51 protein-coding genes, 1 tRNA gene and 2 pseudogenes (2 of these 54 only partly in view) are annotated in these 56,493 nt (G+C 71.1%); 36 read left to right on the forward strand and 18 right to left on the reverse strand.

Translation table 11 applies throughout. From position 1 onward, the window contains the following. A protein-coding gene (locus tag QA634_RS32120) for an alpha/beta hydrolase (protein ID WP_012336000.1) crosses the window boundary here: on the forward strand, positions 1-730 show its 3' portion. The gene continues 536 nt to the left of window position 1, outside the view; only the last 730 of its 1,266 coding nucleotides appear in the window; the start codon falls outside the window, past its left edge; the stop codon is at positions 728-730. Between the two features lies 1 nt (position 731). Continuing rightward, on the forward strand, positions 732-1,547 hold the full coding sequence (locus QA634_RS32125; RefSeq protein ID WP_012336001.1) for a Cof-type HAD-IIB family hydrolase: 816 nt from the start codon (positions 732-734) through the stop codon (positions 1,545-1,547). Between the two features lie 41 nt (positions 1,548-1,588). Here QA634_RS32125 and QA634_RS32130 read toward each other — a convergent pair whose 3' ends face one another. Further along, the gene (locus QA634_RS32130) at positions 1,589-2,167 is read right to left on the reverse strand and encodes a tyrosine phosphatase family protein (protein ID WP_012336002.1); all 579 of its coding nucleotides are present in this window, start codon (positions 2,165-2,167) and stop codon (positions 1,589-1,591) included. Positions 2,168-2,380: 213 nt separating this feature from the next. Here QA634_RS32130 and QA634_RS32135 point away from each other — a divergent pair, with 213 nt between their 5' ends. Continuing rightward, positions 2,381-3,460, forward strand: a complete 1,080-nt coding sequence (locus QA634_RS32135; RefSeq protein WP_012336003.1) for a TRAP transporter substrate-binding protein — start codon at positions 2,381-2,383, stop codon at positions 3,458-3,460. 3 nt (positions 3,461-3,463) lie between these two features. Here QA634_RS32135 and QA634_RS32140 read toward each other — a convergent pair whose 3' ends face one another. Further along, on the reverse strand, positions 3,464-3,652 hold the full coding sequence (locus QA634_RS32140) for a hypothetical protein (RefSeq protein WP_012336004.1): 189 nt from the start codon (positions 3,650-3,652) through the stop codon (positions 3,464-3,466). Positions 3,653-3,973: 321 nt separating this feature from the next. On the opposite strand from QA634_RS32140, the gene QA634_RS32145 reads away from it, so the two are divergent. Then, on the forward strand, positions 3,974-5,371 hold the full coding sequence (locus QA634_RS32145; protein WP_012336005.1) for a deoxyribodipyrimidine photo-lyase: 1,398 nt from the start codon (positions 3,974-3,976) through the stop codon (positions 5,369-5,371). A 217-nt stretch (positions 5,372-5,588) separates the two neighbouring features. On the opposite strand, the gene QA634_RS32150 is transcribed toward QA634_RS32145, so the two are convergent. Further along, positions 5,589-5,849, reverse strand: a complete 261-nt coding sequence (locus QA634_RS32150) for a DUF2934 domain-containing protein (RefSeq protein WP_012336006.1) — start codon at positions 5,847-5,849, stop codon at positions 5,589-5,591. Between the two features lie 282 nt (positions 5,850-6,131). Between QA634_RS32150 and QA634_RS32155 the strand changes: the two genes are divergently transcribed. The 5 genes from QA634_RS32155 (at position 6,132) to QA634_RS32175 (ending at position 12,188) form a co-directional block, all read left to right on the forward strand. Next, positions 6,132-7,445 (forward strand): replication-associated recombination protein A, encoded by a 1,314-nt coding sequence (locus QA634_RS32155; RefSeq protein ID WP_012336007.1) that lies wholly within the window; start codon positions 6,132-6,134, stop codon positions 7,443-7,445. 138 nt (positions 7,446-7,583) lie between these two features. Further along, the gene (locus QA634_RS32160; protein ID WP_012336008.1) at positions 7,584-8,408 is read left to right on the forward strand and encodes a ParA family protein; all 825 of its coding nucleotides are present in this window, start codon (positions 7,584-7,586) and stop codon (positions 8,406-8,408) included. A 178-nt stretch (positions 8,409-8,586) separates the two neighbouring features. Continuing rightward, positions 8,587-9,996 carry an RluA family pseudouridine synthase gene (locus tag QA634_RS32165; protein ID WP_012336009.1) on the forward strand — a complete coding sequence of 470 codons (1,410 nt, stop codon included), beginning with the start codon at positions 8,587-8,589 and terminating at the stop codon, positions 9,994-9,996. Between the two features lie 694 nt (positions 9,997-10,690). Beyond that, entirely contained in the window at positions 10,691-11,350 is a 660-nt protein-coding gene (locus QA634_RS32170) for an HAD-IA family hydrolase (protein WP_012336011.1), read from the forward strand. 49 nt (positions 11,351-11,399) lie between these two features. After that, positions 11,400-12,188 (forward strand): ATP12 family chaperone protein, encoded by a 789-nt coding sequence (locus QA634_RS32175; RefSeq protein WP_012336012.1) that lies wholly within the window; start codon positions 11,400-11,402, stop codon positions 12,186-12,188. A gap of 30 nt (positions 12,189-12,218) precedes the next feature. On the opposite strand, the gene QA634_RS32180 is transcribed toward QA634_RS32175, so the two are convergent. Further along, on the reverse strand, positions 12,219-12,488 hold the full coding sequence (locus QA634_RS32180) for a DUF6894 family protein (RefSeq protein ID WP_012336013.1): 270 nt from the start codon (positions 12,486-12,488) through the stop codon (positions 12,219-12,221). 322 nt (positions 12,489-12,810) lie between these two features. On the opposite strand from QA634_RS32180, the gene QA634_RS32185 reads away from it, so the two are divergent. From QA634_RS32185 to QA634_RS32230, 10 genes are all read left to right on the forward strand, one after another. Further along, positions 12,811-13,407 (forward strand): LemA family protein, encoded by a 597-nt coding sequence (locus QA634_RS32185; protein WP_051086613.1) that lies wholly within the window; start codon positions 12,811-12,813, stop codon positions 13,405-13,407. 345 nt (positions 13,408-13,752) lie between these two features. Then, positions 13,753-14,550 carry a TPM domain-containing protein gene (locus tag QA634_RS32190; RefSeq protein WP_012336015.1) on the forward strand — a complete coding sequence of 266 codons (798 nt, stop codon included), beginning with the start codon at positions 13,753-13,755 and terminating at the stop codon, positions 14,548-14,550. Beyond that, positions 14,540-15,172, forward strand: a complete 633-nt coding sequence (locus QA634_RS32195) for a TPM domain-containing protein (protein WP_012336016.1) — start codon at positions 14,540-14,542, stop codon at positions 15,170-15,172. Before QA634_RS32190 ends, QA634_RS32195 begins: the two co-directional genes overlap by 11 nt. Before the next feature lie 270 nt (positions 15,173-15,442). Next, the gene (locus QA634_RS32200) at positions 15,443-15,817 is read left to right on the forward strand and encodes a hypothetical protein (RefSeq protein WP_012336017.1); all 375 of its coding nucleotides are present in this window, start codon (positions 15,443-15,445) and stop codon (positions 15,815-15,817) included. 482 nt (positions 15,818-16,299) lie between these two features. Beyond that, on the forward strand, positions 16,300-17,619 hold the full coding sequence (locus QA634_RS32205; RefSeq protein WP_168169180.1) for a patatin-like phospholipase family protein: 1,320 nt from the start codon (positions 16,300-16,302) through the stop codon (positions 17,617-17,619). Positions 17,620-17,718: 99 nt separating this feature from the next. After that, positions 17,719-17,919: a hypothetical protein gene (locus QA634_RS32210; protein ID WP_043701808.1), complete on the forward strand. Its 201-nt coding sequence runs from the start codon at positions 17,719-17,721 to the stop codon at positions 17,917-17,919. Then, a complete protein-coding gene (locus tag QA634_RS32215) occupies positions 17,916-18,122 on the forward strand; it encodes a hypothetical protein (RefSeq protein ID WP_012336020.1) in 207 nt (68 codons plus the stop codon). The genes QA634_RS32210 and QA634_RS32215 overlap by 4 nt, the downstream gene beginning before the upstream one ends. A gap of 99 nt (positions 18,123-18,221) precedes the next feature. Beyond that, on the forward strand, positions 18,222-19,304 hold the full coding sequence (locus QA634_RS32220; protein WP_012336021.1) for an ABC transporter ATP-binding protein: 1,083 nt from the start codon (positions 18,222-18,224) through the stop codon (positions 19,302-19,304). After that, entirely contained in the window at positions 19,301-20,257 is a 957-nt protein-coding gene (locus QA634_RS32225; protein WP_012336022.1) for an ABC transporter permease subunit, read from the forward strand. The genes QA634_RS32220 and QA634_RS32225 overlap by 4 nt, the downstream gene beginning before the upstream one ends. Then, a complete protein-coding gene (locus QA634_RS32230) occupies positions 20,254-21,030 on the forward strand; it encodes an ABC transporter permease (RefSeq protein ID WP_012336023.1) in 777 nt (258 codons plus the stop codon). Before QA634_RS32225 ends, QA634_RS32230 begins: the two co-directional genes overlap by 4 nt. Positions 21,031-21,167: 137 nt before the next feature. Here QA634_RS32230 and QA634_RS32235 read toward each other — a convergent pair whose 3' ends face one another. The 5 genes and pseudogenes from QA634_RS32235 to QA634_RS32255 all read right to left on the reverse strand — a co-directional run bounded on the left by QA634_RS32235 (position 21,168) and on the right by QA634_RS32255 (position 30,206). Then, entirely contained in the window at positions 21,168-22,616 is a 1,449-nt protein-coding gene (locus tag QA634_RS32235) for a pilus assembly protein TadG-related protein (protein ID WP_012336024.1), read from the reverse strand. After that, on the reverse strand, positions 22,601-23,308 hold the full coding sequence (locus QA634_RS32240) for a TadE/TadG family type IV pilus assembly protein (protein WP_012336025.1): 708 nt from the start codon (positions 23,306-23,308) through the stop codon (positions 22,601-22,603). The genes QA634_RS32235 and QA634_RS32240 overlap by 16 nt, the downstream gene beginning before the upstream one ends. Next, positions 23,308-23,865, reverse strand: coding sequence for a TadE/TadG family type IV pilus assembly protein (locus QA634_RS32245; RefSeq protein ID WP_012336026.1), 558 nt, complete (start codon positions 23,863-23,865; stop codon positions 23,308-23,310). Before QA634_RS32245 ends, QA634_RS32240 begins: the two co-directional genes overlap by 1 nt. 98 nt (positions 23,866-23,963) lie before the next feature. After that, positions 23,964-28,308: pseudogene (locus QA634_RS32250) on the reverse strand (translocation/assembly module TamB domain-containing protein). Next, positions 28,308-30,206: an autotransporter assembly complex protein TamA gene (locus tag QA634_RS32255; RefSeq protein ID WP_085984505.1), complete on the reverse strand. Its 1,899-nt coding sequence runs from the start codon at positions 30,204-30,206 to the stop codon at positions 28,308-28,310. The pseudogene QA634_RS32250 and the gene QA634_RS32255 overlap by 1 nt, the downstream one beginning before the upstream one ends. Before the next feature lie 391 nt (positions 30,207-30,597). Between QA634_RS32255 and QA634_RS32260 the strand changes: the two genes are divergently transcribed. Together QA634_RS32260 and QA634_RS32265 are read left to right on the forward strand one after the other, a co-directional pair. Beyond that, on the forward strand, positions 30,598-31,494 hold the full coding sequence (locus tag QA634_RS32260; RefSeq protein WP_012336029.1) for a histone deacetylase family protein: 897 nt from the start codon (positions 30,598-30,600) through the stop codon (positions 31,492-31,494). Positions 31,495-31,569: 75 nt separating this feature from the next. Next, complete coding sequence (locus QA634_RS32265) at positions 31,570-31,710, forward strand: hypothetical protein (protein WP_012336030.1); 141 nt, start codon at positions 31,570-31,572, stop codon at positions 31,708-31,710. A gap of 172 nt (positions 31,711-31,882) precedes the next feature. Here QA634_RS32265 and QA634_RS32270 read toward each other — a convergent pair whose 3' ends face one another. Beyond that, on the reverse strand, positions 31,883-33,241 hold the full coding sequence (locus QA634_RS32270; protein ID WP_012336031.1) for a leucyl aminopeptidase family protein: 1,359 nt from the start codon (positions 33,239-33,241) through the stop codon (positions 31,883-31,885). Positions 33,242-33,708: 467 nt separating this feature from the next. Between QA634_RS32270 and QA634_RS32275 the strand changes: the two genes are divergently transcribed. Further along, positions 33,709-34,509 (forward strand): tetratricopeptide repeat protein, encoded by an 801-nt coding sequence (locus QA634_RS32275; protein WP_012336032.1) that lies wholly within the window; start codon positions 33,709-33,711, stop codon positions 34,507-34,509. A gap of 24 nt (positions 34,510-34,533) precedes the next feature. Here the strand turns inward: QA634_RS32275 and dxs are convergent, their stop codons facing one another. Both dxs and QA634_RS32285 read right to left on the reverse strand, forming a co-directional pair. Next, the gene (dxs, locus tag QA634_RS32280; protein ID WP_283027068.1) at positions 34,534-36,531 is read right to left on the reverse strand and encodes a 1-deoxy-D-xylulose-5-phosphate synthase; all 1,998 of its coding nucleotides are present in this window, start codon (positions 36,529-36,531) and stop codon (positions 34,534-34,536) included. A gap of 93 nt (positions 36,532-36,624) precedes the next feature. Further along, a complete protein-coding gene (locus QA634_RS32285; RefSeq protein ID WP_012336034.1) occupies positions 36,625-36,909 on the reverse strand; it encodes an exodeoxyribonuclease VII small subunit in 285 nt (94 codons plus the stop codon). A gap of 287 nt (positions 36,910-37,196) precedes the next feature. Here QA634_RS32285 and QA634_RS32290 point away from each other — a divergent pair, with 287 nt between their 5' ends. Then, positions 37,197-37,481, forward strand: coding sequence for a hypothetical protein (locus tag QA634_RS32290; protein ID WP_012336035.1), 285 nt, complete (start codon positions 37,197-37,199; stop codon positions 37,479-37,481). Between the two features lie 10 nt (positions 37,482-37,491). On the opposite strand, the gene serA is transcribed toward QA634_RS32290, so the two are convergent. The 3 genes from serA to QA634_RS32305 all read right to left on the reverse strand — a co-directional run bounded on the left by serA (position 37,492) and on the right by QA634_RS32305 (position 42,069). Beyond that, positions 37,492-39,087, reverse strand: a complete 1,596-nt coding sequence (gene serA / locus QA634_RS32295; RefSeq protein WP_012336036.1) for a phosphoglycerate dehydrogenase — start codon at positions 39,085-39,087, stop codon at positions 37,492-37,494. A gap of 191 nt (positions 39,088-39,278) precedes the next feature. Then, positions 39,279-40,451, reverse strand: a complete 1,173-nt coding sequence (locus tag QA634_RS32300) for a phosphoserine transaminase (protein ID WP_012336037.1) — start codon at positions 40,449-40,451, stop codon at positions 39,279-39,281. Positions 40,452-40,533: 82 nt separating this feature from the next. After that, positions 40,534-42,069, reverse strand: a complete 1,536-nt coding sequence (locus QA634_RS32305) for an FAD-dependent monooxygenase (RefSeq protein WP_012336038.1) — start codon at positions 42,067-42,069, stop codon at positions 40,534-40,536. A 73-nt stretch (positions 42,070-42,142) separates the two neighbouring features. Here QA634_RS32305 and QA634_RS32310 point away from each other — a divergent pair, with 73 nt between their 5' ends. Then, positions 42,143-42,799: a TetR/AcrR family transcriptional regulator gene (locus tag QA634_RS32310; RefSeq protein ID WP_012336039.1), complete on the forward strand. Its 657-nt coding sequence runs from the start codon at positions 42,143-42,145 to the stop codon at positions 42,797-42,799. Positions 42,800-42,812: 13 nt separating this feature from the next. Here the strand turns inward: QA634_RS32310 and QA634_RS32315 are convergent, their stop codons facing one another. Then, positions 42,813-43,226, reverse strand: a complete 414-nt coding sequence (locus tag QA634_RS32315) for a hypothetical protein (protein ID WP_012336040.1) — start codon at positions 43,224-43,226, stop codon at positions 42,813-42,815. Positions 43,227-43,590: 364 nt separating this feature from the next. Between QA634_RS32315 and QA634_RS32320 the strand changes: the two genes are divergently transcribed. The 5 genes and pseudogenes from QA634_RS32320 to QA634_RS32340 form a co-directional block, all read left to right on the forward strand. Then, positions 43,591-43,677, forward strand: a tRNA-Ser gene (locus tag QA634_RS32320). Between the two features lie 100 nt (positions 43,678-43,777). Beyond that, on the forward strand, positions 43,778-45,478 hold the full coding sequence (locus tag QA634_RS32325; protein WP_083784765.1) for a site-specific integrase: 1,701 nt from the start codon (positions 43,778-43,780) through the stop codon (positions 45,476-45,478). Positions 45,479-46,278: 800 nt separating this feature from the next. After that, a complete protein-coding gene (locus tag QA634_RS32330) occupies positions 46,279-46,596 on the forward strand; it encodes a septal ring lytic transglycosylase RlpA family protein (RefSeq protein WP_415926924.1) in 318 nt (105 codons plus the stop codon). Between the two features lie 893 nt (positions 46,597-47,489). Next, positions 47,490-47,870, forward strand: coding sequence for a response regulator (locus QA634_RS32335; protein ID WP_012336043.1), 381 nt, complete (start codon positions 47,490-47,492; stop codon positions 47,868-47,870). Between the two features lie 86 nt (positions 47,871-47,956). Continuing rightward, a pseudogene (locus QA634_RS32340) lies at positions 47,957-48,202 on the forward strand (Rha family transcriptional regulator); the annotation flags it as partial. 222 nt (positions 48,203-48,424) lie between these two features. Here the strand turns inward: QA634_RS32340 and QA634_RS32345 are convergent. Then, complete coding sequence (locus tag QA634_RS32345; RefSeq protein WP_012336045.1) at positions 48,425-49,165, reverse strand: Crp/Fnr family transcriptional regulator; 741 nt, start codon at positions 49,163-49,165, stop codon at positions 48,425-48,427. A gap of 919 nt (positions 49,166-50,084) precedes the next feature. Here QA634_RS32345 and QA634_RS32350 point away from each other — a divergent pair. The 7 genes from QA634_RS32350 (at position 50,085) to QA634_RS32375 (ending at position 55,868) form a co-directional block, all read left to right on the forward strand. Then, positions 50,085-50,438, forward strand: coding sequence for a BRO-N domain-containing protein (locus tag QA634_RS32350; protein WP_043701813.1), 354 nt, complete (start codon positions 50,085-50,087; stop codon positions 50,436-50,438). 2 nt (positions 50,439-50,440) lie between these two features. Continuing rightward, the gene (locus QA634_RS36015) at positions 50,441-50,782 is read left to right on the forward strand and encodes a BRO-N domain-containing protein (RefSeq protein WP_168169181.1); all 342 of its coding nucleotides are present in this window, start codon (positions 50,441-50,443) and stop codon (positions 50,780-50,782) included. 106 nt (positions 50,783-50,888) lie between these two features. After that, the gene (locus QA634_RS32355; RefSeq protein ID WP_150108765.1) at positions 50,889-51,116 is read left to right on the forward strand and encodes a hypothetical protein; all 228 of its coding nucleotides are present in this window, start codon (positions 50,889-50,891) and stop codon (positions 51,114-51,116) included. Between the two features lie 800 nt (positions 51,117-51,916). Further along, positions 51,917-52,474 carry a recombinase family protein gene (locus QA634_RS32360; protein WP_012336046.1) on the forward strand — a complete coding sequence of 186 codons (558 nt, stop codon included), beginning with the start codon at positions 51,917-51,919 and terminating at the stop codon, positions 52,472-52,474. Between the two features lie 438 nt (positions 52,475-52,912). After that, positions 52,913-53,359 (forward strand): hypothetical protein, encoded by a 447-nt coding sequence (locus QA634_RS32365; protein WP_150108766.1) that lies wholly within the window; start codon positions 52,913-52,915, stop codon positions 53,357-53,359. Positions 53,360-53,443: 84 nt separating this feature from the next. Next, positions 53,444-54,112: a hypothetical protein gene (locus tag QA634_RS32370; RefSeq protein WP_012336047.1), complete on the forward strand. Its 669-nt coding sequence runs from the start codon at positions 53,444-53,446 to the stop codon at positions 54,110-54,112. A 115-nt stretch (positions 54,113-54,227) separates the two neighbouring features. After that, entirely contained in the window at positions 54,228-55,868 is a 1,641-nt protein-coding gene (locus QA634_RS32375; protein WP_043701816.1) for a DEAD/DEAH box helicase family protein, read from the forward strand. A 16-nt stretch (positions 55,869-55,884) separates the two neighbouring features. Here QA634_RS32375 and QA634_RS32380 read toward each other — a convergent pair. Beyond that, positions 55,885-56,493, reverse strand: a protein-coding gene (locus QA634_RS32380) for an IS3-like element ISMtsp5 family transposase (RefSeq protein ID WP_076612169.1); it runs 635 nt beyond the window's last position. Within the gene, positions 55,885-56,493 belong to an annotated coding region that runs on past the window's edge; the region does not span the whole gene.

Below are 56,493 nucleotides of genomic sequence, written 5' to 3' on the forward strand. Positions count from 1 at the left end.
CGGGTTCGGGCTCCTCGGCGGAGTGGGGGCGGTGATCCTGGCGACGCCTCTCCTCGACCGGATCTTCCTGCGCCAGCTCATCAACGACTGGGTCTTCAACTGGCAGCACAGCAACGGCTGGCGGCCCGACTACGAGGCGCGGCTGTCCGCCCTCGCCGACCACGTGGCGGCGCGGATCGCCGAGACGCCGGCCGACGAGGTGATGCTGGTCGGGCATTCCTCGGGCGCGCTGACCGCGGTCGAACTCGCCGCGCGGCTGCTGGCGCGGACGGGCCGGCGGGACCTCTCCCTCGTCACCCTGGGGGCGGGGCTGCCGCTGGTGGCGGTCAACCCGCGGGCGCGCCGGGTGCGGGCCGAGATCGCCGCGCTCGTCGAGAGCGAGCGGGTGGTCTGGGCGGATTTCCAGGCGCCGCAGGACTGGATGAACTTTCCGGGCTTCAATCCCGGCCGCGACCTCGCCCTGCCGCCGCGGCGGCGCACCGCGAACCCGGCGATCCGCTCGGCGCGGTTCAAGGACATCCTCAGCCCCGAGGTCTACGCCAAGATCAGCGCGCGGCCGTTCCGGATGCACTTCCAGTACCTGATGTCGAACGACCTGCCGGGGGAGTACGACTTCTTCGCCCTCGTGCTCGGGCCGCAGCGCCTGCGCGAGCGGGTGCTGGCGCCCGAGATCGTGCCGGCCCGCGCCGAGATCCCCGCCGAGCCGGATTCGGCCCATCGGGAGATCTGAGATGACGATCCGCCTCGTGGTGTCGGACGTGGACGGCACGCTGGTCGCCCCCGACAAGCGCCTGACGCCGGCCGCGGTGGCGGCGGTGGCGGCGCTGCGGGAACGGGGCATCGCCTTCACGGTGGCGTCGAGCCGCCCGCCGGTGGGGCTGCGGCCGCTCGCGGCGGCCCTCGGCCTCACCCTGCCGATGGGCGCCTTCAACGGCGCGACCGTGCTGGCGCCGGATTTCTCGGTCCTGTCGGAGGCGTTCGTGCCGGAGGCGGCGGCGCGGGCGGCCGCCTCCCGCTTCGCGGCCGCCCGCATCGACCTCTGGGTGTTCGCGGAGGGCGCGTGGCTGCTGCGCGACCCGCGCGCGCCCTACACGGACCTGGAGCGGCGCACCCTCGCGGCGCAGCCGCGGGTGGTGCCGGACCTCGCGCCCTTCCTGGCGCGGGCCGCCAAGCTCGTCGGGGTGAGCCGGGACGCGGCGGCGCTCGCCTCCTGCGAGGCGGCGCTCGCGGCGGAACTCGGCGGGTCGGCCTCGGTGCACCGCTCGCAGGCCTACTACCTCGACGTGACGCCCCCCGGCGCCGACAAGGGCCGCTTCGTGGCGCGGATCCGGGAGGAGCTGGGGCTCGCGCGCGAGGAGGTGGCGACCCTCGGCGACATGGCGAACGACGTGGCGATGTTCGCGCAGAGCGGCCTGCCGATCGCCATGGGGAACGCCGCCGAGGCCGTGAAGCGGGCGGCGCGGGAGGTCACGGCGGGCAACGACGCGGACGGGTTCGCGCGGGCGATCGCGCGGTTCGTGCTGCGTTCCCCCGCCTCGGGGGCGTGACGCCGGGGCCGGCGGCCGGTCCCCGCCGGCCGCGATCGCGGCTACCCCCTCAGCGCCGCGTCGACCTCCTGCCCGCGCCCCAATTCCCGCATCAGCCCGTCGAGATGCGGACGCACCTTGAGCTGCAGGGCGTGGAGCCGGCGCACCGCCTCCGAGAGCCGGCCGCGGCGGCCGAGGGCCTCGTCCGCGAAGGCGATCATGCGGGCGTTGGGCCACGCCTTCTCGCGCAACTCGTGCACGCGGGCCACCACCGCCGCCTCGTCGAGGTCCGGATGGGCCTGGGCCAGCAGCATCGTCATCGCGGCGGTCGAGCGCGAGATGCCGGCGTGGCAGTGGATCAGCAGGTGCCGGTCGCGCGGGCGCTCCCCGGCGAGGTCCTGCCCGAAGGCCAGGATCGCCGCCACGTGGTCGGGCTCCGGCAGCACCTGCCCTCGCGTCGGCGCGATGATGTCGTGGAAGCGCAGGGTGGTGCGGTGATGCGCGTCGTAGGTCCCGAACGCGTCCGGCTCCGGCCAGCCCGGATCCAGGATCGAGAGCACGTGCGTCACGCCCCGGGTCGCGTGGTGCCCCAGCTCTTCCAGGCCGCAGACGGTGTGGAGGGAGATCGGTTCGGGTGTCACGCCATCCCGCTAGCACAGGCGCGGGCCCGGTTCGAGCGCGTTCTTCCGCGTCCCCGGTGCGCCAGGCGGGGAACCGGGCTAAGCATCGGGCGCGCGAACGGCCGCCGCGACCGCGGCGACGCCGGCGCGGCGCGGACGATGCGCCCCGCGCCTCGGGACCGCAGCGGCGCTGGGGCGTTAGGGAGGCGGTGTGACACGGGCCGGGGAGTGGGCATGAAGCGTCGCGATCTGCTGACGGGGGGAGTCGGGCTCGCGGGGGCCGGATTCGCGGCGCCGGCCCTGGCGCAGGGGGCGCCCGACCTGCGCTGGCGCCTGCACTCGGCCTTCCCGCGCAGCCTCGATGCGCTCTACGGCGCCGCCGAACTCTTCGCCCGCGTCGTCGGCGAGGCCACGGACGGGCGCTTCCAGATCGAGGTCGCCCCCGCCCCCGGCGGCGAGGCCGGGCTCCTCGACGCGGTGGGGGCCGGCACGGTCGAGATGGGCTACGCGGCGGCCTCGTCCGATCCGGGCCGCGACCCCGTCTTCGCCCTCGCCACCGCGATGCCCTTCGGGCTCAACGCCCGCCAGCAGAGCGCCTGGATGCTCCAGGGCGGCGCCCTCGACCTGTTCAACGAGATCTTCGCCCGCCACAAGCTCTACGCCCTGCCGGGCGGCAATACCGGCGCCCAGATGGGCGGCTGGTTCCGCAAGGAGATCAAGAGCACCGCCGACCTGCAGGGGCTGCGCTTGCGCATCGGCGGGCTCGGCGCCCAGGTGCTGGCCAAGCTCGGCGTCGTGCCCCAGAGCCTGCCCGGTCCGGAGATCCTCGGCGCCCTCGAATCCAAGGCGATCGACGCCGCCGAGTGGATCGGCCCCTACGACGACGAGAAGCTCGGCCTCAACAAGGTGGCGCCCTTCTACTACTACCCGGGCTTCTGGGAGGGCGGGGCGATGCTGCACTTCTGGTTCGGTGCCCAGAAATGGAGCGAACTGCCCAAATCCTACAAGGCCATTGCCCAGATGGCGGCCGCCCAGGCCCATGCCGACCTGCAGGCGAAGTACGATGCCCGCAACATGGCGTCCCTGCGCCAGCTCCTGCGCGCCGGCACCCAGGTCAAGCCCTTCCCGCAGGACCTGATGGAGGCCGCGTTCAAGGCCGCCAACGAGATCTACGCCGACCTGTCGGCCAAGAACCCCGACTTCAAGCGGCTCTACGACTCGCTCAGGAGCTTCCGCAACGACGCCTATCTGTGGTTCCAGGTGGCCGAGTACACCTACGACAACTTCATGATCCGGGCGCGGGTGCGGGGCTGAGGGCTACTCGGCCGGCTCCTCGACCGGGCGCCCCGCCTTCTCGTCGCGGGTGAGGGCCTTCACCAGGCTCGGCACCGCCTGGAGGGCGCCGTCGAGGGTCTCGTCGGCGACGAACAGGCTCTTGATCTCCGGGCTGGTGATGCAGACGAGCCCGCTGCCGCTCTGCTCGATCCGAAGGGTGAAGTGCTGCATCTCGCCTCCGTCCGTGTCCGGCGCCGGCGATGCATGCGGCGGGCCAGGGCAGGGCGGCAACGCGGCCGCGCCCCGGCGGGTCGCACGGCGCAGAAAAAAGGCCGCACACGAGGTGCGGCCCAAGTCTAGGGAGGAAACGCCCAAGGAGGGCAGCGGGACCGCGACGCCATCGCGATCCCGCACTGCAACAAGATAGGATGCGCCGCCGCGAAGGCAAGCCGGCATTATTGGCAACGTTGCCGATTTTTGTCGCAGGGGCGGGCACTGGCCCGAACGGGCCGGCCGCTCCAGGTTGGCGCCGGGAATCGGGGAGGGGACGACATGGCGGGCGAGGGGCCGATCGAGGCGGCGCGGATCCGCGCGCTCAACCAGGCGCCGCCGCGGCAGGGGCGCTACGTGCTCTACCTGATGCAGCAGGCGATGCGCAGCCGCGACAACCCGGCCCTCGAACACGCGATCGACGAGGCGAACCGCCTCGGCCTGCCCGTGGTGGTGGGGTTCGGCCTCCTCGACGGCGGCCGGACCTTCCCGGAGGCGAATGCCCGCCACTACGCCTTCCTGCTGCAGGGGCTCGCCGCCGCCAGGGCCGGGGTGGAGCGGCGCGGCATCGCCTTCGTGCTGCGCCGCTCCACCCCGGCGGCGGCGGCCCTGGCGCTGGGCGCCGAGGCGGCCCTGGCGGTGCTCGACCGCGGCTACCTCACGGTGCAGAGGGCGTGGAGCGCCGAGATCGCCCGGGGCCTCGCCTGCCCGGTGGTGCAGGTCGAGGGCGACGTGGTGGTCCCGGTCGAGACCGCCTCGGACAAGCACGAATTCGCCGCCCGCACCCTGCGCCCGAAGCTGCAGCGGCTCTGGGACTCCTACCTCGCGCCCCTGCGCGCCCGCAGGGTGGCGCACGCGGCGGACGGGCTCGCCCTGGCGAGCGACCTCGACGTCTCGGACCCGGAGGCGGCGCTCGCCGCCCTGACCCTCGACCGCGCCGTGCGCCCGGTGCGGCGCTTCCGCGGCGGGGAGGACGAGGCGATGGCCCGGCTCGACGCCTACCTCGCCGGGCCCTTCGCGCAGTACGGCACGGTCCGCAACCGGCCCGAGGCGGGGGCGGCCTCGCACATGAGCCCCTACCTGCATTTCGGCCAGATCTCGCCGGTGGCGATCGCCCTGAAGGTGCGGGCGGCCGCGGCCGGCGGCCCGGAGGACAAGGCCTCCTACCTGGAGGAACTGATCGTCCGGCGCGAACTGGCGATGAACCACGTCCACTACCAGCCGGGCTACGACCGCTACGAGTCGGCCGTGCCGGACTGGGCGCGCAGGGCCCTGGCCGAGCACGCGGGCGACCGCCGCGACCCGCTCTACGACGAGGCCGCGCTGGAGGAGGGCCGCACCCACGACCGCCACTGGAACGCGGCGATGCGGGAGATGCGCGAGACCGGCTACATGCACAACCACCTGCGCATGTACTGGGGCAAGAAGATCCTCGAATGGTCCCCCTCGCCCGAGGAGGGGTTCCGGCGCACCCTGCGGCTCAACAACCGCTACTTCCTGGACGGGCGCGACCCGAATTCCTTCACCAACGTGGCCTGGATCTACGGCCTGCACGACCGGCCCTGGGGCCGGCGCCCGATCTTCGGCACCGTGCGCTATCTCGGCCCCAACACGCTGAGGAAGTTCGACGCCGCGGGCTACCTTCGCAGCGTCGAGGCGCTCTGCGCCGCGGAGGCGTGATCCGACATCCGGTTGATGGCTTCGCCATCTCCGATGTCGGCCATGCGGATGTCGGCGTCGCTCAGGCGCCGCGCGGGCTTTTGGCATACGCCATCCGGTTGATGGCTTCGCCATCTCCGATTTCGGCCATGCGGATGGCGGCTTCGCTCAAGCGCCGCGCGGGCTCGTCAGACGCTGTCCGGAATTGATCGTCCGGACAGCGGATGACCGGTCCGCCTCAGGGCGCGACGGTGCTCTCCCCGGCGGCGCGGCGGCGGCGCGGGGCGGCCTTCACGGCGGACGCGGCCTTGCTCGGCGCCTTGCCGGGCACCTTGGGGGCCGCCTTGGCCCGCGGCGTGCGGGCCGGCGCCGCCGGGGCCGCCTCGCGCAGCTCCCGCTCGGCGAGGTCCCAGTAATACGCGTCGCGGCCCATCGCGCGGCCGTCGCGCTCCCACAGCGCGTAGGCCCGCTCGCGGATCCTGTTTTCGACGTGATCCATGCTCAACTCCAGGATTGATCTGGTTCGACGATGGGTGGGGGTGGTTAACAAAAGCTTAAGCGGGTCGTCGCGACCGAAAACCGGGGGTCTTGCCGAGGAGACATGGCTGCCGAGGGCTCCAGGCGGGCGGAGATGCTTCGAGTCCGCGGTTCCGGCCGCTGCCGTCCCGGGATCGGCGGACCGGGAGCCGCGCCGTGCCGCCGGATCGCCTGGCGCCGCCCGTCAACCGCTTCGCGGCGCCCGGCCCTTGCGGCGGCGGGTCCGGCCGGTCTTGATGCGGGCATGTCCGACCTCTTCGCCGCCGCCGGGCTCGCCGCCGGCGCCCCCCGGCCGCTCGCCGACCGCCTGCGCCCCACCAGCCTCGCCGAGGTGGTGGGCCAGGAGCACCTGACCGGGGAGGGCGGCGCGCTCACCCGCCTCCTGCGCGGCGGGAGCCTCGGCTCGCTGATCCTGTGGGGACCGCCCGGCACCGGCAAGACCACGGTGGCGCGGCTCCTCGCCCGCGAGACGGCGCTGCATTTCGAGCAGATCTCGGCGATCTTCTCGGGCGTCGCCGAGCTGCGCAAGGTGTTCGAGGCGGCGCGCGCCCGGCGGGCGGCCGGGCAGGGCACGCTGCTCTTCGTCGACGAGATCCACCGCTTCAACCGCGCCCAGCTCGACGCCTTCCTGCCGGTGACCGAGGACGGGACCGTGACGCTCGTCGGCGCCACGACGGAGAACCCCTCCTTCGAACTCAACGCCGCGCTCCTGTCGCGGGCCCGGGTTCTGGTCTTCCGCGCCCTCGACGAGGCGGCGATCGGCAAGCTGCTCGACCGGGCCGAGGCGGCGGAGGGCCGGCCGCTGCCCCTCGATCCCGAGGCCCGCGCGGTGCTGCTGCGGATGGCGGACGGCGACGGGCGCGCGGCGCTGACCCTCGCCGAGGAGATCTGGCGTTCGACGGCCGGCGACGAGGTGCTCACCCCCGAGGCGCTGCAGGCGCTGATCCAGCGCCGTGCCCCCGTCTACGACAAGGCCCAGGAGGGGCACTACAACCTGATCAGCGCCCTGCACAAGACGATCCGCGGCTCGGACCCGGACGCGGCGCTCTACTATCTCTGCCGGATGCTCGACGCGGGCGAGGACCGCCTGTTCATCGCCCGCCGCCTGGTGCGCGCGGCGGTGGAGGATGTGGGCCTCGCCGACCCGCAGGCGCTCGCGGTGGCGAACGCCGCCAAGGAGGCCTTCGATTTCCTGGGCTCGCCCGAGGGGGAACTGGCCCTCGCCCAGGCGACCGTCTACCTCGCCACCGCGCCGAAATCGAACGCGGTCTACACCGCCTACAAGGCCGCCACGCGGGTGGCCAAGGAGCACGGCTCCCTGCCGCCGCCGCGCACCATCCTCAACGCCCCCACCAAGCTGATGCGCCGGCTCGGCTACGGCGAGGGCTACCGCTACGACCACGACGAGCCCGACGCCTTCTCGGGGCAGGATTACTGGCCCGAGCGCCTCGGCCGCCAGCACTTCTACGCCCCGACCGAGCGCGGCTTCGAGCGGCGCATCGCCGAGCGGCTGCAATGGTGGGAGGCGGAGCGCGGTCGGCGGAAACAGGGCGAATAGCGCCGCTCTGTGAAGGTTTCGTGAACCATCCTCGCTTACCAAGTTGACGGGCACCCTCCCTAACGTCAGATTGGGGCGGACGATGATCAGAACCAGACAACAGACGGCCGGCGGCGCCGTTCGGGAGACCGCCCCCACATGAGCGCTCGCGTTCTCTCGAGCGCCAATTGCAAGGGCGGGACCGGGAAGTCGACCGTGGCGGTGAACCTCGCGGCGGATCTCGCGGCCGAGGGGTTCCGCGTGCTGGTGATCGACCTCGATCCTCAGGGACATGCCGGGTTCGGCTTCGGGCTCGCGGCCCGGCTCGGCCGCGGGAACAGCCACGCGCCGCTCCTCGGCCGGCGGGTGGACCTCCGGGAGGCGGTCCTGCGCAGCGAGGAGGACGAGGTCGACCTCCTGCCGGCCGACCGCGGCTTCGACGGGCAGATCACCGCCCAGGGCATCCGCTGCCTGGACGACGCCCTGTGGCCGCTGCGGGCCGATTACGACCTCATGCTGATCGACGTGCCGCCCGCCGCCGCGGCGCTCACCGTCTGCGCCCTGATGGCGAGCGACGGCGTCGTCATCCCCACCACCCTCGATCCCCTCGGCCTGGAGGGCGTCCGGCAATTCGCCCGCTCCTATCACCGGATGATGCTGCAATTCGGCGCCGCGGAACTCGGCTTCGCCATCGCGCCGATGCGCATCGACCTGCGCTCCAACGTCGAGAAGGAGGTGCTGGGCCGGCTGCGCACGGATTTCGGCCCCGGCCAGATGATCCGCGGGGTGCGGGTGGACGTGGCGGTGAGCGAGGCCTTCGCCCGCCGCCGGCCCCTGCGGCGCCACCGCGACCGCGCCCGGGCGGTGGACGATTTCCGCGGCCTCGCCGCCGACGTGGTGCGCCGCTTCGGGGTCGAGGCGCGGCCGCCGATGCCCGTCTATCCGCCCCGGCTCGAAGGGTTTGTGCGCACGCCCTGCGCCTGATCCGGGATCGGCTTGATCGAAGCGGGTCCCGGATCACCAGCCTGCGCGGCGCCTGTGCGCGGCGCCTGAGCGAAGCCGCCATCCGCATGGCCGAAATCGGAGATGGCGAAGCCATCAACCGGATGGCGGATGAGAGGCCGGGTTTGCCGGGGCCCGGACCGGGTGCTAGGAGCCCCGCATGACCGGAAAACCCCCTTCCCGCGGCGGACGCGCGCGCGCCGATGCCGGGCGCCCGAAGCCCGGGCGCCCGCCCGCGCGGGCGCGCACCGGGCCGCGCAACACCGCCCGCGACGCCGCCGAACGCGCCGCCGGCGGCCGAGACCTCGGCGATGCCGCCCCCTGGGACCAGGGCGAGGCGATCCCGGCGGCCAAGTCTCCGGCGGCCAAGTCTCCGGCGGCCAAGTCTTCGGCGGCCAAGTCTCCGGCGGCCAAGACTTCGGCGGCCAGGTCTTCGGCGGCCAAGACTTCGGCGACCAAGCCCCCGCGCCCGCCCCGGGCTCCCCGCGCGGCCGCGCCGCCGGCCCGGCCGCCGCGGCCCGCCGCCCCCGCCCCGACCCGCCGGGAGACCCGCGAGGCGACCGCCGCCGCCCTCGCCACCGGCGTGCAGACCCTGGAGGTGACGCCCGACGAGGCCGGGATGCGCATCGACCGCTTCCTGTCGGCGCGCTTCCCGCAGCTGCCCTTCACCCGCATCCAGAGCCTCGTGCGCAAGGGCGAATTGCGGGTCAACGGCAAGCGCGCGAAGGCCGCCGACCGGGTCGAGCCGGGGGCGAGCGTGCGGGTGCCGCCGCTCAAGCTCGACGCGGCCAAGCCCGGCCCGAGCCCGGCCCGGGCCGAGAGCGACCTCGCCTATCTGCGCTCCCTGGTGCTCTACGAGGACCAGGACATGATGGTGCTCAACAAGCCCTACGGCCTCGCGGTGCAGGGCGGCTCGGGCACCAAGCGCCACGTGGACGGCCTGCTGGAGGCCCTGCGCGCGCCGGACGGGCAGAAGCCGCGCCTCGTCCACCGCCTCGACAAGGACACGGCCGGCTGCCTCGTCATCGCCAAGACCCGGCTCGCCGCCGCGACGCTCGCCAAAACCTTCCGGTCGCGTGCGGCGCGCAAGATCTACTGGGCGCTCGCCGCGGGCGTGCCGAAGGTCCGCCAGGGCCGCGTCTCGACCTACCTCGCCAAGGAGGAGGTCGGCGAGGCCGATGCGCGCATGCGCGTCGCCCAGCACGGGGACGAGGGGGCGAGCCACGCGCTGACCTATTACGCGGTGGTCGACCAGGCCGGGCAGAAGCTCTCCTGGCTGTCGCTGAAGCCGGTGACCGGGCGCACCCACCAGCTGCGGGCCCACGCCGCCCATATCGGCCACCCGCTGGTCGGCGACCCGAAATACTTCGACATCGAGAATTGGGAATTGCCCGGGGGCCTGCAGAACCGCCTGCACCTGCTGGCGCGCCGCATCGTCATCCCGCATCCCCGCACCAACAAGCCGGTCGACGTCACCGCGCCGCTGCCGCCGCACATGGCCCAGAGCTGGAACCTGCTCGGCTTCGACGCGGGCCGCTACGACCCGATCGTGGAGGCGCCCGAGGGCTGATCGGCCCCGGGCGCGGCCCGGCTGCCGCCCGATCGGACGGGTCGTCGGACGGGTGGTCGGACGGGTCTTGGCAGGACCGCCCGGCGCCTTATTCTTGCCGCTGGCGCCGTCGGGCGGCCAGATCTTCCCCCCTCGCGAGAGAGCCCGACGCCCATGCGACCTCGCCCGATGAGACCTGCCCCGATGAGACCTGCCGCGCTCGGCCTTCTCGGCCTCCTCGCCGCAGCCGCGCTGGCACCGGCTGTCTCCCGGGCACAGCAGCCGCCGGCCCCGGCGGCCCGGCCCGAGACCACGCAGGCGACCAGCCCGCAGACGGCCCCGCCGCAGCCCGGGCCGCCGCAGGCGGCCCCACCCCATCCCCTGCCGCCGCAGGCGGCCCCACCCCAGTCCCCGCCGCCGCAGGCGCAGGCCCCACCCCATCCCCTGCCGCCGCAGGCGGCCCCGGGCGCCCCGGCGCAGGCGGGCGCGCGGGCGGAGGGGGCGGCCCGCCGCGGGCCAGCGCCTCAAGCGGCGGATCTCCTACGCGGCCTGCAATCGGGCCGCCCTGCGGCGCAACCTGCGGGGTGGGGCACGCCGCCGCTTCCTGATCCGCTGCCGCCTGGGTTATGAGCGGATCCAGCCGGGCACGCCGCCCCGCGGCGCGGAGGGGCGCCCGCGGTCCTGACGGCGGCGGCGGAACGGACGGCGGCTGCGCGTGATCCTCATCGTCTTCGACGTCGACGGCACCCTCGTCGACAGCCAGCACCTGATCGTGGCGGCGCAGGAGGCGGCCTTCGCGGCGGTCGGGCTGCCGGCGCCGAGCCGCGCGCGGGCGCTCTCGGTGGTCGGGCTCTCGCTGCCCCAGGCCTTCACGGCCCTGGTCGGGGCGGACGGGCCCGTGACGGCGCTCGCCGCCCATTACAAGGAGGCCTTCCACCGGCTTCGCGCCGAGGCCGCCCTGCGCGAGCCGCTCTTCCCGGGGGCGGCGGAGCTGCTGGCCCGGCTCCACCGGCAGCCCGAGGTGCAGCTCGGCATCGCCACCGGCAAGTCCCGCCGCGGCGTCGACCACCTGATCCGGGCCTATGGCTGGGAGGGCTGGTTCGCGACCGTGCAGACCGCCGACGACGCGCCCTCAAAGCCCCACCCGGCGATGCTGGAACAGGCGATGGGCGAGGTGGGCCTCTCCGCCGCCGACACGCTGATGATCGGCGACACGACCTACGACATGCTGATGGCCCGCGGCGCCAAGGTGGTCCCGATCGGCGTCGCCTGGGGCTACCACACCCCGGAGGCCCTCACCGCCGCCGGCGCCCAGGAGGTGGTGACCTCCTACGCGGAGCTCGGCACGGTGCTGGAGGGGCGAGCGGGGGTGTAGCGGAACCCGGAGCCTCGCATTCCGGCCCGCTCCCGCCTATCTCGATCCGATGAGCGACGACACCCTCCGCGACTGGCTGGGCCAGCCCGAGCCGAATCCCGATCCCCTCCGCGCCGCCCGGACGGCGAGCAGGCCCGCCCTGCCCAAGCGCTTCTACGCCGAGGCCGGGACCGCCGAGGCCGAGGACGGGCACCGGCTCGTCCTCGACGGGCGCCCGGCCCGCACCCCCGGCCGGCGCGTCGTCGCGGTGCCGCAGCCGGCCGTGGCCCGGGCGCTGGCCGAGGAATGGGGGGCGCAGGCGGAGGTGATCGACCCGGCCCGCATGCCGCTCACCCGCCTCGTCAACACGGCCCTCGACGGCGTCGCCGAGCGGCGCGAGGCGGTGGTGCAGGACATCGCGGCCTATGCGGGCTCCGACCTCCTCGCCTATCGGGCGGGCGACCCGGCGCGGCTGGTGGCGAGCCAGGCGGCGGCCTGGGATCCGGTGCTCGACTGGGCGCGCGACGAACTCGGCGCGCTCATCGTGCTGAGCGAGGGCGTGATGCACGTGGCCCAGCCGGCCGGCTCGCTAGAGGCGGTGCGCCGGGCGGTCGAGGCGGTCGAGAGCCCGCTCGCGCTCACCGGGCTGCACGTCATGACGACGCTCACCGGCTCGGTCCTGCTCGCCCTCGCGGTGCTGCGCGGACGCCTGACGGCCGAGGAGGCCTGGGAGGCGGCGCATGTCGACGAGACCTTCCAGGCGAGCGTCTGGGGACGCGACGAGGAGGCCGAGGCGCGCCGGGCGCTGCGCAAGCAGGATTTCCTGACCGCCGCGCGGCTCGTCGCCCTGACGGCGTGAGGGCGCCGCCCGGGGCGCCCCCGTCCCGTCTCAGGCCAGGTTCACGCGGCTGCGCCGGGGCCGGGGATCGGGCTCCAGCTCGGTGAAGGGCACCGTGAAGAGCGGGCGGTGCGCCTCGTCCGTCACCGCGAAGCGGTAGCGGGCGAGCTGGGGGTTGCGGGCGCATTCGTCGTGCGAGGTGAAGCCGGCCCCGTGGCGCGCGAGCGCCAGGGCCGCCGCGTCGTCGGGGCAGTCGATCCCGAAAAAGTCCTGACAGACGACGCCCGATCCGGATTGCACGTCGAAATGGTAGCGTGGCATCCCGCCCTCCGTTCGCCCCCCCGGCGGGGCCGTTCGCCGCCCCTGACCGGACGCCAGACTGCGCCTTCCCGGGCGGTCTGTCACCCGGGCTCGGCGCCTTGACGCTGCGCGCGGGCGCGGGCAAGCGGGAGGCGGCGGCTCCGGGTGGGGCCGGGCGCATCCGGCAGGAGGGCAGGGCATGAGCGCGAAGCGGAACGGGGGCGTCCGGGACGCCCGCTCCTTGCCGTCTCAATCCCGGCCGTCTCAATCCCGGCCATCTCAATCCCGGCCATCTCAATCTCGGCCGTCCCGGACTTCGCCGTCCAGGACTTCGCCGTCCAGGATCTGGCCGTCCCGGGTCGTCGGCGCCCTCGCCCTCGTCGCGGTGGCGGGCGGCCTCTCGGGCTGCGGTGCCGTCAACCGGGTGCCGGTCCTGGAGGAGCAGGCGAAATCCGCCTGGAGCGAGGTCCAGAACCAGTATCAGCGCCGCACCGACCTGATCCCGAACCTCGTCGAGACCGTGAAGGGCTACGCGCAGCAGGAGAAGGACGTCCTGATCGGCGTCACCGAGGCCCGCGCCAAGGCCACGAGCGTCAAGGTCGATGCCGGCACGGTCAGCGACCCGCAGAAGTTCAAGGAGTTCCAGGACGCGCAGAACCAGCTCTCGGGGGCGCTGGGGCGGCTCCTGGTCACGGTCGAGCGCTACCCCGACCTCAAGTCGAACCAGAACTTCCTCGCCCTGCAATCGCAGCTCGAAGGCACCGAGAACCGGATCGCGGTGGCGCGGCGCGACTACATCGCGGCGGTGCGGGCCTACAACACCGAGGTGCGCACGATCCCGGGGCGCTGGATCGCCGGGATCCTCTATCCCGATGCGAAGCCGATGGAGACCTTCACGGCGACGCCCGACGCCGCGCGCCCGCCGAACGTAAAGTTCTAGAGGCTGCCATGGCCCGCAGACCGGTGTTGTGCTGGCCAGGGTCGGGCGCCGGGCAGGAGCCGCGTGCAGCCGGGAGCGGGGCTCCCGGCCAGGCGCGGCGACGCACCCGGCGCCCGACCCCGGCCAGCCCGAAGGGTCGCGTCAGCGACGCCATCCGCGGCGTCCGGCCTCCTGGTGGGCCGGACGTCGCTGACGCGACACAACACCGGTCTGCGGGCCATGGCAGCCTCTAGAGCATTTTCCGACGAAGTGGATGCCGGTTCGTCGCAGAAAACGCGGCAAGATCAAAGACCTAGAGCAGCACCCGATTGCAACGTGATCGGGTGCTGCTCTAGGCACCGGGCCGTGCCCGCTGCCCTGCCGATCCGGCCCGATCCCCGCGGGCGGCTCCTCCGCGGGCTCGTCCTGTGCATCCTGCTCCTCGCCGCGCTGCGTCCGGCGGCCACCCGCGCGGCCGAGCTGTCCTTCCCGGCGCTCACCGGCCGGGTGGTCGATGCGGCCGGGCTGCTCGGCCCCGCGCGGCGCGACGCCCTCGATGCCAAGCTCAAGGCCCACGAGGACAAGACCTCCGACCAGGTCGTGGTGGCGACGGTGCCGAGCCTGCAGGGCACCAGCGTCGAGGATTACGCCAACCAGCTCTTCCGCAGCTGGAAGCTCGGTCAGGCCAAGACCAACAACGGCGTCCTCCTGCTGGTGGCCCCGCGGGAGCGCAAGGTGCGCATCGAGGTCGGCTACGGGCTCGAAGGCGCGCTCACCGACGCCCTCACCAAGGTGCTGATCGCGAGCGCGGTCACGCCGCGCTTCAAGAGCGGCGACTTCGCGGGCGGGATCGAGGCCGGCGTGGATGGCATCCTGTCGATCCTGGCGGGCGACGCGCAGGACTGGCAGCGCAGGCCGCAGGTGCGCTCCGACGAGGTCGACCCCGCCCAGGTCCTGCTCTTCCTCCTGCTGATCCTCGTGGTGATCGTCGTGCTGTGGCGGATGAACCGGGCCGGGCGCGGCGGACTCGTCGTCCTGCCCGGCCCCGGCTCCGGCGGCTGGAGCGGCGGCTGGAGCGGGGGCGGCTCGTCTGGGGGCTTCTCGGGCGGGTTCTCGGGCGGGGGCGGCTCCTCGGGCGGCGGGGGAGCGTCCGGTGACTGGTAGGCCCGCCGACCTCCTCGGCCCGGAGGCCTGCGCGCGGATCGCCGCGGCCGTGGCGCGGGCGGAGGCCGGCACCTCGGCCGAGATCGTCGTGATGGTGAGCGCGCGCGCCGGGCGCTACCGCTCCCTCGTGCTCACCGCGGCCCTCCTCGCCGGGCTCCTCCTGCCCTGGGCGCTCCTGCTGCTCACGCCCTGGAGCGCGGGCCGGATCCTCCTGACCCAGGCCGGCGCCGTGGCGCTGATCCTGGCGCTCAGCCTGTCGGAGCGGCTGCACCTCGCCCTGGTGCCCCGGTCGCTGCGGCGGGCGCGGGTGCGCGAGGCGGCGCTCTTCGCCTTCCGGTCGCGGGGCCTCACCCGCACGCGCGGCCGCACCGGCCTGCTCCTCTTCCTGTCGCTGGCCGAGCGGCACGCCGAGATCGTGGCGGATGAGGGCCTGCTGGCGCGGATCGGGCCGCAGGCCTGGACCGATCTCCTCGCCGACCTCGCCGCCTCCCTGCGCCGCGGCGAGGCGGAGGCCGGCCTCGTCGCGATTCTGGCGCGCCTCGGCGAGCGCCTCGCCGCCGCGGCGCCGGCCGGGCCGGGCGATCCGGACGAGTTGCCGAACCGGGTCATCCTCGACGGGTGAGGGGCCGAGAGGGCGTCCCCCTCCCGCCCGGGAGAGAGACGCCAAGTCGCGACACGTCTCGGGAGGAGAGTGCGGATCCCACCGTGATCGAGGACAGCGGCGCGGGATCGACGCGTGTCAACTCTCGAATACGCGCCCGATCGCGTCAGCGGCAAGATATCGCCGCCCCCCACCTTGGTCCGAGGCGCGGGCGCGGGAAGGCTTCCCTCCGCGCGGCGCGGGAGCGAGAATGGGACGAACGGCGCTTCGGGGCCGGCTCGGAGGCCCGCCATGGCATTGCGCACGCTCCGCCTCCTCTGGGCGGCGACGCTGCTCCTTTGCGCGGGGGCGGGATCGGCCCAGACCGTGGTCGACGGGAGCGGCGAGGCGCTCCCGCCCGCCGAACTCGCCATGGTCCTGCGCAACCTCAACGGCGAATCGCACGACCCCGCCGCGGTGCAGCTGCGCCGCCTGCGGCGGCGTGAGGGACCGCCCGTGATCCTGTGCGGCGAGATCCGCACCCGCGACGGCCTCGGCCTGCCGACGGAATTCCGGACCTTCGCGGCCGTGCCCGAGCAGGACATGGTCTTCTCGCCCTTCGGCGCCTCCGGACAGCCGTTCCCCGCCTTCGACGGGATCATCCGGGCCCATTGCGGCGGGTCCTGACGCTCCCGCGGCGGGTCCTGAGGATCCCGCAAAAGGGTCCCGACGGGCGGGGTCCGGAGGCTGAATCCGTGCGGTCTCGCGATCCGCACGTCGCGACAGCGCCGGATCGGACCGGCACCCCGGACACCGACGGAGCGTCGATGTGCCGGGCGAAGGGGAGCCCGCCCTGGCCGGGGCCGGGGCGGGCTCAAGTCGCGTGTCGGATGAAGACGTCCCGGCATAGCGGGCGGGCGCGGCGCCGTCGTCCCCCGAACGGGGGAGAGCGACCGCGAAAGCGGCCCGGCGGCCGGGCCCGCGCCACGGGCGGCGGCGTCCGCCCGGCCGTCGATGCCTCGCTCCCGGAGATCGGCTCCGGACGAGCGGTTGTCCGTCCGGCCACGCTGGCGCACGATCGTGCGGTGTCGAATCGCGTCCCGAAAGATCCGGCGCTTCCTCTGGGGAAGACGGCTGCCGAGGCAGGCGCGCCGATGGCGGATCGGCCCGTGCCCGAGATTCCGGCCTTCGTCGCGTTCGCCGGGGGCGGCGCGAAGGGATTGGTCCACGTAGGGGCCCTGAAGGCCCTCGAAACCAGGGCCGTGGACATCCGCGGAGTCGCCGGGACCTCCGCCGGCGCCATCGTGGCGGCGCTGAAGGCCAGCGGCTTCTCGGCCGACGACATGGCCGACCCGATCACCGGACGCACCATCCTCGACGAACTGGCCCGCATCGATGCGGCCCTGTCCACGGCGCCGGCGCTGTTCGGGGAAGGCGGATGGGCGCGCGTGGCGCGCCTGCGCGCGTTGCTCCGCTGCGGCCTCGCGCGGGTCGCGGTCGCGGCGGCCCTCTCGGTCACCCTCCTCCTCCTCGGCTCGTTCCTGTGCGCCGCGATGGCGAACGTCGCCGCGGCGCTGATCCTCTGGGGGCTGTGGCTCGCAACCTGCGGCATCGTCTTCCGGCGCATCCGGGCCGGGCTCGCCGGGCTCTCGCGCCTGGAGCGCTTCAAGGGCGCCCTCGGCCGGGTCATCGCGGCGCGCGCGTTCCCGGCGGAACCGGACCGGATCGTGAGGCTGCGGGACTTCGACGGCGGGCATCTCCTGCCGCTCAAGATCGTCGGAGCGAATCTCTCGACGCGGCAACTCACGCTCTTCTCGGCGGAGACGACGCCCGACATCGCCGTCGCGGACGCGGTGGCGGCCTCGATCAGCATTCCGATCGTCTTCGCGCCGCAGCGGATCGGCGCGGACGTGTTCGTCGACGGCGGCATCGTCTCGAACCTGCCCGCCTGGCCCTTCGACGAGGAGCGCGCCCTCGATCCGGATGCCGTGACCCTGGCCTTCGAGATCGCCGAGGAGGTGCCGGAGAACGAGGAGCTCGGCGGCGCGGCGTGGCTGCCGGCCGCGATCCGGACCGCCCTGTTCGGGTCCGGGATCCTCAACCTGCGGGCGGTCGGCCGGTCGGAATTGATCACCCTGAGAACCGATCTCGACGTCCTTCAGTTCGACCTCGGCCGGCAGGCCGCCCTGAGGCAGGTGGCCGAGTCCACGATCGCGGCGGATGTCGAACTGGAGTTGCGCCTGTTCGCGCGGCCGAGCCTGTACCGACGCGCCTGCGAGACGATGGTGAGGGCGGTCGAGGACATCCTCGCCGGACTGGACGGCACCTCGCGCCGCGGGGCCGGCCCGCGCCGGGTGCGCGTGTCCCTGGCGATGCCGGATGACGGCCACGCGCGATCCCTTCGCCTGCGCTACGGCGCCGGCTACGACGCCGATCTCGACGAGCGTCTCCTGCTGCCGCTCGACGCCACCGTCGCGGGCCTGGCCTGAACCAGCGGTCGGGCGCAGTTCCACACGGTGCCCTTTCCGCAATCCGTGGCGCTGCCGGGTCGGCCGAACCGCTATCGCAGGCAGCAGGTCTGGCGGGACATGGATTGGGCGCTCTGCATCCCCATATTCCGCCGCGGGCGGCCGGACCCTGCGCGCCCCGCCTTCATCGTCTCGATCGACTCCAACGAGCGCCCCCCCGACGCGGTCCTGGACGACTTCCGGGACGCGGTCACGGGCCTCGCGATCGACTCGTTCGAGACCCTTCTGGTACAGTTGGAGCAGATCGGAGAGGGCGCATGACCGACGATTCGCGAGGTCCCGACGCCGCCGGGCACCGGCGCAACGCGCTGGAGGGAAACGCCGCCGTCAGGGAAGCGCAGCGGCGCGCGCGCGCCGAGATGCAGCTCATCGCCGACGACGCGCGGCGATTCCGCCGGGACATCGACGACAAATTGCAGGGAATCACCGACGGCGCCCTGCGGCGGAGCGTGGGCGGGCGGTGAGGGGCCGCGCCGGGGCCGGCGCGGCGGCGGACGCCGCGCCTTGACGGCGGACCGGGTTCTTGCGTGTAACAGGGGCTCTCCTGCCCCGACCGGACGACCTTGCAGCCCGATTCCTCCGCCCCCGCGCCCGGCCAGCTCCGCTTCGAGTTCGTCACCAAGCGCTTCGGACCGATCCCGGCGGTCGAGGAGGTCAGCCTCGACCTCGCGGCGGGCGAGTTCTTCTGCCTGCTCGGCCCGTCGGGCTGCGGCAAGTCCACGCTGCTGCGCATGCTCGCGGGCTTCGAGGCGCCGACGCGGGGGCGCATCCTGCTCGACGGGCAGGACCTCACCGGCGTGCCGCCGCATCGCCGGCCGGTCAACATGATGTTCCAGTCCTACGCGCTGTTCCCGCATCTCAGCGTCGCCGACAACGTCGCCTACGGCCTGCGCCGGGAGGGGCTCGGCCGGCGCGAGATCGCCGGGCGGGTCGCCGAGATGCTGCGGCTGGTCCAGCTCGACGGGTTCGAGGCGCGCCGGCCCGACCGCCTCTCGGGCGGCCAGCGCCAGCGGGTCGCCCTCGCCCGGGCCCTCGCCAAGCGCCCGCGCGTGCTCCTCCTCGACGAGCCCCTCGGGGCCCTCGACCGCACCCTGCGCGAGCAGACCCAGGGCGAGTTGCGGGCGATCCAGCGCCGGCTGCGCACGACCTTCGTGGTCGTCACCCACGACCCGCCGGAGGCGATGGTGCTCGCCGACCGGATCGGCGTGATGGATCGCGGCCGCCTCGTCCAGGTCGGGCCGGCCGCGGACCTCTACGAGCGCCCCGCCACCCGCTACGTCGCCGGGCTCCTCGGCGACGTGAACCTGATCGAGGGCCGGCTCGGCCCCGGCGGGCCGGGCCCGCGCCGGCTCGACACGCCGCTCGGCCCGCTCGCCGGCACCGACCATCACGGGGCCGGGCCGGAGGGGGCCGCGGCCGCGCTGGCGCTGCGCCCCGAGCGCGTCGTCCTGCGCCCGGACGGGGAGGGGATCCCCGCCACCCTCACGGACGCGACCTACCTGGGCGAGAAGATCGTCTACCGGGTGCGGCTCGGCGACGGGCGGGAATGGCGGGCCGCGCTGCCGGCGGGGGCACCGGGCTTGGCCCCGGGCCTCGCGGTGCGGCTCGGCTTCGCGCCCGAGGCCGCCGCCCTGGTGCCCGCGTGAGCCGGCCCCCGCGCCGCCCCGATGCCCGCCGCGATGCCCGTCCGGGGCGGCGCCTGCGCGACGCCCTCGCCCGGGCGGCCGTGCCGGCCCTGCCCTTCGCCTGGCTTCTCGCGTTCTTCGGGCTGCCCTTCCTGATCGTCCTCAAGATCAGCCTCTCGGACCCCGCCACCGCGCTGCCGCCCTACACCCCGGTGCTCGACTGGGACGCCGGGGTGGCCGGCTGGTCCGACTTCCTCGCCGCCCTCGACTTCGAGAATTACCGCACCCTCGCGGCCGACCCGCTCTACCTCGACGCGGCGCTGACCTCCCTGTGGATCGCGCTCGCCGCGACGCTCCTCCTCGCCCTCGTCGGCTACCCGATCGCCTACGGCATGGCGCGGGCGCCCCGGCGCCTGCAGCCGCTCCTCGTCGCCCTGATGGTGATCCCGTTCTGGACGAGCTTCCTGATCCGGGTCTACGCCTGGATCGCGATCCTGAAGGCGGACGGCTTCCTCAACCAGGCCCTGCTGGCGCTGGGCCTCGTCGCCCAGCCGCTGACGATCCTGAACACGCCGGCCGCGATCCTGATCGGCATCGTCTACGCCTACCTGCCCTTCATGGTGCTGCCGCTCTACGCGGTGCTGGAGCGCCTCGACCGCGGCCTGATCGAGGCGGCCCGCGACCTCGGGGCGAGCCGGGAAGCGGCCTTCCTGACCGTGACCCTGCCGCTCTCGGCCCCGGGCCTCGCGGCCGGGGCGCTGCTCTGCTTCATCCCGATCATCGGCGAGTTCATCGTCCCGGACCTGCTCGGCGGCGCCGACACGCTGATGCTCGGGCGGGTCCTGTGGAGCGAGTTCTTCTCGAACCGCGACTGGCCCCTCGCCGCGGCGGTGGCCGTGGTGATGCTGCTGATCGTGGCCGGGCCGCTGGTGCTGTTCCGCGAGGCCGAGGCCCGCCAGATGGAGCGACCGTGAGCCGCCCGCACCCCCTCGCCGTGGCCGCGCTCGTGCTGGGCTTCGCCTTCCTGTACGGGCCGATCCTGCTGCTCGTCGCCGCCTCGTTCAACGCCTCCCAGCTCGTCACGGTCTGGGGCGGCTTCTCGACCCGCTGGTACGCGCGCCTCGCCGAGAACGGGCCCCTCGTCGCCGCCACCCTGACCACCCTGAAGGTCGCGCTCGCCTCGGCGAGCCTCGCCACCGTGCTCGGCACGCTGGCGGCCCTCGCCCTCGACCGGCGCGGCGGTTTCCCGGGCCGGGCGCTGTTCTCGGGCCTCCTCGTCGCCCCGATGGTGATGCCGGAGGTCATCATCGGCCTCTCCCTGCTGCTGCTCTTCGTGGCGCTCGGGATCGACCGCGGCCTCCTCACCATCGTGGCGGCGCACGCCACCTTCACGCTCTGCTTCGTCGCCGTGGTGGTGCAGGCGCGGCTGCGCGGGCTCGACCGGACGCTCCTCGAGGCCGCCGCCGATCTCGGCGCCTCCCCGGCCACGGTGTTCCGCACCGTGACCCTGCCGCTGATCCTGCCCGCCGTGGCGGCGGGCTTCCTCCTCGCCTTCACCCTCTCGATGGACGACCTCGTGATCGCGAGCTTCGTCTCGGGGCCGGGCGCCACCACCCTGCCGATGCGGCTCTACAGCCAGGTCCGGCTCGGGGTGACGCCGGAGATCAACGCGATCTCGACCCTGCTGATCGCCACCGTGGCGCTCGGCGTCCTCGTCGCCTCGCTCCTCACCGCCCGCCGCAGCTGATCCGCTATCCGGACGATCACGTCCGTTCAGCGGATGAGAAGCCCGCGCGGCGCGTGAGCGACGCCGACATCCGCATGGCGACGCAATCGGTCGGATCTCGCATGACACCCGATCCCGCGCGATCGAGGCAGCCGGCCTCATTCCTTCAGGTGGGCGACCTGGGTCGCCTTCATGAACATCGCGTCGAGCGCCCTGTCGATGGCCTCGGGCGTGTCCGCCATCTGGAAGTAGCCCGGCGAGGCGCATTGCCTTGCGACGTCCGGCAGGCCCGAGCTGAACCCGTTGACCTTGTTGTTCTCGTCGGCGATGTCGCTCTTCACATACGTGAAATCGATCTTGATGTAGGGAATCAGCAGGACGGACACCGTCACGCCGGCTTGCCTGAGCGTGTCGCAGTATCCCCAGTCCATCGGAACCGGATCGGATCCGCCCGGCGACCAATTAGCGTCGGGATATGCACTGAATTTCGATGGAGATCCGGAATAGTAGCGTTTGCCATTTATCTGTATAGAGTACCATTGGTTGTTCTGCATTCCATCCGTGATCAGAAAGACGAAAGGCTTCGGCTTGATTTGCGTTGAGCCGTCACCGTAGCCGTTCGCCTTGATGGTCGCCAGCATGGACGTGAGCGACGTCTCGAAATGCGTGCCGCCACTGCCCACGCCAGTCGAGGGATCGCCGTTGCTGTCGAGCTGGGTGGCGCCCGTGTCGAGGAGCTGCGTGAACACCATCGGGTTCGACGCGGCGCAGCCCGCCTTGAGGTTGAGGGCGCTGGTATCGGCCGTCAGGTCCTGGAGCGTCCCCATCTGGGTGATGAACGGGTACAGCCCGACCCGGTACTGATTGGCGACTTCCGGCTGGGCGGCGCGCTTGATGAGGTTGCAGACCGCCACGTTCACGGCGCCGGACCGCAGCTGGATGTTGTTGAACACGGCGAGGTCGTAGCCGACGAATCCCGGGAAGTGGCAGGCGAATTGGCATCCCTGCTGATAAACCTTGAAAAAGTCGATCCGATTGAGGGCCGCGAGCTGCGCCTGCCCGTCCGTCGTCGAGGGCAATCCCATCGAGCCCGAGACGTCGATCAGGAGATAGAAATCGAGGTAGCTCGGCACGCTGGTCGTCGCCACCGCCCTGCCCGAGACCGCGGTGGTGCGGATGCCGAAGAGCGGCCCGAAATTGTTGGACACGGTCGCCGTGTAGGTCACCGTCGCCTCGAAGGTCTGGCCGCTGCGCGTGAGCTGGATCGGATCCAGGGCGAAATGCGTGAAGGGCACCGATCCGGCATTGACCGCGAAGGCGTTGGCCGCCCGGGCCTGGCCCTCCGCCACGGCGATGTCCCAGACGTTCCAGTTCCTGGCGTTGGCGGCCACGTAGGCCTTGGCGGTGACCACGGCGGCGAGCGCCGCCGCGTCCGCGGCGTGGTCGAGCTTCGTCTTGGCCCCGACCGCCATGCCGTAATCGACGCCGAGCCCGATCATCCCGATCAGGGGGATCAGCGAGAAGGCGACGATGAGGCTGACATTGCCGGACGCCGCGCCGGCGAAGCCCGCCGCGCGCGCGCGGCGGCGCCTCAGGATCCCGAGCATACGAGGATGCTCCCATCGTTGGTGGTTGGGTTGACGGTGATCTGGCTGGCGTAGCGCGGCTGCAGATAGGCCGAGCGGGCGATGCGGACCGGCGGCACGAAGGACGAGCCGAAGACCGGCACGTAGGTGAACACCACGTCGACCACGATCACCGAGCCCGGCCCGAACAGCGAGCGGGGCAGGCGGCCCGGCGCGGGCGGGGCATCGTTGTCGACGGGCTGCAGCGGCGCTCCGCAGGCGCGGTGGGGTCCGCGGCGGCCGGTCGTCCAGGCGAGGCTCGCCGTGAAGCAGCGGGTCAGGTCGGCCGGGTCGCTGCAGATCGCCCCGGTCGGCGTGAACACCACGCTGGCCGCGTTGATCGAGATCACGTCGGACCAGAGCGCGCCGCGCCGGGCCGCCTGCTGCAGGGCGTAGGGGAACAGCACGGACGCGGCGCTGATGACGACGTCGATCTCCCCCGCGCCCAGCTGGGCGATCGAGCCGGACCGCTCGGGCGGCGGAGCCTGCGTCAGCATCTGGCCGACCGCGGCCGGGATGCGCTCGATCCGCTTGAGGCTGTCCGCGTAGGCGGCGATCTGGAACCCGCCCAGGATGATGAGCAGCAGCAGCGGCAGCAGCAGGGCGAACTCGACCGCCGCGATCGCGCGGCCGTCCCGGCGGAAGCCCTGCAGGCGCGAGGCGGCGGACCTCATCAGTACTGCTCGTTGCGGAAGGCCGCGGTCGCGACCGCGAGGAGCGCCGGCCGGCCGTTCGCGACGGCGGTGAGGTTCGACAGCAGGCTGGCGAGGCCCGGCGGGATCAGGGGCATCGGGTAGATCACCAGCAGGTACTGGTAATCGCCCTGGATGCCGAGCTGGAACACGTCGTCTCCCGGCAGCGGCTGCGGAATTCTCAGGGAGCTCCAGTCATCCGTCAGAAACCGGAAATAATTATCCATGCGTGCTTTGACTTCGACTTTGTAGAGCTTGACGATCACGCTGTCGCAAGAGACGAGCGCGGGCAGGGGCGGGCAGACGAACTGATCGCGAAACTGCGAAGGCGTCATCTGCGCCGCCTGCGACTGCACGGCTCCGGTCATGATCTGGCGGGCGGCCTTGGCGGTGGCGAGGTCGACGGCCTGATTGACGTAGAGGCTGAGGCCGAGGATCAGCACGAAGCTGAGCATCAGCGTCAGCATCGACGCCACCAGGGCGAACTCGACGGCGGCCGCACCGCCGCGGGCGCGAATGAATTTTCCGAGCACATCCATGCGACTGACCCTAGGTCAGACCGTCTAAGGATGGCTTAAGCGGGTCCGCCGGCGCCTGCCGTTCCTCGGGAAGAACGGGCCGCACCTGCGGCCGTGGCTCAATATTCCCATTCAGCCCCGACGCCGAGCGCGGCGGCGCCGTTCGCCCCGGCCTCGCCCTGGACCTTGATGCGCCCGGTCACGTCGTAGGTGAGCGTGGCGGCGCTGTCCTCCGGCCGGGCGCCGGCCTTCACCCCGACCGAGAGCCGGTCCCCGAGCGCCCGCGACAGCCCGACCGCCGCGCCGCCCCTCGACCCGGCCTGCACGTCGAGGCTGTCGAGGCCGAGCCCCTTGCGGGCGCTCTCGAACACGTCGGGCCCGCCCGCATTCCCGGAGAGCTGCGCCACCCCCTGCGCGAGCTGCAGGGCCTGGAAGGGCGAGAGGCCGCCCGAGGCCTTCTTGAACAGGAGGCGGGAGAGCACCTCGTCCTGCGGCAGGGGCGGCTCGGAATTGAGGGCGAAGACCGGCCGGTCGGCCGGGCCGCTCACGGCGATGCGGGCGGTCACGTCGCCGGCCTGGGTCTGGGCCTCGAAGTCGAGGTCGGGCGCCGTGAGGTCGCCCGCGAAGCCGACGCGGCCGCGGGTGAAATCGAGCCGCTGGCCGACGATCTGGATCCGGCCGCGGCGCAGCGCGAAGCTCCCGTTCGCCACCGGCGCCCGCGAGGTGCCGGTGAGGCGCAGCGACCCGCCGAGTTCCGCATCGACGCCGCGGCCGCGCACCACGATGCGCCCGGGCACCGAGACGGCGAGGTCGAGGGCCGCGTCGAAGGGCGCGGCCCGGCGTCCGGCCCGCGCCCGCTCCCGGGCCCGGGCGGCCAAGCGGCCGCGCTCGGCCTCCGGCACGTTGACGTGGCGCAGGCCCGGCAGGGGCTCGACGGTGGCGGGCAGGCGGTCCGGGATGCCGACCGCGAGCGAGATCACCTCGACCCGGCCGGCGATCCGCGGGGTGCGCGCGAGCGGCCCGGTGAGCGCGAGGTCGAGCCCGGCGACCGCCGTCATCAGCGGGCTCGCGGCGAGCTCGGCGCGGTCGGCCCGGATGGTCAGGTTGCCCGGGAAGCCGGCGCCGGGATCGACCGCCACCCGGCCCGTCGCGCTCAGCGTGCCGCCGTTGCGGGTGGCGGCGGTGAGGCGCTCGATCGCCAGGGCGTCGCCGCGCCCGCTGACCCGGCCCTCGATCCGGTCGAGGCGGATGCCCCGCAGCGGATCGGTGAAGCTGCCGCCGGTGAGCGTGGCGCCGCCCCCGACCCGGGGCGCCGCGAGGGGCCCGGTCACCTCGGCGTCGAGGGCGACCCGGCCGGCGAGGCGCTGGCCGGAGGCGGAGAGGAGCGTGTTGGCGAGCGCCGCGTCGAGGCTGCCCCGGGCCGTCACGCCGAGCGGCCCGCCGGGCTCGACCGGCAGGAAGCCCCCGAGGGTCACGGCGAGGCCCCGCCCGGCCGCGACGGTGCCGTCGAGGCCCGCCCGCCCGTCGCGGATCTCCCCGAAGGCGCGCCTCGACCGGCGGCAGGCCGGCCGAGCGCGTCTCCGGCGTGGCGAGCCGGGCGACCCGCAGGGCGTAGCGTCCCTCGGGGCTGCCGGCCGGCCCGGCGAGGCTGACCTCCCCGTCGAGCGTGCCGGAGACGGCGAGGCGCGGGTCAGCGAGCCGGGCCAGGGAGAGCGGCACGGCCGAGAGGCTCGCCCGCAGGTCGAGCCGGTGCCCGATCCGCCCGTCGAGGCTCGCCCGGCCGGAGCCCGCCGCCAGGCCGAGATGCTCGACCACGAGGTCGCGCCCGTCGAGGCGCAAAGTCGCCGGGCCGGCGAGGGCGAGGCGGTCGCCGCCGCGCTGGGCCGCGAACCGGACGAGGTCGAGGCGCGGGGCCTCGCCGGCCTCCGGCCGGCCGGCTTCCAGCCGGGCGGCCCCGTCGAGGAGGAAGCCCCGCGCCCGCGCCTGGATCGTCAGGTCGCTCGCCTCCGCGGCGGACCGCGCCTCGAAGCGCAGGGTCTCGACGGTCTCGCCCGCCGCGACCAGCCGCTCGGCGGCGAGGCGGCCGTCGAGGCGCGGCGCCGCGCGCAGGTCGCTGCCGGCGAGGTCGGCGTCGAGCCGCGCCAGGGCGATCTGCCCGGCCCGGAGCCCCTCGCCCGCCGCCCGGACGCGCGCGTCCTGGCGGCCGTCGCGGCGCGCCAGGGTGATCCCGGCATCGAGCCGGCCGGCGAGGCGGGTGAGGGCGAGGGCCGAGAGGTCGTCGAGGCTGCCGGCCCTGAGGCCGAGCTCGCCCTCGGCGAGGCCGCTCCCGGCATCGATCGCGGCGGCGCCGCGCAGCTCCACCGAGCCGAGGCTGAAGCCCAGGCGGTCGAGGACCCAGTCGCCGCGCCGCCGGGCGAGGTGGGCCTCCCCGGCGAGCGGCTTGCCCCCGACCCGGCCCGAGAGGGTGAGCGTCCCGTCCGGGCGGCCGGTGACGTCGCGCAGATTCGCCGCCAGGACGAGGTCGCGCAGGGGCCGCCCGAGGGCCGAGCCCTGCGGCGCCTCGGCGGTGAGCGCGAGGTCGGGCCGCTCCAGCGAGCCGGTGAGGGTCGCGCCGAGGCGGGCGGCGCCCGCGAGGTCCGGGTGGAGCGCGGCGAGGTCGGCGAGGTCGAGCCGGGCGGCGAGGTTCGCCTGCGCCAGGGTGGCGCGGCCCTCCGCCGTGGCGCTGACGGCCCGCCCCTCGAGCCGCGCCCGCTCGACCGCGTAGCCGTCCGGCAGGCGGGTCAGGCGGCCGCTCAGGCGGGGAGCGGGGCCGAGGCTGCGGTCGAGGGCGGGAGTGCCGAGGGCGAGCCCCTCGCCCGCCGCCTCCAGCTCCGCCGCGACGCCGCCGCGGCCGGGATCGCCCGACAGGAGGGCGGAGGCGGAGAGCCGCCCGGCGAGCGGGCGTCCGGCCAGCAGCGAGAAGGCGGCGAGGTCGCCGAGCTCCGCCCGCAGGGTCCCGGCCACCTCGGTGCGGCCGAGCCGGCCGGCGTAGCGCAGGCTCGCCCCGGGCGCCTCGAGGCTGAGGGTCCGGAGGTCGGCCACCCCGTCCGGGCGCAGCTCGCCGCGCAGGGCAAAGCGCGCCTCGGGCCCGACCGCGCGGCGCAGGGCCGGGTCGGCGAGGTGCAGGCCCTCGAAGGCCGCGTCGGCCGCGAGGCGGAAGGACTGGCCCGCCGGCAGCCTCGGCAGCGGCTCGACCGCGAGGTCGGCGCTGATCCTGGCAAGGCGGCTCTCCGCCGCGCGCAGGCCCGCGGCCCGCAGCGTGCCGCGCAGGGCCGGGGCCGCGAGCGGTCCCGTGAGGGATCCGTCGAAGGTCAGGGCCTCGACCTCGCCGGCGCCGGTCCGGGTGACGCCGCCCTCGGTGGGCAGCGCCCGGGCCGCGAGCGCGAGGTCGGCCCGTCCGGCCGCGTCGAGGCCCCCGGCGGCGGTGAGCGTCGCGGTCCGGGAGGTGAGGGCGAAGCGCTCGATCCGGGAGGCGCCGTCGCGCGAGAACAGCAGCGCCCCGTCGAGCCGGGTCGTGCCCGCGAAGACCGCCGCCGCCGGCCCGGGCACCAGCCCCTCGATGCGCGAGGCGAGGTCCAGGACCATGCGCCGCCCGGCCTCGACCCGGTCGATGCGGGCCCGCCCCTCGGCGCCGATCTCGTCGCCGGCCCGGAAGGCGAGGCTCGCCCCGAAGGCGTCGAGGGGGCCGCGCCCGTCGAGGTCGAGGGTGACGGGCGGCAGGCCCGGCAGGGCGAGGGCCCGCGCGACGAGGCCGCCCTGCGGCTCGTCGTGGGCGAGCTTCACGTCGAGGCGCTGGCCCTCCGGCACGTAGGCGAGTCGGAGCGTCGCGGTGCCGGGCCGGTCGAGGCGGCGGATGCCGAGGGCGAGGTCGAGCCCCTCGCCCGGGTCGCCGAGCCGCGCCTGGCCCGCCCCGGCGAGGCGGGCGGCCTCGCCGAGCACCGGCGCGCCGAGGCCGAGTTCGTCGAGGGTGAAGGCCTTCACCTCGACCTTCACGGGCAGGTCGGGCAGGAGCGGGCCGTCGGAGGCGGTGGCGACCGGGTTCGGCAGGGGCCGGCGCAGCACCTCCAGGCGGCCGATCTCCAGCCGGTCGATCTCCAGGCGCCGGGCGAGGAGGGCGGTGCGCCGCCAGATCAGCCGCGCCCGGTCGAGGCGCAGCCAGACGCCCTCGCGGTCGGCGATGGCCACGTCGCGGATCGTGGCGTCGGAGGAGAGCGCGCCGTCGACGGCGCCGATCGAGACCCGCGAGGCGGGCGTCGAGAGGGCGCGGGAGAGGAGATCGCCCAGGATCGTGGTCTCGCCCTCGGCGGCGCGGCCGCGCCCCTGCGCCGCCAGGAGGGCGAGGGGGAGGGCGAGGGCGAGGACGAGGAGGCCGGCGAGGAGCGCCCGGCGCAGGCGGCCGGCGCGGGCCGCGAAGGCAGCGTTCATCAGAAGGCCTGCCCGATGCTGATGTACAGGGCGACGGGCGGCTGCTTGAGCGCCTTGTCGGGGTTCAGGGGCGCCGCGAGGTCGACGCGGATCGGGCCGATGCCCGTGTAGTAGCGCAGGCCCAGGCCCGCCGCGTAGCGGATCCGCTCGTCGAAATCCGGCAGGCTCGACGCGAAGGCGGTGCCGGCGTCCAGGAACGGCACGAGGCCGATCGTGTCGGTGATCCTGATGCGGGCCTCGAGCGAGCCTTCGAGGAGCGAGCGGCCGCCGATCGGCAGCTGGAACGGACCGATCGGGCCGACCGTGCGGTAGGCATAGCCGCGGATCGAGCCGCCCCCGCCCGCGAAGAAGCGCAGCGAGGCCGGGATCCGCTCCAGGCTCGCCCCCGTGATGGAGCCGAAGCCGACCCGCGCCGCCAGGATGGTGCGCGCCTCGTCGTCGAGGGCGAGGTAAGTGGAGCCCTGCGCCTTGGCGAGGAAGATCCCCGGATCCGAGCCGAGGAAGCCCGGATAGGGGGTCGCCGCGGCGGTGAGGCGGATCCCCCGGGTCGGGTCGAGGAGGTTGTCGGTCGAGTCGTAGGCGACCGAGACCGGCAGGCCGACGAGGCGGTAATCGACCTTGCCGAGCGCGTCCCGGGACGAGCCGACCTGTCCCTCGATCCCCGCCTGGACCGAGGCCGCGTCGCCGAAGCGGTGGCGCAGCGCCACCGTGCCGCCGGCCGCGTCCGTGAAGTAGGATTGCTGGACCTCGCGGCCGACGAAGGCGCCCGCCACGAGGTCGTTGCGGGTGCCGAGCAGGCCCGGCTTGACGAAGGTGGCGGCGAGCCGGCCGCCGAGGCCGTTCGTCTCGATGCCCGCGAGCTTGCGGCGCCGCGCGTAGTAATCCTGCCCGAGCCCCAGATAGGACAGGTCGGCGTCCAGCCGCAGGCTCTCGCCGCCGCCGAACAGGTTGCGGTGGGCCCAGTAGCCCCGCACGCCCGGCCCGTCGACCGTGGAGTAGCGCGCCGCGACCCCGAGGAGGTTCGGGGCCCGCTCGCTCACCTCGACGAAGACCGGGAGCCGGCCCTCCGCGTCGAGGCCGTCGGCCTCGCGCACCCGCACGCCGCCGAGCGCCTCCAGGCGGGTCACCGAGCGGCGGATCCCGGCGATCGCCTCGGGGGAGTAGGGATCGCCCGGCTCGGCGTAGATGAAGGAGCGCACCACCGCCGGGTCGAGGCCGGCCGCGCCCCGCACCGTCACCGGGCCGAGCCGCGCCGCCGGCCCGGGATCGACCGTCAGCGTCGCGTCGAGCGCCCGGGCCGCGTGGTCCGCCACCGGATCGAGCCGCACCACCCTGGCGAAGGGGTGGCCCTGCGCGCGCAGGTGATCGACGATCCGGGCCTGCCGGGCGAGGACCGTGGCCGAGCGGCCGGACTCGTCGGCGCTGCGGGTGAGGCGGTCCGGCAGGTCGAGGGGGAGGCCGGAGGCGTCGCGCACCGTGAGCCGCCGCAGCCGGTAGAGCGGGCCCTGCGCGATCGCGATCCGCACCGCCACGAGGCGGCGGTCGCGGGCGGCCTCGGCCGCGCGCAGGGCGGCGCGGGCCGCCGCCTCGCCGCCGAGCACGACGTCCTCGATCCGCACCGTGACGGTGCCCGAGTAATAGCCGTAGCCCCAGAGCACGTCGAGCAGGCGGCCGGCATCGGCCTCGGCGCGGCGCAGCAGGCCCTCGGCGTCGGGCGGCGGCTCGTCCCGCAGGCGGTGGAGGCTCGAGGCATCCTCCAGGGCGGTGCGCAGGTCGTCGTCCTCGACGCCCTGGACGCGCAGGGCGTAGGGCAGGGCGTCGGGCCGGGGGACGGGCGGCGCCTCCTCGCTGCCGAACAGGCCGAAGAGGTCGAAGGCCCGCGCCTCCGGCGCGCCCATCAGGCAGGCGACGACGGCGAGCGCTCCGGTGCGGCGCCCCCCGGCGCGGCGCCCGGCCCGGGCGCCGCCTGCGATCCGTCTCCTGTCCGGCATGCTCCGGCTGCTCGCTGTCCCCGGTTGCCCACAGGTCGGCTCCATGCCGCAAGGGTCGGCGGGGTTCGTGTTCAAACCGTGTCCACGCCGGAGCGCGGCGCGTGCCACTTTGAGAGCAAGCGGCGCGATCCCTCAACCCCGGCCGGAGAGCTTGCGGCGTGCGGTCGCGCTTCGCGCCGGGCCGCCGCCGACGATATCGCCCGGGTGCGGGCGCCGCGACCGTCCCGCCGCGACCGTCCCGCCGCGGCCGGCCGGGCGCGGCCGGTCCGATTGCGGTGGGCGCGGTCGAGGAGGAGCCATGCTGCCGATCGTGTTCCATCCGGCCTACGAGGCCGAATTGCCGGAGGGCCACCGCTTCCCGATGCGGAAATACGGCCGCCTCGCCGAGATCCTGCGCGCGCGCGGCCTGGTGCCGAACGGGTTCGTGCGGCCCGAGCCGGCCGGCGCGCCGACCGTCGCGCTGGCGCATGACCGCGCCTACGTCGATCAGGTGCTCACCGCGACGGTGCCGCGCGCGGTCGAGAAGCGGATCGGCCTGCCGGTCGATGCGGGCGTGGCGCGCCGCTCCCTCGCCTCGGCGGGCGGCACGCTGCTGGCCGGGCGGCTCGCCCTCGCGGGCGGGCTCGCGGGCAGCACCGCGGGCGGCAGCCATCACGCCAGGCGGGCCGGGGGCGGGGGCTTCTGCGTCCTCAACGACGTGGCGGTGGCGGCGCTCGCGCTCCTGCGCGAGGGCGCGATCCGGCGGGCCCTCGTCATCGACCTCGACGTGCACCAGGGCGACGGGACCGCCGACTGCCTCGCGGGCGAGCCGGACCTGTTCACCTTCTCCATGCACGGCGAGCGGAACTACCCGACCGACAAGGTGCCGGGCGACCTCGATGTCGGGCTGCCGGACGGGCTCGACGACGCCGGCTACATGGCCGCGCTGGTCCGGCACGTGCCGCGCCTGCTCGACGCGCTGCGGCCCGACCTCGTCTTCTACAACGCGGGCGTCGACCCGCACCGGGACGACCGGCTCGGGCGGCTCGCGCTCACGGACGAGGGCCTCCTCGCCCGCGACCGCCACGTGGTCGGCGAGACCCGGCGCCGCGGCATCCCCCTGGCGGCGGTGATCGGCGGCGGCTACGCGACGGAGATCGACGCGCTCGCGGCCCGCCACGCCCTCGTCTTCGAGGCCATGGCCGAGTGGGCCTGAGCGGAACGGCTGAGCCTGTGCCTCGTTGACAGCGGAGACAGGGCGCTCGCCGCCCGCCAGCCGGAGGGGAAGGCCATGAGCTTGATCGGCCGCATCGTCACCAAGATCCTGGGCAACGACGATCCGAATGCCCGCCCGGGCGACCGCTACGACACCCGCAACGCCGATTCGAGCACGCTCGTCGGCCGCATCGTCACCAAGATCCTGCGCCGCTGAGGCGGCACCCCGAGCGGCGCCCGCGCCCGGGCGCCGCTCGGTCCCGGCCCCGTCATGCGCCATCCGGTTGATGGCTTCGCCATCTTCCATTTCGGCCATGCGGATGTCGTCCTCGCTCAGGCGCCGCGCAGGCGCGTGATCCGGGATCCGCTTCGATCGAGCGGATCCCGGATCAGGCGTAGCGGCGGCGCAGCAACGCGTAGACGAGGCGCGCGGTCTGCACCTCGCCGCCCTCCGGCCGACCGGGCTTGGTGCTCGGGTTCCAGCCGTAGAGGTCGAGGTGAACGTGGGCCTTCGCGGCGGTTGCGAAGCGGCGCAGGAACAGGGCCGCCGTGACCGCGCCCGCGAAGGGGCCGCCCGAGACGTGGTTGACGTCCGCGACCTTCGAGTCGAGCAGGCTCGCGTAGGGCGCCCAGAGCGGCAGCCGCCAGACCGGATCGTTCACCGCCCGCCCGATCTCGGCCATCTCGGCGGCCAGCCCGTCATCCTCCGTGAACAGGGCCGGCAGGTCCGGGCCGAGGGCCACGCGGGCCGCGCCCGTCAGGGTCGCGAAATCGACGAGGAGGTCCGGGCTCTCCTCGTCCGCGAGCGCGAGCGCGTCGGCGAGGATCAGGCGGCCCTCCGCGTCGGTGTTGCCGATCTCCACGGTGAGGCCGCGGCGGCTGCGCAGGACGTCGCCCGGCCGGAAGGCGCTCCCCGAGATCGCGTTCTCGACGGCCGGCACCAGGACGCGCAGGCGCAGGCGCAGGCCCGCCCCCATCGCCATCTCGGCGGCGGCCAGCGCGGCGGCGGCCCCCGCCATGTCCTTCTTCATCAGCAGCATGGCGGCCGAGGGCTTGATGTCGAGACCGCCCGTGTCGAAGGCGACGCCCTTGCCGACCAGGGTGACCTTCGGGGCCCCCGGATCGCCCCAGGTCAGGTCGATGAGGCGGGGCGCCCGGTCCGAGGCGCGCCCGACCGCGGCGATCATCGGGAAATCCCGCTCCAGGGCCTCGCCCGACACGACCGTGCAGGCCGCCCCGGCGCGCGCGGCGAGGCCGCGCGCCGCGGCCTCGATCTCGGCCGGGCCGAGGTCGTTGGCGGGCGTGTTGACGAGGTCGCGCCCCGCCGCGACCGCAGCGGCGATGCGTTCGACCTCGGCCGCGTCGACGCCCTCGGGCGTGGCGAGCACCGCCGCCGGCGCCGGCCGGTCGCGGTAGCGGGCGAAGCGATAGGCGGCGAGCCGCCAGGCCAGGGCGGCGAGGAGCGGGTCCGGCGGGGCCGCCGCGAAGCGGTAATCGCCCTCCGGCAGCGCGTCGGCGAGCTTGCCCGGCGCGAAGGGATCCCCCTTCGGGTCGATGCCGAGGACGACGCCCGCGAGGCTCCCGTCCGCCCCGGGGAGCACGCAGTGGCTCCCGGGCTTGGCCGAGAAGCCGGTTGCCCGGGCGTAGGCGGCGGCCGCGGCCGGGAGGGTCTCGGCGAGGGCGGGCCATCCCTCCGCCGTGACGCACCAGATCGGACGGGCGGCGGAGGCGTCGGGGGATGAGGTCACGGGCGGGTCCCGGGTTCGAGAGGAGGTGCACCGCTGCCTAGCGCAGCCGACCGGGCCTTGTCACACCGGCCGCGCGGCGCGCGGCGCCACCGCATCCGCCGTGCCGCGCCGGGCCCGACGCTGCGGCCGGTCGACGATCCCGCTTCCGGTGCCTTCGGGGCGGGCTGTGCGGCCGCGCAACCCCGCTGAGGTCCATCGCCCCGTCGGGCTGCGCATCGACCGCGCGCTCCCTGGTCCCGGGCGGGCGGTTGACGCAGGGTCCCGCGAGCACAGGGCCTCGCTCCCGGCGGCGCGGCTCCCCGCTCATCGGCGACCGACACGGGACGACAATCCCCGAACGGCGCCCGCAACGGATGATTTCTCAACGATATCAATGCCGCCTCGTTAACCCCCGGTTAGGGTTAACACCCTATTCCGGGCAGCGAGGCGGCGCGTTGGGCCGCCCGAGCCCGCCTGAGGAGAGCCGGATGCGGTCCCCCGTCGACGTGTCGCGTTCCGCCCTGGTGCGCCTTCTCGCGGCCGGCACGATGGCGCTGCTCGTGTCCGGGTGCCTGTCGCGCTCGCCGACGACGACCGGCTCGATCGATGTCGGCACCGGCGCCGGCAATGCTCGGCGCGACCTCGACCGGCTCGCCGCGCGCTACACCCGCGATCCGGCCGATGTCGGCACCGCCATCGCGTATGCGGGGGCGCTGCGCGCCAGCGAGCAGACCGCGCAGGCCGTCGCGGTGCTGCAGCAGACGGCCCTGCGCAACCCCAAGAACCCGGCGGTGCTCGCGGCCTACGGCAAGACCCTGGCGGAGGCCGGGCGGTTCGGCGAGGCGGCGGAAGTCCTCCAGAACGCCCACTCGCCGGCCAATCCGGACTGGCGCGTGCTCTCGGCCCAGGGCGCCGTCGCCGACCAGATGGGCGACCACGCCCAGGCCCAGCGCTACTACGAGACCGCCCTCAAGATCGTCCCGGGCGAGCCGAGCGTGCTGTCCAATCTCGGCCTCTCCTACGCGCTGGCCAAGCGCCTGCCCGAGGCCGAGCGGGTGCTGCGGCAGGCCGCCGCCGATCCGCGCGCCGACGCGCGGGTGCGTCAGAACCTCGCCCTGGTGCTCGGGCTCGAGGGGCGCTCGGCCGAGGCGGAGGAACTGATGCGCCGCGACCTCGGCGGCGCGGAGGCGGCCCAGAACGCCGCGGCGCTCCGGGCCTTCGTGGCGCAGCCGAACGGCTGGCAGGCGATCCGCTCGGCGGATGCCCGCAAGCGCAAGCCCGCGGGCTGAGCGCCGCTCAAGGGCGGGCTCCGCTCAGCGCGGGCGGCGGGAGACGCTCACCACGTTCGAGTCGCGCGCGGGCCGCTTGGCGGCCCGCGGCTCGTCCGGGAGCGCGTGCTCGACGGCTCGGACGATGGCGGGGGCGTCGAGGCCGGCCTGGGCGTACATGCGCTCGGGCGTGTCGTGGTCCTGGTAGCTGTCCGGCAGGGTCAGCGTGCGCACCCGCACCGTCCCGGCATCCAGCGCCCCGCGCCCCGCGAGCAGGTGCAGCACCATCGCGCCGAAGCCCCCGGTCGAGCCCTCCTCCACCGTCACCAGCACCTCGTGGCTGCCCGCAAGATCCAGCAGCAGCCCCTCGTCCAGCGGCTTGGCAAAGCGCGCATCCGCCACCGTCACCCCGATCCCGCGCTCCTCCAGCTGCTCGGCCGCCTTCAGCGCCTCCGCCAGGCGCGTCCCCAGGCTCACCAGCGCCACCCGCGCCCCCTCCGGGCGCCGGATCACCCGGCCGCGGCCCAGCGCCAGAACCTCGCCCTTCTCGGGCAGGTCCACCCCCACCCCCTCGCCCCGCGGGTAGCGGAAGGCGATCGGGCCGGCATCGTGCGCGTGGGCGGTCGCCACCATGTGCACCAGCTCCGCCTCGTCGGCGGCCGCCATCACCACCATGTTGGGCAGGCAGCACAGGTAGGCCAGGTCGAAGGCCCCCGCATGCGTCGCCCCGTCCGCCCCGACCAGGCCGGCCCGGTCGAGCGCGAAGCGCACCGGCAGGTTCTGCAGCGCCACGTCGTGCACGACCTGGTCGTAGGCCCGCTGCAGGAAGGTCGAGTAGATCGCGCAGAACGGCCGGTAGCCCTCCGCCGCCAGCCCGGCCGCGAAGGTCACGGCGTGCTGCTCGGCGATGCCGACGTCGAAGGTGCGCCCCGGATGGGCCTTGGCGAACAGGTCGACCCCGGTGCCGGAGGGCATCGCGGCGGTGATCGCCACCACCTTGTCGTCGGCGTCCGCCGCCTTGACCAGGCTCTCGCCGAACACCCGGGTGTAGGTCGGGGCGTTGGCCTTGGCCTTGACCTGCTGGCCGGAGACGACGTCGAACTTGACCACGGCGTGGCCGCGGTCGGCGGCGGCCTCGGCGGGGGCGTAGCCCTTGCCCTTCTGGGTGACGACGTGGACCAGGACCGGCCCCTCGGGCGCGTCGCGGACGTTCTTGAGGATGGGCAGCAGGTGGTCGAGGTTGTGGCCGTCGATCGGGCCGACGTAGTGGAAGCCGAGCTCCTCGAACATGGTGCCGCCGCCCGCCAGGATGCCGCGGGCGTATTCCTCGGCGCGCACGGCGGTGTCGTAGAGGGCCTTGGGCAGCAGGCGGCCGAACTGGCGGGCGGTGTCGCGCAGGGAGCGGTAGGTGTCGCCGGAGACCAGGCGGGCGAGGTAGGCCGACATGGCGCCGACCGGGGGCGCGATGGACATGTCGTTGTCGTTGAGGATGACGACGAGGCGGGAGCGCAGGGCGCCGGCGTTGTTCATGGCCTCGTAGGCCATGCCGGCGGAGATGGATCCGTCGCCGATGACCGCCACGACGTTGCGGCGCTCGGGGGTCTCGCCGCGGGCGCGGGCGGCGGCCTCGGCGAGGTCGCGGGCGACGGCCATGCCGAGGCCGGCGGAGATGGAGGTGGAGGAGTGGGCGGCGCCGAAGGGATCGTAGGGGCTCTCGGCGCGCTTGGTGAAGCCGGAGAGGCCGCCGCCCTGGCGCAGGGTGCGGATGCGGTCGCGCCGGCCGGTGAGGATCTTGTGCGGGTAGGCCTGGTGGCCGACGTCCCAGATCAGGCGGTCGTCGGGAGTGTGGAAGACGTAGTGCAGGGCGACCGTGAGTTCGACCACGCCCAGCCCCGCGCCGAGATGGCCGCCGGTGACCGAGACCGCGTCGATGGTCTCGGCGCGCAGTTCCGCGGCGAGCTGCGCCAGGTCGCTCTCCGGCAGGGCGCGAAGCTCCGACGGATCACGGACGCGATCGAGGAGGGGAAGGCTGAGCGGTGACACCGAACGATCCTCATGTCCGGAAGGGGGGCGCGGCGCCAGGGCGCGCGACGGCCGCCGACGGGCGGGGGCGGGCGGCGCCGCGGGAGGGCTGCGTCAGGCGACATCGAGCGGCGCCGTGCCGACGGGGCTGCCATCCGCCCCGAGGGTGATGCGCTGGATGCGCGCCTCGGCGCGCTGCAGGAGCTGCTCGCAATGCCGCTTCAGCGCCTCGCCGCGCTCGTAGATCGCGACGGATTCGTCGAGCGGGACGTTGCCCTGCTCCAGGCGCTGCACGATGCCCTCAAGCTCTTCGAGGGCTTTCTCGAAAGGCAGATCGCCCGTCACGGCCGGGCCGGACGGGGGAACGGCCGATGCGGCATCGGACCGGACTGCGGTCATCCTGAAAAGCTCTCCTTCGAGCGGAGGTTTATGACCGCCTGCCTGTCTCAAAACAACCCTTCGGCCGATCTGGCCCGGGGACACCGGACCAAACTCCGAGAGGGGCAGCCTTTGCGCCACACCGGTTCGGCGGCGCGGTGCGGCGCCGGCCGCGCGCCTCGGCCGCCCGGATCGGGCCCTCGCGCGAGGGTTCGGACCGCGCCGGACCCGGCGGGTGCGGTGGCGCACCGCGCCGGGCCGGTCGCGGATGTCGTCTCCCGTGATCCTCTCAACCGGCGGAGGCATCCATGGGCGTCGCGACCCTCGACAGCGGAATCCGGTCCCACCCCCCGACCGCGCGCGCCATCCCGCACCGCCTCCCTTCCGGCGCGGCGCCCCGGGGCCTGCGCGGTCGGCTCGCCGCCCTCGCGGTGCTGGTCGCCGTCGCCGGCGGGGCCGGCCCGCTGGTGATGCAGGTCGGCCCGGCCGCCGCGGCGATGAACCGTGAGGCCGCCGCCCGGATCGGCCTCCTGACGGAGGCGATGTTCTGCACGGCGACCGCCGCGGGCAGCGCCGCCTTCTGCGGCCACTGACGGCCGGGCCTCAGAAGCGGACCGCCCGCGCGCGCTTGACCTGGGGAATCGCCTCGATCTGGCGCAGCAGCGCCGGCGAGACCGGCTGGTCGACCGCCGCGAAGCAGATCGCGTCGCCCCCGGGCCGGTCGCGGCCGAGATGGAAGGTGGCGACGTTGACCCCCGCCTCGCCGAGCAGCGTGCCGAACCGGCCGATGAAGCCCGGCTGGTCGGCGTTGCGCACGTAGAGCATGTGGGGCGCGAAGGCGGCCTCGAGGGGGATCGAGCGGATCTCGACGATGCGGGGCACCCCGTCCTGGAAGACGGTGCCGGCCGCGTCCCGGGGCATGTCCTCGGCCTCGACGGTCACGTGCAGCACCGAGCCGTAGTTGCGCGCGGTGCCGGTGCGGGTGGTGGTCTCCACCACGATGCCGCGCTGGCGGGCGACCTCGGTGGCCGAGACCATGTTGACGCCCTCCAGGAACGGCCTCAGCGCGCCCGCCACCGCCGCGGCGGTGAGCGCCCGCAGGTTCATGGCGGCGACCTCGCCCTCGAAGGCGATGCGGATGCCGCGGATCGGCGCCTCGGTGAGCTGGCCGAGGAAGGAGCCGAGCTGCTCGGCGAGCGTCACGAAGGGCCGCAGGCGCGGCGCCTCCTCGGCCGAGATCGACGGGAAGTTCACCGCGTTGCGGATCGCCCCGTGCAGGAGGTGGTCGGCCATCTGCTCGGCCACCTGGAGGGCGACGTTCTCCTGCGCCTCGCGGGTCGAGGCGCCGAGATGCGGCGTGCAGATCACGCTCGGGTGGCCGAACAGCACGTTCTCGGTGGCGGGCTCGACCGCGAACACGTCGAGGGCGGCGCCGGCCACGTGGCCGCTGTCCAGGGCGGCGCGCAGGGCGGCCTCGTCGACGAGCCCGCCCCGGGCGCAGTTGACGATGCGCACCCCGGGCTTGGTGCGGGCGAGGGCCTCGGCCGAGAGGATGTTGCGGGTCTTGTCGGTGAGCGGCACGTGCAGGGTGATGACGTCGGCCCGGCGCAGCAGGTCGTCGAGCTCGACCTTCTCGACCCCGATCTCGACGGCGCGCTCGGGGGTCAGGAAGGGATCGTAGGCGATGACGCGCATGCGCAGGCCGATGCCGCGATCCGCGACGATCGCCCCGATATTGCCGCAGCCGATGACGCCGAGCGTCTTGGCGGTGAGCTCGATGCCGAGGAAGCGGTTCTTCTCCCAGCGCCCGGCCTGGGTGGAGGCGTCCGCCTGCGGGATCTCGCGGGCCAGGGCCAGCATCAGGGCGATGGCGTGCTCGGCGGTGGTGACCGCGTTGCCGTGCGGCGTGTTCATCACGATGACGCCGCGGGCGGTCGCGGCCGGCACGTCGACGTTGTCGACCCCGATGCCGGCCCGGCCCACCACCCGCAGGCGCCCGGCCCGCTCGAGCAGGGCGGCCGTGACCCGGGTGGTCGAGCGGATGGCGAGGCCGTCATACGCCCCGATGGCGGCGGCGAGCGCCTCCTTGTCCTTGCCGAGGTCGGGCCGGAGGTCGGCGACGAGGCCGCGCTCGCGGAAGATCGCGACCGCGGCGGGGGAGAGGGAATCGGAGATGAGGACGCGCTTCTGCGTGGTCATGGGCAAGGCTCCGGCTGGGCAAGGCTCCGGCTGGGCAAGGCTCCGGCTGGGCAAGGCTCGGGCAAGGCATCCGGGATGCGGGGCCGGATCCGCCGCGCGCGCCGTCCGGACAGGGCGCAGCCTTCCCCCGCTTGCGGCGGGGGCGCGGCGCGCGACGCCGGGACCGCCGGGGCGGATCCGCGCGCGGTCTGTCAGGCGGCCTGCCGGAGGAGGCGGGCCTTCTCCTGCGCGAAGGCCCAGTCGAGCCAGGGCGTCAGCGCCTCGAGGTCGCTCCGCTCCACGGTGGCGCCGCACCAGATCCGCAGCCCCGCCGGCGCGTCCCGGTAGGCCCCGACGTCGAGGGCGACGCCCTCGCGCTCCAGGGTCGCGGCGATGCCCTTGGCCAGGGCCGCCACGGCCTCGGGGCCGCGGCCCGTCACCTCGGGATCGGCGATCACCAGGCAGACGCTGGTGTTCGAGGCGGTGGCCGGCGCGCGCGCGAGGTTCTCGACCCAGGGCGTCCGCGCCACCCACGCGGCGATGACCCGGGCATTCGCGTCCGCCCGGGCGCGCAGGGCCGGCAGGCCCCCGATCCCCTGCGCCCAGAGCAGGGCGTCGATGTAGTCCTCGACCGCCAGCATGGAGGGCGTGTTGATGGTCTCGCCCTCGAAGAGGCCCTCGATGAGCTTGCCGCCCTTGGTCATGCGGAAGATCTTCGGCATCGGCCAGGCCGGCACGTGGCTCTCCAGCCGCGCCGCGGCGCGGGGGGAGAGGATCAGCATGCCGTGCGCCGCCTCGCCGCCGAGCACCTTCTGCCAGGAGAAGGTCACGGCATCGAGCTTGGCCCAGTCGAGATCCTGCGCGAAGGCCGCCGAGGTGGCGTCGCAGATCACCACGCCCTCGCGGTCCGCGGCGATCCAGTCCGCGTCGGGCACGCGCACGCCCGAGGTGGTGCCGTTCCAGGTGAACACCACGTCGTGGTGCCGGGTGTCCACGGCCGCGAGGTCGGGCAGGGCGCCGTAGGGCGCCGTGGTGACCCGGGCGTCGAGCCTGAGCTGCTTGACCGCGTCGGTGACCCAGCCCTCGCCGAAGGATTCCCAGGCCAGCATCTCGACCGGGCGGGGCCCGAGCAGCGACCACATCGCCATCTCGACCGCGCCGGTGTCGGAGGCCGGCACGATGCCGATGCGGTAATCGTCCGGCACCTGCAGCACGGTGCGGGTGAGGTCGATCGCCTGCTTGAGCTTGGCCTTGCCGAGCTTCGCGCGGTGGGAGCGGCCGAGCGCCGCGTCCGAGAGGGCGGCGGGGGTCCAGCCGGGGCGCTTGGCGCAGGGGCCGGACGAGAAGAAGGGCGCGCGCGGGCGCGCGTCGGGCCGGGTCGTCATGCGGTGTCCATCCTTCCAGATGGGCGCCTCTCGGTGGGGAGAGGTGTCCCGCCGCCGGGAATGACCGAGCCGCGCGCGCCGGTCAAGCGGCGATCGCGGCGCTCCCGGCCGGGCGCAGGCCCTGCGCGCGCAGGTAGGCGCCGAGGGCGGCCGCGTCCTGGTCGGGCAGGGCGAGGGCGACGTGGCCGTCCGGCCGGACCAGGAAGGCGGCGTCCCGCGTCACGCCCGCCCGCGCGGCCTCCGGGCCGTGCGCGAAGACGTGGCAGGGCAGGGCGTGGGCCGCCGCCGCCTCGCCGAGGGCCGGCGCCGGGGTGCCGTAGACGTGGACCTGCCAGGCGAGGGCGCGCAGCGGCGCGAAATTGTCGAGGCCCGGGATCCAGGGCAGGCGGTCCCCGCCCCGCACCTCGCCCGCCCGGCCCAGGCTGAGCGGGCTGTCCGGATAGGCGATGCGGACCTGCGAGACGATCTCGAACATCATCCGGCGGGTCGCCGCGACGCCCCAGAGCAGGGGCATCAGGTGGGGCACCACGAGGGTGCGCAGCACCTGGTGGCCGAGGCCCTTGCCGATGGCGGCCTGGAAGGCCCGGTCGGTGGAGGCGATGAGCTGGCGGGCGAAGGCGATCCGCTCCGGCTCGTAGCTGTCGAGGAGGGACGGGGGGGCGGTGCCCCGCACCACCTCGGCGAGCTTCCAGGACAGGTTCACCGCGTCGCCGATCCCGGTATTCATGCCCTGGCCGCCGGCCGGGCTGTGGATGTGGCCGGCATCGCCGGCGATGAAGCAGCGCCCCTGCCGGAACCGCGCCGCCACCCGGTGGTGGACGTTGTAGGTCGAGAACCAGTTCACCGCCGCCACCCGCACGCCGAGGAGCGCCTCGGCATGGGGCTGGATCTCGGGAAAGCCGAGCTCCTCGCGCCCGGCGAGGGGCGGCGGCACGATGCCGATCAGCCGGTGCATGCCGCTCGACCGCACCGGCATGACGAGGCCGAGGGCGTCCACGCCGAGATTGACGAAGACGTCGTCGCCCGGATGCGCGGCGAGCCGCACATCCGCCACGTAGAAGCGCTGCGCGTAGGTGCCGCCCGGGAAGTCCAGCCCGAGGCCCTGGCGCACGCGGCTGTGGGCGCCGTCGCAGCCGCACAGATAGGCCGCGCTCACGGTCTCCCGCACCCCGTCCCGCTCGAGCACGGCCTCGACGCCGTCCTCCCGGTCCGTGAAACCGACGAGCTCGGTTCCGTATTCCACCGTCACGCCCGCCCGCGCGAGGCGGTCGAGGAGGAAGCGCTCGTGGTCGTCCTGGGGGTAGCACAGCATGAACGGGAACGGGCTGATCCCCTCGCCGAGATCCCCGAAATGGAAAGCGGCGACGTCCTTGCCCCGGCTGCGCAGGTGCACGCCGCCCATGCGGATGCCCTGCGCCACCACCTCGTCGGCGAAGCCGAGCTGCTGGTAGAATTCCAGGGTGCGGGCATGCACCACCATGGCGCGCGAGGCCTCGCCGGGTCCCGCGTGCCGGTCGACGATGCGGGGCCGCACCCCGTGATGGGCGAGCCGCAGGGCGAGGACGAGGCCGGTCGGGCCGGCGCCGACGATCAGGATCGGGGAAGACGAAGAGGCCATGGCGCATCCTCCTGCGGGCATCCTATGACCGGCGGGTCATTTTTGCAATCGGCGCGGGAGGCGCGGGGGCGGCGTGGCTGAGGCGGCGAGGGGAGCGGAAGCGGGCCGGCGCGGCCCGAGCCCGGAGAAGACCGCCCGCACGCGGGCGGCGATCGTCGGGGCGGCGCTCGGCGTGTTCCTGGAGCGGGGCTTCTCGGGCACCCGGATGATCGACGTCGCCGCGCGCGCCGGCGTCGCCAAGGGGACGCTCTACCTGTACTTCCGGGACAAGGAGGCCCTGTTCGAGGGCGTGCTGCGGGAGGTGATGGCCGACCTCGTGGCGAGCCTGAGCGGGCAGGGGCCCGGCCCCGGCGAGAGCCTGCGCGACTTCCTGCGGCGGGTCGCGGTGCCGGCCTTCCGGGACCTTGAGGCGACGCGCCGCGCGGCGGTGGTGCGGCTGGTGATCGCCGAGGGCGGGCGCTTCCCGGCGGTGGCGGCGGCCTACCGGCGCGTGGTGATCGGCCCGGTGACGGGCGCGGTCCGGCGCTTCGCCGCCGAAGCCCTGGCGCGGGGCGAGCTGACCTCGGACGCGCTCGTGCGCTTCCCGCTGCTGCTCGCCGCGCCGGGCGTGCTGGCGACGGTCTGGAACGGCCTCTACGGCGCCGAGGAGCCCCTCGACGCGGGCGCCGTCGTGGAGGCGTTCCTCGACTGGGCGATGCCGGCGCGCGCCGGGGAGTCCGGCGCCGGCTGAGCGGCGGCGCCGCTCAGGCCGGTCCGCGTGCCGCGCCCCGCCGCTGCTCCCGGCGCAGGGCCGCGGCGCGGCTGCGGCGGGCCGCCTCGGCCCGGCGCATCAGCCAGTCGAGGATGTTGCGCTCGACGCGCTCGCCGGTGTCGCGGTCGGTGAGGCGGTGGATGCGGTCGGCCCGGAAGCCCCGATAGGCGTCGCGGTCGCGGTCGGTGCCGCCGACCAGGACCTTGCCCGGGCCGACCTTGAGTTCGTGCGCGGCGAGGTGGCGGACCGTCCAGGCGCCGTTGCCGTCCTCGTAGACGAGTTCGAACCGGCCCTCGATCGGCAGGACCCGCCAGGCGCCGTCCCGGCGCTCCGGCGCCGGCGGCGCCGCGTCCGGCGGGGCCCCGGCCGGGGCGTCCAGCTGAGCAAAAAAGGTGTTGTCCAACATGGTCTTGATATAGGTGTTCGTGGTTCGTTCCGAAAGGGGTGAGCGCGCGCGACCGGGCCCGTGCGCGAAGTGTTGCGCGAGGCGTTGCGCGAGGTGTCACGCGGCTGTCGCGCGGCGCGCCTAGACGGCCGGCCGTCTCCGGGGGACGGGTGCGAGGACTCGGTTCGGCATGGCGATGTTCGCGTTGAGTGTCGTGGCGGTCGGCCTGGTCGTCGTCTCGGCGAGCCTGTCGCAGGGCGGACCGTGAGCGCGCCGGCGCGGCACCGCGGCGCGAGTTGACGCCCCGCTCCGGGAGGCCCTAGACAGGCTGGGCGCCGTCGCGCTCCGGCCCCGGGGCGCCGCAGGTCGGCTCCGGCCCAGACCGGGAAGGGTGGCCGAGTGGTTTAAGGCAGCGGTCTTGAAAACCGCCGTGGGGGTGACTCCACCGTGGGTTCGAATCCCACCCCTTCCGCCGGCCCTCTGCTAAGTGGCTGGACCAGCTAGAAGCGTTGACAAACAAGGGGTTAGGTAGCACCTGTGCTACAGGTTGTTGCTACAGGTCACCCCTCGCGATGGGCCTTGAAACCCGCCTTGTTCGCCGCAAGAACGGCACCTACGCGTTCCGCGGGTACGTCCCTCCCGAGTTGCGAGAGGCCATCCCTGGTGGTCGTAGTGGGCAGAAGTGGATCGCCCTCGGCACAGCAGACAGGGCTGAGGCCGTTCGACGTGCCCGACTGAAGTCGGTGGAGTTCGACCGGGAGCTACACACGGCACGCCGCCGTCTGTCTGGGGCTCAGGACGACATCTCTCTAGCTGAAGCGGAGCGTCTGGCCGCGGCTTGGCTGTCGAAGCTGCTCAGTGATGACGAGAGAAAGCGCGAAGCCGGCCTGACGGAGGTGGCTTACCAGCGCGCACTCAAGGCCGCAGAGTACGTGGGTCCTGCTGCTGCAGCCGAGCTTGCAAGGGGCAGTATGGAAACAATCTGGATGGAGGTGGAGGGGGTCCTTCGCGAGAACGGCTTGTCATCGCGGGAAGGCTCGGAGTCCTGGCGGAGGCTGGGGTTCGCGATGCTGAAGGCTCAAAAGCGTTGGGCTGACGCCCTGCTTGCCCGGAACAAGGGGGAGGTGGTCGAAACACCAGTACCGCCCAAGGCAGCCTCTACGCCCCGTTCCTGCACCGTTGAAGACCTCATTACGGCGTACCTAAACGATCCCACGAGGAAGCGCACTCCTGGCACGCTCAAGACCTACCAGACGGTCTTCCGGGCAATGAGGGAGTTGCTTGGACCTGACACCCCGGTGGACAGCATCCATCGCGTGGACTGCGAGCGCATCCGCAGTGTCATCATAAGGCTCCCGAAGAACGCTTCTCAGCGGTTCCCTGACCTATCCCTTGAGGATGCAGCTAAGCTGGCTGATGCCGAGAAGCTTGAGCGGCTTGGGGTGTCTGCGGTCAACAACTACCTCCACAACCTATCGGCCCTGTTCAAGTGGGGCGTGAACACATGGCGTGTGACCCGGAACCCAGCTCAGGGGCTCGCGCTTCCTGATGACCGCGACGAACGCGACCTTCGCCAACCCTTCAGCATCGCGCAGCTTCAGGCAATATTCACGGCCCCGCTCTACACGGGATGTCAGGATGATGAGGAAGGCTACGCGAAGCCTGGACCGAACGTGCCGCGTCGCGGGCGCTTCTGGGTCCCCCTGCTCTCCCTCTGGACGGGCATGAGGCTGGGTGAATGCTGTCAGCTACGAGTTGAGGATGTGGCTGAGTACGAAGGGGTGCCCGTCATCCTCATCAACGACGACGAGGAGCCAGGGGGCGACGAGGCTGACAAGAAGCGTGTGAAGACGGAGGCAGGCAGGCGGTTCGTCCCGGTTCACCCTGAACTTCAGCGTATCGGCTTTCTCAAGTTCGTAGAGGCCATGCGGGGCAGGGGGGAGAAGCGCCTGTTCCCAGAGATCAAACCCGACTCGATGGGGTATCTGTCCGGCACCTTCTCGAAGTGGTTCAACGACAAGCGCCGCTTCCTGGGCAAGCTCGACATGTCCGGGACGGGGGTGTCATTCCACAGTTTCAGGCACAACTACCGTGATGCTCTCCGAGAGGCTGAGATCAGCCTTGAGCGGGTGAGGGCTCTTGGTGGATGGAGACGAGACAGCGAAGGTGAGGAGGCCATCTATGGTAAGGGATTGAAGGCAGCGACTCTCTATAAAGAGATTGAGAAGGTTCGCTATTCAGGGCTTGCGCTCACCCACCTTCATACCGGGTGAAGACAGCAAGGAGACAACATGCCCCGCAACGGGTGCGAGGACGCGCCCGCTCGGGTGCTTACGTCCAAGTTCAGCCCCTGGCATCAGGGGCTCAGAAAGTCCTACAGGGTCCGCGCAGTACCAGCGTAGGGGCGCCTCTGGTTCGTTGAGCAGGACGCCTGCGGCGCTGCCGGCTGGCATGAGGACACCATGCAGGGTCGGTTCACAACAGTCAGACCTTTCATCAGCTCCAATCGAACCTCGTCGTTTTTCCCTAGTTTGGTCACGAGCAAATAGGACGCGAGCGCATCAGGAGGCCAAGCGGAACCGAATGCTCCACAGGGTCTTAGTTCGCAAAAGCGATCCAGACTAAGGGAGTGGAGCGCATGCCACAGGAAAGTACAAGAAGGCGCAGCAGCCTCGTAGGGACTGCAACCTTTGCAGTTATGATTTGCCTGGTCAGCAATGGCCACTGGGCAGCGCGCGCGCAGGACACTTCAGGATACAGCTTTGACAACCGCTTCACTAAACCAGAGCGAGCAAAGCCGGTCTTCACTCATCCCGACGTGTCATCACAGATGCCGCACCCGGCCGTTTCAGGCGAAGAAAGCACTCCGCGCGAAGCCGCCACGGCGCCCTCCGCATCTCCTGAGCGCATTACGACAGCGGCCATCCCTGCGAAGAGAAAGCATTCCGCTCGTACTGTTTGGCGTAGTGGCCAACGTGTGAAGATGCTCTGCTCATGCCGAGTTATAGCTCAAAGGCAGAAAAGAGGGACAAAGTTAGTTGAAACAAAGGAGTCGGCGCCTCAAAGCAAACGCATTCCCTCGCGTTCTTTTCGTCAATCGGCTCAGATTAGCAGTGGGCGGGCCGTCTGGTATCAACATTCGGGCCGAACCGCGAGCGGTGAAATCTACAACCCAAACGGCCTCACAGCCGCGCACAACAGCCTACCACTGGGCACACGAGTTCGCGTGGTCAACCGAGGGAATGGCCGGTCTGTGGTCGTGCGTATCAATGACAGAACCAATAGGAGCACACAAGGTAAAAACAACTATGTCATTGACCTGTCTCGCGGCAGTGCTCGCAAGCTAGGAATAGAGGGTGTCTCCTCTGTTGCACTTTACAGGGCGCAATGAGTGCGGTGACATCACGGTGGGCAGGAGCATCGCATGGCGTAGCCCGTTTCTGAACATGCGGTAGGGAGGCTGGCCCTTTCCTTCACTCGGTAGCCACGGCAGGGCAGCAAGGGACTCAATGTTCGTGGCGGACGCGTGCGAGGGCATCCACGGATTGATTTGGCTCAACGCAGACGCATGAATGCCTGGCGAAGGTGTCCAGCCCTCACCGGGCGCTCCGCTGTACCATCCAGATCAGTTGTACACCCGAACCAGCTGTGCCCCAGCGCGTTGCGTCCCAATGGTGCACACATAGAGCTGATGGATAATCGAACTCGGATAACAGTCCAACAAGCCCGCCAGACCGAGGCAAGCGGTATCTGGCTCGATTGCAGGAGGTGTGGCCTCAAGGCCGTCACCCTTCTTCAGGCCAAGGTGGAACACCTCTCGGCCTAGAACGCACCCATGAAGGGTGAACTGACCTTCCCTCACTGTGGACGATTATCGGTCCGTCATGCACGCCTACTGGAACCGAGCCTAAAAGGTGAAGCTGACGCGGATGGGGCCGAACCTTGTGCGTGCCATCAGCTTGGCCATGCCATCACATCCGAGAACGCTTCAGCACCTCAGCCGATTGAGCGATGGCCGCCCGAGATTTCCTAACGTGCTCCTCGCCGTCCTCTGCGGACTTGTGCGTGGCATCAATGAGCTCCCGCGTCTGCTCAGGGCTTAGCGGCTTCACCGGTACCGAGGGGTTGGTGGGTTCGGATGACACGTCGGGGTTCATCGGGAAGCCCCCATGGTTGCTCCTGGTATTATTGCCCATCTCGGGCGACCTTGCCAGACGATGTCAGGAATTGCGCGCCCATGCTCGTCGGTGCGAGGGTGCTCGCAGAAGGTAGGGAGGCACCATCTTGACCAGCCAACCCCTTGCGGGATGCCGCGTGCTCGTTGTTGAGGACGAGTACTTCATCGGGGATGACCTGAAAAAGTCTCTGACGGCGGCGGGAGCGACCGTCATCGGACCCATTCCCCAAGTAGACCAAGCCATGAATCAGGTTAGGGGGGGCGAGTTTGAGGTAGTAGTCTTGGACATAAATCTGCGTGATGAGATGTCGTTTTCTGTTGCAGACGAACTGAAACGGCGGGGCATACCGTTTGTCTTCGCTACAGGATACGACGCATGCGTAATACCTGATCGTTTCGCAGACGTGAAGCGATGGGAAAAGCCCTATGGTCTAGAAGACCTCGTCACTGACATCGTGGGCTTGTGCCCTAAGACACGCTCCACATAGCTGTCTGCTCGGCCGTATGTCGCCATGACCGAGTTTCACTGCTGTCGTCCGGTGCGCAGCCTACTTAGCCGTGCACTGAGCCCACCATGAGCAGCCTGGAAATCGCGGACCTCACCGGGAAGTGCCACGACCATGCGATGCGCGACATTCGCGTGATGCTGGTGGAGCTTGGCATCAACGGCCCCAACTTTGGGGGCGTCTACCGGGATGCGAAGGGTGAGAGCCGCCCCTGCCATCAACTCCCCAGGCGCGAGTGCCTCATCCTGGTCCCGGGCTACAGCGTGCCCCTCAGGGCCCGCATCGTGGACCGCTGGCAGGAGCTTGAGGCTCAGCAGACCCGGTCCCATCCCTGACTTCGGCAACCCCGCTGCTGCGGCGCGCGCGGGATGAGGAGTATGAGGCCAAGCAAGTGGCCTATGAGCGCCTGAGAGTCACCGAGCCGTTCGCTGAGGTGGACGCTGTATGCGGCGCTCGAATGGCGCAAGCCGCTGAAGTACGAGACGGAAGCTCTCATCCGTGAGTAGCACCTCGCGCCCATCCATTGACACTTCAGCTCATCCTTCAGCGCCGTCGAGGTGCGCACCCTCGTGGTCGAGATGGAGATAGTCGGCGCTGAACAGTGCCGCATCCCTAAGTGCCTCGAAATCCGGGATAGTCAGACTCTTACCTCTCAGGATGATGAGCCCTCTAGCGCGGAGCTCCTGCACAGTGCGGTTGACGTGAACGGTTGAGAGGCCGGTTGCCTCACCCAACTCAGCCTGGGTGAGTGCCAGGTCGCACGAAGGCCCATCAGTGAGGCCAACGCAGTGCAAGCGAGTGAACACCTCACACAGCAGGGACGCCACGCGCTCTGACGCGTCCCGCTGGCTTAGGTTGGCTGTCCATTGGCGCTGGATCGACTCCCGAACCAGTGTCTCCCACCAGAGCGCCTGGAGCACGCGCGGGTGAGCGAGCGTCAATGCGTTGAACGTGTTCGAGGAAATCTCCGCCAGGGATACTGGGGTGAGTGCTGCGAGGGAGTGGTCCATCTTGCGCAGGATGAATACATTGAGGTCGCAGAGGTCGCCGGGGAGGAGCAATCCTACGATTGCGCGCCGGCCGTCCTCTAGTGTCTTGTAGCGGCAGGCCCAACCCGACAGCGCCAACCGTAGTACCCTCGGCGACTCGCCTTCACAGATGATGTTTTCGCGAGGAGCGTAGGTTCGCCGGGGAGATGCGGTGAGTAGCTCAAGGGCTGCTCTATCGCTCGCCGAGAGCCGGACAAAGTGCTCAAGCTTTCGGGTGAGCGGGCTCATCGAATGGGCCTCCTCTAGGAATATAATCTTCAATAGGCTTCGGACGAAGATTAGGCGCATTGGCCTATGTCAGCGGGACCTGTGGCAAGCGATTGTACAAGCAATTGCGGCCTCTCTACGACACACTCTCAGGTGACGCTGCGAAGGTGGTGCGCTAGGTCGTAAGTGCAACCCGCCAGCAAGGGACTCAAATGTTCGTGGCAGACGCGTGAGAGGGCATCGACGGACTGAGGTGCTTCCGCCTCTACCCGTGCCCCGCACGACCCGGTGTGAGCACGCTCGCATGTCACCGCACGGACACCACTGATGGGCAGCTTGATGCGCCATAGCGGGCTCACAATGGGAAGCGCCATGGCAGAGGGTCTGAATGTTTGCAGCACGTACCTGGAGGTCCATCGACAGAGCGGTCGCCCCCAAGTTCCCCCCATGGCCGTCCCTGCGCCCTCCAGGCCCACGCCAGCACCTCAAGTCGCCCATAAGCAAAGCTCGGGCGGAAGCGGTATGCATATGAGTGAGAAGCTGCCGGTGGGAGCAGACAGCCCCCTTGAGGCTGCACTGGAGCGGTTACGGAGGGGGTCGGTGCCTGAAGTGTCGATGCCAGCGGCACTATGGTGAAGGCTGCCGGAAGGCAAGGTCGCAGTTGAGGCTGTGGCCTACGAAATGACAGGCTCGTGCTTCTTCATCTCAGACCACAGCACCTCTCGAACGCCAGCACAGTTCCCGGGCTCCCGTTTCAGCGCGGCGTTGGGACACGCTCTCTGCCAATGAAGTCGCTCGACCTGGAAGACGCAAAACCCACCGGTTGCGACGGAGCGGATCGTGACACCGCACACATCGCAGGTTCCTGTGAAGAACCTTATGTCCTGACTAGTGGCCGCACGGCCCATTCGCATCACGGTTAGTACCTTACGAGAGAAGGATGGCTACCGAGGGAAGCAACGCAGCGGCCCTCAGGGTCCTCAGTCTTAGGTTCGAGGCCCGCCACAGCGGGCAGAGGAGACGGTTTGCCGTCCGAATGATGCTCTCCGAAGGGAGGCTCTGGCTCCTGGTGAAGGACGCAAGCCGGGCTATCGGGTGGCAGAGCAACACCCTGAAGATGTACCGCTGGACGACGTTGGACCCTGACGATTGGGCCTACACGCTCGTTCAAACCAAGCAGGGGCCGCAGATGATGGCCCTCATTGCCAGGGAAGCCCTGAGCAGTCTGCTAAGCACCGCCCGGAAACCGCAAGCGCGTCAGTTCAAACGATGGCTGGACGGTCTCCCAGGCTGACAATGACCACCACCAACACCACCAACACCTTCAAGTTCGCCGGCTTGGACCTCCGGTGCGTGACCATCGAAGGCCAGCCCTGGTTCGCTGCGGCTGATGTGTGCGCGATACTCGGGCTCTCCCGGCCAGACAACATGCTCCGGTTTGTGGACAGCCATGAGAGGCGCGTCCCCCCTCCAACTTCGAGGGGTACCTCCACCACAAGGCCATGCTGGAGGCTTCCCGGCACAGACAGGCTAGGGTGTTCGGGCTGTGGCTGGACAGTCTCTCTCTACAAGCTTGACCGTAACTTACTGTTAATTCTGTTGTTGAACCAGAGTAGATGCCTGCCATATACAAGGTAGGTGCGTATTGCTGACCTAGGCAGAGTCTTCAACCAACATATCAATTATCAAAATGCAGCTCAGCCCAGACAAGCTCAAAATTCTCTCAAAACGCCTGATAGACTTGATGGCAATCTACTGGGATATTCTGCACGAGGAAGGACCCGTAGATGCTGAGGTCAAGGCAGCTATCAACAGAGAGATAGCTCGGGCTGAGGTTATAGCCCACATAGCTGACAATATGTCACTCTCATCGTCTCCCGACGAACTGGCTGAACTCAGACGATTGATCGAAGAGATAAAGTCATCTGACCTGATGAAAGCCATAACAGAGCACCTAATGGGGGAAGGATAGGCACTCCTGGCACTAGATGCCCTCTCTAAGCCGCTGGGGTTGACCTTAGACGGCCGTTTAGAGGGTCCAGGCTACCTACCTACCTGAAATCAAGAATGGCCGTCCTGGGCCACTACCCTGCATCTTCACATCGATGGGGCGAAGTCGATAGAGCTCCTGCGAGTGGACTGAAGTAGGCGTCCTATTAGGAATAGACTACCAAAGGGGATTAGTTCTTGTCCTAAGAACAAGCCTCAAGGCGCCGTTCAGGTGCCCATCTGGAGGACGGGAGAGGGTCTGAATGTTTGTGACACGTACCTGAACGGCCATCGACAGGCTGAGGTTTCAACGGCTCCCCCCTCTAGGGGGCTGTCGATGTTGCTAGAGGGGAGGGTAGCCTCGCCGGATTGGTAGTCGCCCGAACCACGTTGTCATTGCCCAACCCAGGGAGAAAGCAGGTGGCTAATGACTACATCGCCTCCCACGACCCGCTCATCGAACGTGCTGAACGTGCCGTCGAAGACGCCCGCAGGCTCTGCGAGCAGGCTAGGCGCAACACGGCCATAGGCGAAATGAACGCCAGCCTGTTCCGCCTCCTTTCCTCGAAGCCATGGAGTCTGGAGGACTGGTGGCGAAGGACCGAGCCACGAGTGGAGTGAGGGTTCAACTCTCTGCCTCTACCTTCTTCGTCGTACCAGAACGGTATACCGCTGAGGTACAACGCTCTGTTACACCCGATTGCGTCATATAAGGGTTGACTTCCAGGTTTTGGTACAACACTGTCGCATGGTCTAGACCGTTATGCGACAGAGTACAGTCCAATGGCCGTCTACGGTTACGCGCGTGTCAGCACCACCGACCAGGACCTCAGTCTCCAGGAGGGCGCCTTGAGGGCCGCAGGGTGTGAGGTCATCCGCTCTGAGAAGCGGTCAGGCGCCAGCACCGAAGGCAGGGCCGAGCTTCAGACCCTGATGGACTTCGCCCGGAAAGGGGACGCCATCGTGGTCACCCGCATCGACCGGCTGGCACGGTCCATTGCTGACCTCGCAGCCATCGTCCGCCAGCTTGAGGCCAAGGGCGTGGCGTTGAAGGCCACTGAGCAGCCCATCGACACGTCCACGGCTGCGGGACGCTGCTTCCTCCAGATGCTCGGGGTTTTTGCCGAGTTCGAGACGAACCTTCGCCGTGAACGGCAGCTTGAGGGCATTGCCAAGGCCAAGGCTGCTGGGGTCTATGCCGGCAAGGGGCGCCCTGCATCGGTGCCTGCTGAGAAGGTCAGAGAGCTTCACGCCACCGGAATGGGTCCGTCTGCCATCGCCAAGGAACTCGGCATCAGCCGCATGTCGGTGCACCGGGCGTTGAACCCGAAACCTGCGTGAAATGTATTATCGAAGCCGAGAGTGTCTGTGACTGCCGCTCTTTCGGAATGTGGCATCCTCACGTCTGTAAGACGGGGAATGGACGCGACTTCGGCGCGCCTGTCCACGACACACAAGGCCAACTTTCCGGCTAACTTCAGGTGCAGAATCAGGATAAGCGTTGGTTTTGCTGATTAACGTCTCACAATCGGCGCTCACTCAATAGTAATTAATCCGTTTTTTTTCAATGCTTGATTTGCTTACATTCGATTGTTCGCACATACCGTAAGTTACTTCCAGGGGTGGAAGGATATTGAGCCCCTAATCCGATTTGATGACATATTCCGATGCAGAGGTACAGCCCTCATTTCATACGTCATGATCAACATTTGCATTTGCACGTTGACGTCAGTTGGCCGATAAAAATCTCGCTTAAAACGGTAGAAAGGCAATCAGAAGATGGAAAACATAGAATTCGACTTCGATTTCGGTTTTGAGTTCGGAGGAGGCGACCTCCACCGACTTGAGAAAGAGGAGCTCGAGCGATTTTTATACTGGTATCAATCACTCAACAGTGCATTCGCACAACCTCTCGCTGAGCTCATAGGCGTGCGTGAAACCGATGACATGGTCAGGAGATTCCTTGAAATCGAGGGTATACGAGCTTGCCTGGAGCGCGATCCAGAATTTGTAAACGTGCGACTTGATGAAATGCCTCGGTTTCCGTACAAGTGGCCGGATAACCTCGATCCTATTTACATCGCGCACCGCACCACGCAGTTGAAACGAAGGTTACTACCAAGTAGCTTCGATGCCGCAGAGAGGGCGGAAATTGCAAGACGCATGCGGAAACAGGCTGCGTCTCTTCTGCAAGGTGCTGATAAAGTAGAGCAAGGCACGTTCTAAACATTCAGCTACATATATGCGAGCCGCCAGTGGTCTGATTGGCGGCTCCATAAGTCAGCATTATTGGGATAGGAGGTCCACAAATTGAGCAGGCGTGATTGCCGTGCGCCTGGATGTGGCGCGCGAACGACCCGTTATGGGGTCTACTGTACTACCCACAAATCCAGGTACCGACGACACGGACACCCTGAACAACGAGCGATCACGAAGGCAGACCTCAATCCATACCTCAAGCGCGTCCGTAAGCGCATCAAGAAGAACTCCGACAACCCACTCTGGGCGCACTGTGAGGACCTCTGGAACGAACTCGTCAGCCACGCCAAGGGGATCGTCACCACCTACCGAGGCGGTCAACCGACTTACCGACACGAGCGCATCGCGGCTGACGAGGTGGTGAAGCTCTTCGCCCACGTGGAGTCGAGGGAGGTCATCGAGACCGTCTTCGCGATGTTCCTCTTAGAGGACCATCAGCCTCGTCGCTTCCGGTCCGACGGAGCCTTCCGCTTCCAGCTTGTCAGGCGCCTTCGTGGGCTCACCGAGACGAATGCCGGGACGTGGGTAGACCCGAGTACCGGCAGGACCAAGCGGGCTTACCACGAGCTGTCACCGAGAGCTGCCGAGGTGTTCGCACGGTGGGTGATGAAGGCTCTTGGTGGTGTGGGAGCCTACCTCGCGAAGCTTGAACGAGATGAGGAGGACGAACGCCAACGGCGTGTGAACGACATGCACGAAGCGATGTCCGCTCTCGTCTGACACCCCCAAACTCCGACACCAATCAAAACAGCCCGAAAGTCCCCCGCAACGCAATAGTAATTCCGTGTCGTGGGGGGTTTTTTATGTGGGCAATCTGACATGACCAAGGACCATCATGATAGAAGTCACAAACCTCGTGCCCACCTTCTGGGGCTTCGTCGAGAAGCAGGCCCATGAGCGTGGGCGGTCAATTTCCGCCTTCAGCCAATCCGTAGCTCAGTCCATCCTCGATGCCGGTCTCGCTGCCTGCGATGACCGAGACCATCAGCGGGAGCAATACCGGGTAGTCTCCGCCCCTACGGGCTCTGGGAAGTCGTCCTATGCCTGGGCGTTCGTTGCGGCTCTCATTGAGGCCGTACCTGGCTCCTCAGCAGTGTTCCTGTGCGAGACCATCCATCAGTGCGAGGACACGTACAACGAGCTGCTAAAGCTGGTGAGCAGCGATGATTTGGCCATCTGGACCAGTGCCCACGATTTGGCCAAGCCCCTGGACACCATCGAACGAACGCATCAATTCACCCCTGCGGCTCGGTTCCGAACAACCGACCTCTCTGACCGCCGGGTCATCGTTGTCACTCACGCCTTCTACAAGGGGCCTCGTGGCTCCCTGGCCCGGAGGTACCAGGCCGAGGAAAGGACGCTCACCATCATCGACGAGAAGCCGACCGAGGTCGCCATCTTTGACATCGACGTTGGGGATGTCGTGAAGGTCCGGGATTGGGCACAGGCGACGACCAGCATCCCGGCAGCGGTCCAGGCTTGCTCGGCTTTGCAAGAATTCCTCGATGGTGTGTGGTCACAGGATCGGCCTGGGCCGAGGACCTACCGTCCGCTCCATCTGTCGGACCTCGCATGGTTCGCGTCACTTGAAGCCGACCGCCTTCGCGAGGAGCACGGGGGTCGTGAGGCACCCGACCTGCGGGTGGCGAGTGTTATCGGCTTCGCTCAGGCACTCGCGAACGGCTACGCCTTCATGAGCCGCTATGATGGGGCCAGCCAGGGTGGCCGCTTCGTCGGCTACAAGCCCGACATGCCTGTTCGCCCCGGAACGGTGCTGCTGGACGCCACTAGCGACATCGACGGAGTGGCACAGCTCGTTCCCACTCAGCGCGTGATGATGCCGTCCCCGCGTCTGTCGTTCGAGAACCTGACCGTCTCGCACCTCGTGCCACCAGTTGACGTCATCGGTCCTCGCGAGCGGGTCTCGCAGATTGTGAAGACGTGCCAGCGAGCAGAGCCGTATGCCCGATGGATTATGGGAACCATCCGTGAGCACACGGAGCCTGGAGAGAAGGTGCTGGTGGTCGCCCACAAGGCGATGCTGGACCATGCTTACCTTCCGAACGGGAAGACGAGCTTCAATGAGGACGCCTACGAGCTGGATGGCCGAAAGGTCGCCTTCATCAACTGGGGCACGGGGATAGGGTCGAACCGCTGGAAGGATGCCACAAGCGTGTTCCTGTTTGGGGAGTTCCATCTGCCCAAGCGGGCCACCGTAGGAGCAGCTCTCGGTCTCCTGAACGTCCCGGCAGGTAGTTGCTCTCGGTTATCGAGGATGGAGAACCCCAACAGCAGGGATGCAGTGTTCCTAACCCTTCAACAGGGCCACCTGCTCCGCTGGGAGAAGCAACTCGCAATGCGGGGTAACGCCCGGAACATCACGAGCCAAGGGGTCTGCGGTCTGCAGAAGCTGTTCGTAACCTCAGAGTTCTCCCGCTTCCTCCTGCACAAGGACTGTACCGCCCGCAGTTTGTGAGACACCGATTTCCAGCCTACGCGGCCAGAGCCGCGGGTGAAAGCTGTGCGGCACGAATGGCTGCCGGTGGGCGGAACCCGTGCCGCTCGATCAGCCACGTCTCGTTGTAGATCTCGCGGAACGCCAGCAGGGCGCGGCGGAGGTCTTCGACCGTGTCGAAACTGTCCACCCACAGCAGGTTCTCCTTGAGCGTGCGGATGAAACGCTCGGCGCAGCCGTTGCCCTCCGGCGCCCGCACGAAGGCGGGCGAACTCGCGATGCCCAGGAACGCCAGTTCCGCCTGGAAGGCGTCGGACATGTACTGGCTGCCATGGTCGTGCCGGACACTCAGGCCGGAAGCACTCTTGGCCGCGAAGCTGCCGAAGCGCTGCCGCACACCCTGGCGGATCGGCTCCAGCGCCTCGAAGCGCGTGGCCCGCCGCGCCGCATGAACGCCCACGCACTCGGCCGAGCAGTGGTCGACGGCCACGAACACCGCGACTTGGCCCTCGCCGGTCCAGGTGGTGGTCAGGTCGGTGCCCCACATCGTGTCCACTGCCTCCGGGATGATGGTGCCGTCGTGCGTGCGTGGGCCGCGCGGCGCGCCGACGCGCGAGGGGGCGAGCAGATCATGGTCGCGCATCAG

Origin of the sequence: Methylobacterium sp. CB376 (assembly GCF_029714205.1) — a bacterium.
GTDB lineage: Bacteria > Pseudomonadota > Alphaproteobacteria > Rhizobiales > Beijerinckiaceae > Methylobacterium.

Bases quoted from the DNA above. Each gene is read 5' to 3' on its own strand.
- serA (WP_012336036.1), bottom strand. From the start codon at position 39,087: ATGACCACGCAGAAGCGCGTCCTCATCTCCGATTCCCTCTCCCCCGCC.
- QA634_RS32150 (WP_012336006.1), bottom strand. From the start codon at position 5,849: ATGGATCACGTCGAAAACAGGATCCGCGAGCGGGCCTACGCGCTGTGG.
- QA634_RS32160 (WP_012336008.1), top strand. From the start codon at position 7,584: ATGAGCGCTCGCGTTCTCTCGAGCGCCAATTGCAAGGGCGGGACCGGG.
- QA634_RS32215 (WP_012336020.1), top strand. From the start codon at position 17,916: ATGACCGACGATTCGCGAGGTCCCGACGCCGCCGGGCACCGGCGCAAC.
- QA634_RS32155 (WP_012336007.1), top strand. From the start codon at position 6,132: ATGTCCGACCTCTTCGCCGCCGCCGGGCTCGCCGCCGGCGCCCCCCGG.
- QA634_RS32355 (WP_150108765.1), top strand. From the start codon at position 50,889: ATGGCAATCTACTGGGATATTCTGCACGAGGAAGGACCCGTAGATGCT.
- QA634_RS32245 (WP_012336026.1), bottom strand. From the start codon at position 23,865: ATGGATGTGCTCGGAAAATTCATTCGCGCCCGCGGCGGTGCGGCCGCC.
- QA634_RS32300 (WP_012336037.1), bottom strand. From the start codon at position 40,451: ATGACGACCCGGCCCGACGCGCGCCCGCGCGCGCCCTTCTTCTCGTCC.
- QA634_RS32140 (WP_012336004.1), bottom strand. From the start codon at position 3,652: ATGCAGCACTTCACCCTTCGGATCGAGCAGAGCGGCAGCGGGCTCGTC.
- QA634_RS32200 (WP_012336017.1), top strand. From the start codon at position 15,443: ATGGCATTGCGCACGCTCCGCCTCCTCTGGGCGGCGACGCTGCTCCTT.
- QA634_RS32260 (WP_012336029.1), top strand. From the start codon at position 30,598: ATGCTGCCGATCGTGTTCCATCCGGCCTACGAGGCCGAATTGCCGGAG.
- QA634_RS32255 (WP_085984505.1), bottom strand. From the start codon at position 30,206: ATGGGCGCGCCGGAGGCGCGGGCCTTCGACCTCTTCGGCCTGTTCGGC.
- QA634_RS32285 (WP_012336034.1), bottom strand. From the start codon at position 36,909: ATGACCGCAGTCCGGTCCGATGCCGCATCGGCCGTTCCCCCGTCCGGC.
- QA634_RS32375 (WP_043701816.1), top strand. From the start codon at position 54,228: ATGATAGAAGTCACAAACCTCGTGCCCACCTTCTGGGGCTTCGTCGAG.
- QA634_RS32175 (WP_012336012.1), top strand. From the start codon at position 11,400: ATGAGCGACGACACCCTCCGCGACTGGCTGGGCCAGCCCGAGCCGAAT.
- QA634_RS32145 (WP_012336005.1), top strand. From the start codon at position 3,974: ATGGCGGGCGAGGGGCCGATCGAGGCGGCGCGGATCCGCGCGCTCAAC.
- QA634_RS32350 (WP_043701813.1), top strand. From the start codon at position 50,085: ATGGCTACCGAGGGAAGCAACGCAGCGGCCCTCAGGGTCCTCAGTCTT.
- QA634_RS32275 (WP_012336032.1), top strand. From the start codon at position 33,709: ATGCGGTCCCCCGTCGACGTGTCGCGTTCCGCCCTGGTGCGCCTTCTC.
- QA634_RS32360 (WP_012336046.1), top strand. From the start codon at position 51,917: ATGGCCGTCTACGGTTACGCGCGTGTCAGCACCACCGACCAGGACCTC.
- QA634_RS32345 (WP_012336045.1), bottom strand. From the start codon at position 49,165: ATGAGCCCGCTCACCCGAAAGCTTGAGCACTTTGTCCGGCTCTCGGCG.
- QA634_RS36015 (WP_168169181.1), top strand. From the start codon at position 50,441: ATGACCACCACCAACACCACCAACACCTTCAAGTTCGCCGGCTTGGAC.
- QA634_RS32180 (WP_012336013.1), bottom strand. From the start codon at position 12,488: ATGCCACGCTACCATTTCGACGTGCAATCCGGATCGGGCGTCGTCTGT.
- QA634_RS32210 (WP_043701808.1), top strand. From the start codon at position 17,719: ATGGATTGGGCGCTCTGCATCCCCATATTCCGCCGCGGGCGGCCGGAC.
- QA634_RS32290 (WP_012336035.1), top strand. From the start codon at position 37,197: ATGGGCGTCGCGACCCTCGACAGCGGAATCCGGTCCCACCCCCCGACC.
- QA634_RS32235 (WP_012336024.1), bottom strand. From the start codon at position 22,616: ATGCTCGGGATCCTGAGGCGCCGCCGCGCGCGCGCGGCGGGCTTCGCC.
- QA634_RS32240 (WP_012336025.1), bottom strand. From the start codon at position 23,308: ATGAGGTCCGCCGCCTCGCGCCTGCAGGGCTTCCGCCGGGACGGCCGC.
- QA634_RS32125 (WP_012336001.1), top strand. From the start codon at position 732: ATGACGATCCGCCTCGTGGTGTCGGACGTGGACGGCACGCTGGTCGCC.
- QA634_RS32305 (WP_012336038.1), bottom strand. From the start codon at position 42,069: ATGGCCTCTTCGTCTTCCCCGATCCTGATCGTCGGCGCCGGCCCGACC.
- QA634_RS32315 (WP_012336040.1), bottom strand. From the start codon at position 43,226: ATGTTGGACAACACCTTTTTTGCTCAGCTGGACGCCCCGGCCGGGGCC.
- QA634_RS32365 (WP_150108766.1), top strand. From the start codon at position 52,913: ATGGAAAACATAGAATTCGACTTCGATTTCGGTTTTGAGTTCGGAGGA.
- QA634_RS32135 (WP_012336003.1), top strand. From the start codon at position 2,381: ATGAAGCGTCGCGATCTGCTGACGGGGGGAGTCGGGCTCGCGGGGGCC.
- QA634_RS32265 (WP_012336030.1), top strand. From the start codon at position 31,570: ATGAGCTTGATCGGCCGCATCGTCACCAAGATCCTGGGCAACGACGAT.
- QA634_RS32325 (WP_083784765.1), top strand. From the start codon at position 43,778: ATGGGCCTTGAAACCCGCCTTGTTCGCCGCAAGAACGGCACCTACGCG.
- QA634_RS32165 (WP_012336009.1), top strand. From the start codon at position 8,587: ATGACCGGAAAACCCCCTTCCCGCGGCGGACGCGCGCGCGCCGATGCC.